Raw genomic sequence first — 57,671 nt, 5'->3', positions numbered from 1 at the left:
ATCTGCAGGAGTCCATTGTATCGAAGCCTGTCCGCCAAGGCCAAACGTTGTTACCTGATGATTTAGTTTTCCAAAGTCTCTGGTCATTAATGGTAGGGTGGGGTCGAGCTGCTCTATCGATATCATTGGCAATAAGCTGAGACTAGATGTTGCGATGGCAGAATTTTTAATGAAGGTACGGCGAGAAATGTTTTTAGGTGTCATAGGCATTGTTTTAATGAGCTTGCAGTAATAAATCATTAGGGTGGTGAGTTAACACTACTGATTATTAACAATATACTATGGCGCATGGTTGTGGTAATTGTGATTTTTTATTATGCAGGAAAGAATATTTTTAGTAAGGAATCTAATAGACACTTATTCAAGCTGAGCAGAAGACTGGTTTGGGTGAAGTGCACAATTTACGTTTAAGAGTGTTTGGCCATTATTTATTATTAGCAGAAAAGTGAGCGTATGAATATTATTTAAAAATGCTCTCATACTTATACTGCTGTTACTCACCAATTTCTTTTGAGAAATAGTAGTTTATGCGTGTTATAAATATCACTACTGAAATATAAATGTTTAAATATTAACAATAATAAGTGTATAATCACTAATTCGGTATTCTACATATTTCAATTACAAGTGATAAATTGCTTCTAATTTGAAAGTCAGTGTCTTTTGTAAAACTTATTTCGTAATTTATTCGACCTGATAAGGTGTTGATTCTTCAATTAAAGAAATATATCTTGAATTTTCATTTTTTTAACATTTATAAGGTCGACTTATCACTTGTAGTATATATTTTTGGCAGCGTAAAACACAATTAAAGAATTTTTGGTGTAATTGTAAAGTATCTGTATTTATGAAAGTATCTGAAAAGATTGAGCTACTTAAAAAGAAGCGTGAAGAAGTCCAGAAAATGGGTGGTGAAGCACGTGTGGCTAAACATAACGAAAAGGGCAAACTTTCAGCTCGTCAACGTTTAGATTATCTTTTTGACGAAGATAGTTTTAGGGAGGTAGACATGTTTGTTGAGCATCGCTCGGTAAACTTTGGTCTTGAAAAAATTAACATTCCTTCTGACGGTGTAGTTATTGGCCATGGTTTAATTAACGGTCGTCCTGTTTTTGCTTATTCACAAGATTTTACTTCACGTGGAGGTTCTCTTGGTGAGATGCATGCAGCAAAAATCTGTAAAATTATGGATTTAGCCGTAAAGGCTGGTGCGCCGGTTGTTGGATTAAACGATTCTGGTGGTGCTCGTGTTGAAGAGGGTGTTGATGCTTTAAAAGGTTATGGTGAGATTTTCATGCGTAACTCACGTGCTTCGGGTGTTATTCCTCAAATTTCAGCTATCATGGGTCCTTGTGCTGGTGGTGCTGTATATTCACCAGCAATGACTGACTTTATCTTTATGGTAAAGAAAAAGAGTCACATGTTTATTACAGGTCCTAATGTAATTAAAACAGTAACAGGTGAGGAAACTACTCTAGAAGATCTTGGTGGAGCCATGGTTCACAATAGCAAGAGTGGTAATGCACACTTTGCCTGCGATAGCGACGAAGATACTTTGGATGCAATCAAGGAATTGTTAGAGTTCTTACCAAACAACAACTTGGAAGAGGCTCCACAGATTCCTATGGGTGATGACCCAACTCGTGCATGCGAGGAGTTAGATACAATTATACCAGATGATCCAAAAACACCATATGATATGGTGAATATTATTGAGTCGGTACTTGATAATGGTGAATTTATGCAGGTACACGAGTATTATGCTGAAAACGCCATTGTTGGTTTCGGTCACTTGAACAATCGTTCTGTTGGTATCATCGCTAACCAGCCAATGATTCAGGCAGGATGTTTAGATATTGATGCTTCTGATAAGATTTCTCGTTTCGTGCGTACTTGTGATGCCTACAATATTCCAATGATCACCTTTGTTGATGTACCAGGATATTTACCAGGTGTTCAGCAGGAGTGGGACGGAATTATCCGCCACGGTGCCAAGTTACTTTGGTCGTATGCCGAGGCTACAGTGCCTAAGTTTACAGTAGTGACGCGTAAAGATTACGGTGGTGCCTACTTAGCTATGTGTTCTAAGCCTTTGGGTGCTGACATGGTATTTGCTTGGCCATCGGCTGAGATTGCAGTAATGGGTGCTAAAGGTGCTGTTGAGATTATCTCAACTTACCGTAAGCAGATTACTGAAGCAGAAGACAAGGACGCGATGAGAGAGGCTAAAATTAACGAGTATGAAGAGGCTTTTAACGTACCTTACTTAGCAGCTAAGCGCGGTTATATTGATGATGTTATCCTACCAAGTGAAACAAGGCAGCGCCTAATCGATGCCATGGAAGTGATGTCGACTAAAACAGAGGTGTTACCTCCTAAAAAGCACGGAAACATTCCATTGTAAAACGTTTATTCTATGACAGCAAGAGAAAAAAAGAGAAAAGCGGTATTAATAGCTGTGGCCTACTACCTTGAGCAAGAAGCAGCTAAAAACGGTGAAGTAACAAATGTTAACTCATGGAAAGCAGCTGGTAAAGAGGTAATCATGAGCAACCGTGCTATGGTTCAACGTCGTGGTCGTTTATTACGCTCTCGCGCTTAGGTAAGTAAAGTAGTTAATTGGCAGAGACAACGGTGAGTGCTAACAAGCACTAAGCACCAGGTACTTTGCACTTAAAAAAGAAAAAGATGAATTTCGATAAACACGGGGTATTAGAAATGGCCAAGCTAGAGTTTGGAGCCGATCGTCCAAAAGCAGCCAACCCAATTAAAATAAATGATGTTAGTTTACGTGATGGTCACCAGTCTTTATTTGCGACACGCGGTCGTACAGAAGATATGTTGCCTGTTGCCGAAATGATTGATAACGCTGGTTATAACGCTGTTGAAACATGGGGTGGTGCTACATTCGACACCATGCACCGTTTCTTAGCTGAAGATCCATGGGAGCGTTTACGCACTCTAAAGAAGCACATGCCTAAAACACCATTTTCGATGTTGCTTCGTGGTCAGAACGTAGTGGGTTACCGTAACTACGCCGATGATGTGGTACAGGCCTTTGTTCAGCGTTCAATTGATAACGGAATGGATATTTTCCGTTGTTTCGATGCCTTGAATGATTACCGTAACTTCGAAACGGCTGCTAAGGTTATTAAAGATAACGACAAGCATTTTCAGGGTGTGGTATGTTATACATTAAACCAGCCTCGCTTAGGTGGTGATGTGTACAACATGGAGTACTACATAAATAAAGTAAAAGAATTAGTAGCGTTTGGTGTTGACTCTATCTGTATCAAAGATATGGCTGGTTTAATTGCACCTTACGATATTTATAACTTGATCCGCGAAATCAAGACTTTCACAGATATTCCATTGAACCTGCATACTCACTTTACATCGGGTATGGCTGATTTGGCTATCTTCAAAGCTATTGAGGCGGGTGTTGATATTGTTGATACATGTATCGGGCCTTATGCTTACCGCACGTCACATGCTGCTGTTGAGCCATTAATCATGTCCTTGTTAGGTACTAACCGCGATTCAGGTATGGACATCAACAAGATTACAGCCATTGCTGATGAGATGGAGAAATACATACCTAAGTACAAGCACTTAGATAACAACCCTAAGTATGCAACTACTGATATTAATGTATTGCTTCACCAAACACCAGGTGGTATGCTTTCTAACTTGGTTAACCAGTTAAAAGCAATGGATGCTTTAGATAAATTACCTGAAGTATTCCGTTTATTACCTAAAGTTCGTAAAGATCTTGGTAACATTCCTTTGGTAACACCTACTTCTCAAATTGTTGGTGTACAAACCGTGAACAACGTATTGTTCGATTCACACGAAGGTGAGTATGCACAGATTACAAAAGAGGTAAAAGACCTTTGTTACGGATTGTATGGTAAAACAACTGATCCAATCAATCCTGAGGTTCAGAAGAAAGCCTTGAAAGATTACCCACGAGGAGAAGAGCCTATCACTGTTCGCCCAGGTTCAATCCTTGAGCCAGAGATGGATGCTGTTAAAGACGAGTTCAGAGACTTTACGCAGGACATTGATGATGAAGTATTGTGTGCTTTATACCCTGTAACAGGTAAGCGTTTCTTAAAATGGAAATATGGTAAGGAAGAGGTTCCTGCTGAGTTCCAGGCCAAGACAATGGAGCAGGTTGAGAAAGAAGAAGAGATGGTTCGTAAAGCCCTTTCAGGTGAGTTAACATCGAAAGGTAGTGGTGGTGCTACCCGTGAGTTAGAAGTGAAAGTAGATGGTGAGGTATTCACTGTTGAAATCAACGATCCTAATGCAGTTGGTGGTGCAGCTCCGCGCGCCCGTCGTGCTAAAGGTGGTGCTAAAGAAGTTGAGGCAACTGGTAGTTTAATGGCGCCAATACCAGGTATGATTGTTGAGTTTAAGGTGAAAGCCGGCGACGAAGTGAAAGCTGGTGATACAGTTGTTGTATTAGAAGCCATGAAAATGATGAACAACCTTGATGCAGCAGTTGATGGTGTTGTTACCGAAATCAAATACGATTCAGGTGATTCAGTGGCCAAAGGTGACGTACTAATGGTAATTGAGCCAAAAGCGTAATCAAACTCCATATTATATACTTTAAGAATTGAGGCAGGCCGCAAGGCCTGCCTTTTTTTTATCTCTAATAATCAGTAGGATATAGGATGTGATGAAAAAAATATAATCTATATATGTGGATATGTATAAAGATAGATATATTTGCATATGAAAGTTAATAACCTACTTATTTCTCATGTATAGTCTATCTCTTCATTTCCGAATAAAAATTCAATCATGCTTTCTGATGTTTCATGCAATTATTTTGAAGCTTCAGACTATTGTTTTGACAAGAGGAGTATTTAGTATTTAACTTTGAGTTGATTTTAATGCAAGGATCGAACTAGATCACTGTAACCGTGTTAACCTAAATAGATGATGAACCCAAACTTATATCGTATAATACTATTGACCATTTTCGTTGGTCTTTTCGCCTTATCTTGTGACGAGATAATTGAATACAGTCCCTATCAAAACATTGTTGACTCAAAGTGGAAGAAGCAAAATGTCACAAATTATAATAAGTTGCTTCCTGAGGCCGATGAGGGTTTTACTCCCTTTAGAATAGGCTTAATTGCCGACTCACACACTTATTACGATGAGTTTGAAAAACAAGTAAAATACATCAATAGCCGCAACGACCTGGATTTTATTGTTCATTTAGGAGATATAACCCTAAGTGCCAATGCGCGTGAGTTTGACTGGTATAGCGATATTATGAACGACATTAAAATACCCGTTATCACTCTTATTGGGAATCATGATTGTTTGGCCAATGGCTATGATATTTACACCGAGATGTTTGGTGAGTCTAACTTCTTTTTTCGCTATCGTGATGTTAAGTTGGTGATGTTTGATAATATCATTTGGGAAAAAAATGTAATTGATCCTGATTTTGTTTGGTTCGATACTGCTTTGGAGAATGATTCAGATTATAAATATGTAATCCCATTTGCCCATATACCACCTTGGGGCGATCAGTTTAATATGGGTAGTGAATACCTGTATAATCAACTTTTATTAAAGCATAATGTGGAATTGTCGGTGCATGGGCACGGACATAGTTATGGTTATTCTCAACCATATGGCGACGTCAATTATTTATCCATTCCAGCTCCAATACGCGATGAGCTTGTAATAATGGATGTGCAGTCTGATACTATTATTGTTGAACGTATTGAATACTGAAAAGATGGGCATGAAAAATACATATTGGCTATGTCTATTGCTGCTTTTCATATTTATGCAAGTAGTGGATGTTAACGCCCAAGCAGATGTTGATTCTATTGAAACTAGTTTGCCAAAGCCACTTCAAGGTGCTTACAAAACGAGAACGGTGGTTATTAAAAGTGATACGGTAGAGTATAAACACAGGTGGTTTATTCCCGGGCAATATAAAGTTCAGTATGCCGGTAGCATTGGTTTTATGGCATTGGGATTTGGCTATTCCATAACGCCCGTTTATCAGCCAACACTTTTTATTGGTTATTTGAGTGAGAATTTTGGTGGGAGTGAGAATTCAGTTGTTACTATATCATTTAAAAATAGGTTTCACTTCACAAAACAACCCATACTAAAGTATTTTAAACCATATGCCGGAATATCTATTAATTGGGGAAATACCAAAAACACCTTTGATAAGCTACCAGAATATTATCCCGAGAAATATTATTTTCAGAATAAGATACATATTGCCCCTTTCATAGGTGGTGAATTAAAACGGCATATGAATCTCGGGTATTTTGATGCTATTGGTATTTATAGCGAGGTTTCGGCCTTTGATGCATATCTGTTAGAGGCCATCAGAACTAAATATGTGAAACCACACATGGCCTTGTCACTGGCGGTAGGAATAAGCCTTTACCTCAAATAGCACAGGATACTGACTTTTAAAATATATTGGTGTAGCTTTAATTTTGGCATGAGAGTTGGAATGTGATGCTAGGGAATAAATGGATGTGGTTATCAGTTATTTATAAAACTACACCTACTTGGTATGGTTTGAAAAAGTATGCCTGGTAAGTCTAATTTTAAGTGCTTTGTTTATTTAGACTAAGAAATAGAGACTTAACTGATGCATTTTTCCTATTTTTAGTTGGTCATTCTTTTAACAATCAACTCATGCAAAAGAAACTTATCATTGGTATTGTAATTATTTCAATCGCAGGACTGTTTGTCGGTAACTGGGTTTATGGTAATATCCTTTCACGAAAGATTGAAAAGCGTTTAGAGGCAAAGGTTGAGTTAATAACGGATAATGTTCAAATAAAATTCGAAGAGATTGATGTTAATCCTCTATTTTCAGAGTTGCGATTAAGGGGCATGTATGTTGTTAATCAAAATGGTGTTGAGGTGGCATCGGCTCAGAAAGTAGAATTAGATATGCCTTATCATGAGGCTGTTCGTTTGCTTAAGAGTAGAAATATTAAGGAGCTGAAAGCCTTTAAAGTGTATTTAATAAATAGTAGGTTCTTGGTGTCAGAGGTTAACGATTATATCGAAATAGATGAACTATCGCTAAGCTTTAGAGGGCATTTAACCCAAGAAGATATTAAGCACTTAAATGAAAAGTTTCCACAGGAAAAGCAACGATTAAAAATAGAAGCTGAGGGACTTAGCTTGGCTCAAACACCCTGGATGGATGCATTGGGTTTTACGCCTGATCAAATAAAGCGTTTTAACCATGTGGATGAATTTAAAATGGTAGCTCGTTTTAAGCCAGAGGAAAAAAAGTTGCAAATAGAAGAGCTAAAAGTGTTGGCACCAATTTTAACTTATCAACTTGAGGCTGATATGGATTATACGGGTGATGGAATGGATGCTTTACAAATTGAACAGGCTAAATCATCAATGGAGTTGCAGTTAGGCGAAGGAGGTATCGAATGGGGCGATCCTGAAGAATCTGGTAGATTTGCGCTTCAGAACTTGTACCTTAAAATGGATGGTGAGGCTAACTACAAAAACAATAAAGGACAACTGACACGCCACACCACCAACTTCTTATTGGAAGGTTTGACGCTTAAATATGCGGGTAAGAAAAAGAAACAGTTGGAATCTCGTACTGCTCTTTTAGGCTTGAAAATGGATCAATTGAGTGTTGATCGAATGGTGCTTAATTCAAGTCTCGATAAAAAGCGCATGACCATCTCTGATTCCGAAATTACTTCATCGCTAATTGATGCTAGTTTTAGCGGAAAACTATTGCTTGATGAAGAAAACCTTACACCATCAACAATTGAAAAGGGTAATGTAACGATTCATTATTTGGTACCAGGTGTGCTCAATGCTTTATCAACCTTTGAGCTTATGACAGGCCAGTCTCTGCCGCGAGATGGTAAAAAGATTGTATTGGAGTTAAGTGGTGATGTAAACCGACCTACGATTAAAGGCTTTAAGTACTAATGATGCAAAGTAGTACTGCATTGGTGCTTGAAGGAGGAGGCTTTAGAGGCATGTATACCTCTGGAGTGCTGGATGCATTTCTAATCAAAAAATTACAATTTCCTTATGTTATTGGCGTATCAGCAGGTGCAGCTTATGGTATATCCTATGTTTCCCAACAGTTTGAACGCAATAAAATTGTTAACCTAAAGTACACCGCCGACCCCAGGTATATGAGTTGGCGAAACCTTTTTACCAAGGGCAACTTATTCGATTGGGATTTTGTATATGGAGAAATACCCAACAAGCTAGTACCTTTTGATTTTGAACAGTTATTCTCATTGGCGAGTGAATTTGTCATTGGCATTACCAATGTGCAAACAGGTAAGCCCGAATACTGCAGTAGTAAACATTTAAGCAGGGAACAGCTCTTGCAAGCAATAACTGCTTCTTCGAGCTTACCATTCGTGTCAAAAATGGCCATGTTCAATGGGAAGCAGTATATGGATGGTGGTTTATCTGATTCAATACCCGTTGACGAAGCTCTTAGGAGCAACGAACGAGCTGTTGTGGTGTTGACCCGTAACAAGACTTATCAAAAAGGAGATGCCAAATTTAAGTGGCTGATAAAGAACCGTTATAAAAAGTACCCCATGTTAGTAGAGACCATTCTTTCTCGGGCTAGTCGCTATAATAAAACCTTAGCTCGCATAGAGCGCTTGGAGCAGGAGGGACGTGTATTCGTTATTCGTCCACAAAGTATGATGAATGTGTCACGCATTGAGAATGATCCAATAAAACTGGATCAACTATATCAAACAGGATTAAATGAGGCACTGGAACAGTTTGATCAATTACAAGCTTGGTTGGCTCAATAGTGGCTAATGATTTAAATTCTCTATATCTTCCATATCAATCAAAAGTTAAGTAATTATTCAACTTTAAAAATTGTGATATGGGAAAAAAAGTAAAAGGCATAGGAGGCATTCTTTTTAAATGTAAAGATCCTGGAGAAATGCGCGCTTGGTATAAGCAGAAATTAGGTTTGTCAACCAATGAATATGGTTCCCTTTTTGAATTCAGAGAAGCTGATAATCCGGAGCAAAAGGCGTATTTGCAATGGAGCCCCATGGAGCAGCAAACAACTTACTTTGAGCCATCTGAAAAAGAGTTTATGATCAATTACCGGGTGGAAAATATTGAAGCCTTGGTAGATGAATTAAAACAGACGGGTGTTACCATTTGCGATGAGATAGAAACCTATGAATATGGTAAGTTTGTGCATATAATGGATCCCGAAAACAATAAGATTGAGCTTTGGGAGCCAGTTGATTCTGTTTTTACTCAAATGTATGATGGCGATACAACCAAGTGATGACACAAATGTAAATTTACATCATGTCGTTGCCCATTGGACCCTTTGTTAATTCTATAATGGTTATTTCAGGTGGCATGCCAACTCGTACGGGCATGCCCAGGTAGCCTAAGCCACGGTTAACGTACAGAAAGTTCTTGCCCTCGTTATACAAGCCTGCCCAACGACGAAATTTATACTTTGCTGGGCTCCACTGAAAGTTTTTAAAGGTAATGCCAAACTGCATGCCATGGGTATGACCTGATAAGGTAAGGTCATAATCGGTTTTCTCTTTAACCTCGGCATCCCAATGGTCAGGATCATGAGATAGAAGCAGTTTAAAAGGAATTTCCTCGATACCTCTCGATGCCTTTTTTAAATCACCATACTGAGGAAATGGATGATGCCCCCAGTTTTCAACTCCAGAGATCGCTATTTTATCACCATTAATCTCTAAGGTTTGAGATTTATTATTGAGTAGATTAAAGCCTAAGCGGTTGTGTGCCGATTTAATGTTATTGAGGTTGTGTTGTTTGGCATGCGCTGACGGCCATTTGGAGTAGTCGCCATAATCGTGATTTCCTAAGATAGAAAACTTCCCAATGCGAGCATTTAATTTCGTAAAAACCTTTTCCCAACCAATTGTTTCTTCATAAAAATTATTTACCAAATCGCCGGTAAAGCATATTAAATCCGGATGTTCGTCATTGATTAAACGTACCGCTTCCTCCATCTCTTCGTAATTGGAGTTTAAGCTACCTAGGTGAAGATCAGAAATCTGAACAATCTTAATGCCATCAAAGGCATCAGGTAAGTTTGGGAACGATAACTTGGTGTACTGTTTACTAAAAGAAAAACGCCCCTTTAATACCCCAAACAGCAAGGAAATAAATGGAACCGATGCCATAACTATTCCCACTTGGCTTAGGAACTTCTTTCTCGAAATACTGGGATAACGTCCCTCATTCATTTTCTTAAGCTTACCGTCGCTTGCGAACTTATTTTTAACACGGATGGCTCTATGGGTAATTTTATAGCCCAGATAATAAAAAAGCTTTGGTAAGTAAATGGCCAGGTAACTAACTAAAAACCATTGGAAATAAACATATACATTGCTGCTCGACGCAGTTTGTACCATGGCATAGAGACCAGAAAAAGAGAAAATAAAAAAGGTAGGTACACTGTAATACCAGAATGTACCATTGGGAAAGCTAAAATGCTTTATTCGTTTCGTTTCATCGGAATGAATTAAACGATGCAACAAGTAATCAATAAGAATTGTGAAAATTACAAATCCGATAAATGCACCCAAACTATACCTCATCTGCACCTCTTTCGTTAATACTACTCAATCTTCAAGCCCAGTTTTTACTACGTAAGAATAACACAAAGGTTTGGTTTCTTGTTAGTTTGTAAACATCTATTAAGGTTTTTTACAATTCAATTGCTTATTATCGCTTATAAAATGGTAAATCAGTACTGTTACTTATTACCAACAACAATGCTTGCTAAACCCATCGACAAAAGCATTTCGTGATAGTGCTGTTTGCCATTAGGTATATAAGCATATCGATAACCCACGCTTATAGGAAAGACAAAGCGAAATGGATGTAACTCACCCCTAAGTTCCGTGCCAAAGGAGCTAAAATCGTATTCTCTGCTTGTCCATGCCCCAGTATCGGCATATTGGAGATTTTGGCTAGCTAATGAAAAATCATAAAATAAATTAGCCGTTATCCTTTTTAAATACAAGATGCCGGGTATGTTCAAGTCAGGATTCATCAAAGGTAAAATGTAGTCGCCTTTAAAGGAGTATAGTTCGTCGTTGGTAATGCTCTGTACACCTCTGGGAAAACGCACATAATCGGAGAATATGTAAAAATGATTATAAGTATGTCCTTTTTGGTATAGTTCACCTTTCTCTTTAGTATGCCAGTCGTTGTCTATGCGAATACTATGGTGTCGTCCTATTCCTGGGAAATACAAACGCGTGTGCACACCTAATATGCTACCGTAATTATTTCCACCCATTGGTGTATGTCGATAACTGAGTTCCATAACATGTCCCCAGCGGCTCGCTATATCGCGTTGTGTTGATCGTAGCAGGTTATATGCAAAAAAGCTGTAATCCAATGAGCGAATATCTAGGCCTTCAGCTATTTCTGTTGTTTTGCTTTTTTCAATAATTCCATCATCAATCACTGTAATGTATGTTTGTTCGTAGCTGTAATCATCTGACTGTTGATAGCTCACGCCTATTTGTGGTTGAACGTTACGAAAGTATTTACCACGTGAAAAATTAAGAGGTAGCTTCATCTTTAATTCGGTCCATAGATGATTTGGCTTGGAACTTCTTAAAATATGAAACGTGTCTGTACTGTTTTTAAAATAATCATTTATAGGTTGTTCATTACCTACTTTAACTTCCAAATCAAATACTGGCCACCATGCCTGATAGGCAAATTTGAAATTGAATTTTTCACGAGAATATTGTTCATCGGCATTAAATCCAATGGAGGTAAATGTGGTGCCTAGTAGGTTTTGTGATAATACACTGGCTCCAGCTGTAATGTTGGCATCATCAATATTTACAAATGCAGGAGCCCAACTGTGAAAGTTAAATAAATTCCATTTCGAGTAGTTTTTGGTTTTGTAACTATTCGTCGCTAGGTTTTTGAGTTGTGGCATTCCTTTTTCATCGGCCTGCATTTTTTGCAACATTTCTTCGTTGGGTAATGCAGTTGGCTTAAGAGGAATTGGTTTTATTTCTGATAAGGGAATATATGCGATTTGATAGCCATCCGATGTGTAGTCCTGATAGTATAAAATTCCATTATTGCTGATGGATGGATAGGTGGCTCCAAAGGCAGACTCAGTAACTTTTTCTGTAATACCACCAGAAATTGGGATGCGGTAAATGTTTTCGATGCCGCTGTATGAACCACAGAAATAAACAAAATTATTATGGATACGTGGAAATCGAATTTCAGTAAAGCTCTTGTCAGTAATGTTGTTCCATTGTTCCGATGAGGTTGAGACTTCCACTATTTGCTTGCCTTCAGGAGTTAATAGGATCATTACCAATTGAACGCCGTTATCATGCCATTGAGGGTTCATGGGGTAGGCATTATGCGGTGTTTTAATAGCTTTAATCAAAGTACCATCATTGGCATTTAACAGGTGGATGCTAAACTGATTAGAATAATCTGTTTCAACAACAGCAATAGTTTGTCCGTCTGGTGATAGGCTCGGTGCTTTATAACGTGTATTATGGCTAATTTTATTTTGCTTGCGAGTTTGTAAATTAAACGTTCTGATGACTGAGAAATATTGATTGTCCCAACGAGGATGTTGCTCTAGTTCGGTCCATACTAAGTGATTGTTGTTGTATGAAAAAGGTTCTCGATTACGGCTTCCTGTGATAAGTATTTTCTCTTCATGGCCCGTTTTAATATCAAGAGTAGCAAAGTGATTTAACTCCCCAGGGCCGCTCACTTCTGTTATTATTTGATCATCACTAATTGCATTCGGATACATGTAGTTTTTGTAGCGAGTATCTCGTTTTGTAATAATTCTGTTTTGTGGCGGAGAGATGGAATCATTAAGCATGGTCCACTTCATCTTCCAATCATTAAATATTTCATGATAAAGAGGAACCTTGTTTTTACCTGTTACGTTTTTAACTCCGCGATTAAATGGAGTTATCGACCAACTCTTTCGACCAGCCTCATCCAGGGCTTTTTCCCAAACTTCAGGTCCGTACTTATAGCGAGCGCCTGCAGTAAATAGGTATCCCATGTGGTAATGGTTCGGTACGTAATCTTTATATGAACCAAAATAGGCTTTTTCGTAGCTGTAAATTTCTTTTTCTAATACTTGTGCTCTTGTTTCTTGCTCAAATGCAGGGCGTCTTCCCCTTCCAGAATGTGATAAGGTAGTTTCGCTAAGCGTGGCATCGCCTTCTAAAAACCACAATGGAGCATAGAGGCCTAGTACGGCACCAATTGCTTGTTGTCCAAAGGGAATTGTTAAAAACTTTGTGAACCCTTTATTGAGTTTATCTATTTGCACCACGTGCCTGAACTCATGTATGGCTAACTGTTCAAGCCAATCCTGTGCCAACATATCCTGATGAGGTGTTGGGTAAATTTCCATGCGCTTGGGAGCCCAAGAAACAAAGCCATTAGAATAGGCAGAGCGGGAGTGGATGAGTACTTTAATGGGCTTTGGCGTATGATCCAATGTATAACCACCATATTGATACAAGGAATCAAGTATCGCAATAAACCGTTTTGCTTCGCCATCAAATTCTTCGGGATAAACAACTTTGAATACATCGGAATTTACCTGTTTCCATTTGATATTGGCAGGATCGGCGCCTGAGCTGTAATACTGTGCCTGAGATAAAAACGATATGAAGAAATATATGAATAAGAAAAAACGAATGCGCATGATATAGAGTTTATGCATAAAAGTATAAAGATATTAGAAATTACCATGCGATTGATCATCTATGTATTACAGAAATAATTGTTTATTTAGAATAAAGATAAATTGATGATAACATGATAATTAGGCTTTACTTCGTTGCTCCGATATTGTAATTTGTAGTGAACCTAAACAAAAGGAGGCTAACTATGTCAAAAGTCAATTTCACGTTTACAGTAAAATTAGATGATAATGAATTCATCAGAGTAGATGAACATCTATACACTACTCGTAGCTCCTTGCAAGGAGAAGAACTTAAAATCCATGTTCTTAGCAAGTGTTGTTTGAAAGTATTAAAAAATTTTGAGGGTCAATTAACGCAACCAGTAATTGAAGAATGGTTGTTATTATCTAAAGCCTTGGATCAGTCTTGCAGTTACGAAAGCCAATGGGATGACAAGAAGATATTGAAGGAATTGATTGCCGGGTCGGAGCATCCGGTATCATGGTATGCTAATCACTGCCGGGTTAGCTAAGTTTAACTTTTCATGGACGGTAACAGCTGCAATAATTCACTTATTGCAGCTGTTCTATTTTAGCACCATGTTCAATTATCTTCTTGATTGGTATTGGTGTAATTGACAGTGACTTTTTGAAATTATTCACTTGAAAAACACTATTTTCGTGACGCTATTATAACAGAAAAGTACTTTAGAAATGATTGATTTTACACAAACTACTATACAAAACATTGTTGTTCATCAAATTGGCTGTAGAGCAGAGGCTGAAGAAATACGTTTCTCAAAAGCCGAATTACAATTGCACGATGATGAAATGGTGATTGATGTGTTAAAACAGTACTTTTTTAAGCCTTTCAAAGTGGAGGCTTATTTTAATTTTCATCACGAAGAAGGTATTGAGAATAATCAAGTATACAATTGGGTTGATGCCATTTTTAATGCACCCAATTCGTTTTACGATAACTCAATTACTATTGCCAATCATCTTTATGAACAATCGAACCACCCGAAAATAAAAGGCGGCGAGTTTTACATGGTATTATTTAATAACTGTGTTGTTGATGGAGAAATAGTTGATGCACTTGGTATTTTTAAGTCAGAGAATAAGGATACATTTTTAAAAGTAATGTTGCGCGATAACAACTTTGAATTGGGAGCGCAGGAGGGTATTAACATCAAAAAGCTTGATAAAGGATGTTTGATATTTAATACGGAAAAAGATTTAGGTTATAAAATTTGTTCGGTAGATAATATAAATAAAGGAAACGAAGCCCATTTTTGGAAAGACGATTTCCTTGGGCTTAAACCTCGTGAGGATAACTATTACTTTACTAATAATTATCTGCAGATGTGTAAAGGGTTTGTGGGAGAGGTGTTTAATGAAGAGAATGAGGTGGAACGACCTGATCAGGTTGATATGTTGAACCGCTCAATAGAGTACTTTGATAAGCATGCTGCTTTTGACGAAAAAGAGTTTGCAAAAGAAGTGATTCGTCAGCCAGAGGTGGTTGATGCTTTTAACGATTATAAAAGCTTTTTCGAATCAGAAAAAAATATGCCTTTACAAGATAGTTTCGATATTTCGAAAGATGCGGTTAAGGGCGAGAAGAAGCATTTTAAATCAGTATTAAAACTCGATAAGAACTTTCATGTTTATGTACATGGTAAACGTCAATACCTTGAAAAGGGATTTGATAGTGGCCGCGGCCTTAAATTTTACAAGTTGTTTTTTGAATATGAAGAGTAAGGGAGCTGTATTGGTCTTACTCTTATTTTATCTTAGTTTTTTCATTTCCAACTAATACCCGTAAAAGTCATCTAAGGGCGTGTTCGACAGCTCAATAAAGAACTGACTGATTACTTGCGTCAGATCGTTAAAGAAACGTTCCCCTTTTTCGGCACTTGACTTTGAAGGATTGCCAACGCCTGTGTCATTACTTATTTTTGTCCATTCGCGTTCGCCCCAAGCCCAGTTTTGATTCAAGGCTTTTACTTTAAACAATTTGTGTTGTCCATTCCCAGCTTCCGATAAGGGGCGCACCAGTTCAGGGTACAGATACATCATTAAGCTCGTTTCAGTTTCATCGGCATGATCGCCAGAGTGTGTAAAGTATTTATCATTATCCAATGCTTGAAACCAATTACAGCTTAGCAGTTTCTTATTAGGGAATTTCTGACCTACTTCACGAATAATAGTTTTAAAATCATTGCCTCCGTGCCCATTAAAAATCAGTAGTTTGTTACACTGTTGAAATACCGATGTTGCCACATCGTTGATGATGGCTAACTGCGTACTTGGTAGCATATTAATAACATACGGAATATCTGTTTGGCCTGTATTGACACCAAATGGAATTTCAGGTAGAATTAGAATTTTTGCTCCTTTGTCAATAGCCAGTTGAGCGGCCTGTTTGACGATAACTCCATTTTGATAGTTATCAGTGCCGTAGGGTAGGTGAAAGTTATGTGCTTCAGTTGCGCCCCATGGCAGAATGGCTAAATCAAACTGATGCTTCTGTATGTCTTGATAGGTAAGTTGGGATAGCTGCATGGTAGAAAAATTATCATTATCTAAGTAGTAAGGTAATAACTTTTAGCAAATTGATAAAATATGCAACTTTTATTGCTCAGTAAATGAATGTTTGCTGGTACAAACCGTCTTATAAAGTTAAAAGAAAAAAGCCATTTAGAATTATCTCTAAATGGCTTTCTTATATCAGTTTAATACTCTATGTATTAGTTTCTTCTTCTTCTTTCTTTACGGCCAGATGGCTTTGGAGAAGCTACCTCAAGGTTTACTTTTTTACCTTTTAATTTGCTTCTGTTCAACTTGTCAATAACCTCTTGTTCGTACTCCTTATCTACTTCAACAAATGAGAAGTTACGTAGTAATTCAATTTTACCAACTTTAACTGTAACGCCTCTCATGTTGCTATTGATCAAACCAATTACATCACCAGAAGTTAGTTTGTCTGTTTTACCAAGGTTTAGGAATAAACGGCTAAATGAAGCATCTCCACGTCCGCCACGCTCTCCACGACCGCCGCGTTCTCCTCGTTCACCTCTTTTGCCGCGCTCTTCTTTATAGATGTTAAGATCTGGTGCATCCTTATAGTATTCCATAAAGCGGTTGAATTCGGCAGCAACAAATTGCTTAATCAAATCTTCTTTTTCCATGGCTGCTAACTTTTCGTAAACAGATGGTAAAAGAGCATTTACCGGTGAGGCTTCCTCAAGTTCAGTTTTTCCAACGCGATCTAAGAAGTGGAATAGTTGCTTTTCGCAAATTTCTTCCGACTTAGGAACCATTTTACGCTCAAATTTTTTCTTAGCTAACTTCTCAATGGCTTTAATGCGGTGCATTTCGCGAGAGTGAATAATAGCTACAGAAACACCATTCTTACCTGCGCGACCAGTACGTCCACTACGGTGAATATATGCTTCAATATCATCAGGTAAATTGTAATTGATAACGTGTGTTAAGTCATTTACATCAATACCACGAGCGGCAACATCAGTTGCTACTAATAATTGTAAGTGCTTTTTTCTGAATCGGTGCATTACCATATCACGCTGAGCCTGAGAAAGGTCACCGTGTAAAGCATCTGCATTGTATCCATCAGCCATTAGTTTGTCGGCAATGTCTTTTGTTTCCTGACGCGTTCTACAGAAAATGATACCGTACACATCAGGTATAACATCAACTACACGTTTTAATGCTTTGTAACGATCATGTGCTTGCACCATATAAAAATGGTGTTCCACATTTTCAGAACCTGAGTTTTTTGTTCCGACACTTATTTCGATCGGATCTTGCATGTATTTTTTTGAAATACGAGAAATTTCAGCAGGCATGGTTGCCGAGAAAAGCAGGGTCTGACGCCATTCAGGTGTCTGTGCCATAATAGCTTCAATATCGTCCTTAAAACCCATGTTAAGCATTTCATCTGCTTCATCAAGTATTAACCATCTTACATTACCTAACTCAATAGCTTTACGGTTAATAAGGTCGTTCATACGACCTGGGGTTCCCACAACAATATGCGAGCCTCTTTTTAAAGCTTTTATTTGAGTGCGAATCTCTGTACCACCATAAACCGGAGTAACATAAAGATCGCGATAGTTTTTAGCGTATTTTTGTAAGTCCTTAGTTATCTGAAGACATAATTCGCGAGTAGGGCATAGAATTAACGCTTGTACGTTTTTCTCTTCAGTTTTAACCTGCGGAATAACCGGAAGACCAAAGGCACCTGTTTTACCTGTTCCTGTTTGTGCTAATGCAATTAAGTCATTACCATAATTTAAAATTTCAGGAATAGTTTTACTTTGAATCGGTGTTGGCGTTTCATATCCAAGCTCACCAATAGCACTTAGGATTTCCTCAGGAAGTCCTGTTTCTTTAAATGTTTGCATAATTTGCTATTTATCCACCCGCTTACACGTTCTTGCAGCTGTTACCCAGAGTTAGCAAATATGCCACGATGTGCTACTGAAAGTGACCGGAGTGGTCCTTATTTTTAATGAGCCGCAAAGATAGAGCGATTTTTTAGATTATTGACTTTTATGGTTTAAACAAAGCCTTATTTTGTGATTAATTAACGTTATTGTCTATAATTTCGGTAAAAAGCATCCTGTTTTATCCATTTACTCGCCAATATAGATAACATAACTGTTGCTAGTGTATGAATTGGTATTGTTGTAAAATGAATACTCGATTATATAGAAAGTCGAATTGAAGCAATAACATTGCGACCTGGTGCTGCAATACCCGATGAATAGGTTTTATAGCGCTCGTTAGTGATGTTATCGATACCTATAGTTAATGTAGTGTATTGTCCCACCATGTATTGACCCTTAATGTTTAAGGTCGACCAAGCAGGTGAATATGGGTTTCCGTTGGCATCTTTTGCATATAAATAGGCTTTCCCAATTTCAGATTCGGGCATATTGCCAAAGCTCATTTCGCCATTGTATTGCGCATTCAAATCAACCTTTAGTTTATTTTTCTCATAAGTAAGATGAGTTGTGCCAAACCATGGTGCTGCATGGCGAAGTGGCGAGTAGGAGCCATTGTCTTGTTCTTCTTCGCCTTTTTGATAATTGAATCGAGAGGATGCGCTAAAGCCATTTTTCCATTTATATTCAACGCCTGCCTGTATGCCGTATACATAGGCGTGTGCTGCGTTTTGTACCGCTTGTACACGGCTCAATTCTCCATCGTAATCTATAAATTCATTGTCGTTAAAGGAGTAGGGGCGTCGAACCATAGCATTCGTTAGGTAGGTATAATATGCCGTCATGTCAAGTTTCCATTTTTTGACGACAACAACCGCAGCTCCAACTTCTGCATTTATCGCATATTCTGGTTTTAAATCAGGATTGGGTACAACTACGGCTCCAGGTTCTGAGTCAAATACCTTGCCTACATCGTCAATGTTTGGTGCTCTAAAACCTGTTGATAAACTACTACTTAGCTGCCAATTATCAGTTGGGCTATGAATTAATCCCAAGCTGCCTGTTAAAGCTCCAGTGTTAATGTTTGTATTCTCAAAAGGGAAATTGTAAAAGGTATTATCAAAAGTGGCATCCAAATAAATGTAATTGTAGCGCAAGGCAGCTTGAAGGTTCGTTTTTTGCGATAAATGCTTTAAATAACTTCCATACAATGCTGCTGAAATCCAAATAGAACCATCGGGATAACGAGATGCTGCATCAGTAATATTCCCATTGATTAGGTTCTCTTTTATTCCATTGGAACCAACTTTGTTGCTGATTAATTCAGCACCATAAAACAACTTGCCGCTGCCATCCCAATGTTTTTCAAAATCCATGTTAAAACTGAATGCACTAACCTTTTCCGTTCTTCTGGTTATATCGTCCTGGTTCAGCTTGCGATTATGCCTACTTTCTTCGAAATACTGGTGAGAAGCGACTATTTGAAGATGATCAAAATATTTATGAGAAGATAAATATTGAGCATTTAAGGTATTCATTATCCACTTTTGTGGACCATAATACCAATCGCCGTATTTGAGTTGATCATCATTATTAGTCATTATTAAACGGTCATACCTTGGAACATCGGATGATTCGGAATAATGGAAGCCATAATTGAGAGACCAATTGTCGTTAGGCATATACTTTACCTTTTGCATCAGGTTAAGTTGGCTATAAGCTGTTGGTATTTGATTCAGTGGATCCTCGTTCGGTACTATTTTATCAACATTATTTTCGCGTATTACATATTCATGACGCAAGTAATCATCGGGCCCGTGCTTACCCATTTTTAAATTATCGTAATCGGAATAGCTAATGGATGTAAGTAGGGCAAACTTGTTATAGCCCAGATTAAAGTCAACATGACCTGTTTTTTCATTATTGACAGATGAGTACCTTGTTAGTGCATTGACTTTAATAAGGCTTTTATCTTCTTCGTGAGAAAGAATGGGTTCAAATGTATAGAAGCCCATAACTCCACCAATCGCATCGCTACCGTAAATGACCGAGCCAGGGCCAAAAATGACTTCGGCGCGATTACTTGCAAACGGATCAAGGGCAATTATATTCTGGATATTGCCACTTCTGAAAATGGCATTATTCATTCGAACACCATCAACTGTAATTAAAACGCGATTGGTTGCAAAACCTCTAATCATTGGGCTACCTCCACCCATTTGGCTCTTTTGTATAAATACGTCGCCTGTCATTTCCATTAAATCCGCCGCCGTTTGTGGATTCAGAAAATTGATTTCTTTGGGTTTTAAAATGGAAATTTTGGCTGGGCTTTCTCTTCGACCCTGTTTCCACTTTGTAGCAGATATTACTACTTCATCTAAAGATAATTCACTGGGCTCCATCAATACCTTGAAATTGATGTTTTGTAATTCAGTATAACTTATCTCGATGGTTTCGTAGCCCATTAATCGAAAAATAATGCTCTCAACACCTTCAAAGTCTGACATTTCACTTTGTCCTTTCATGTTGGTAATCGTATTTACCTCTTGCGATTGTGAAAAAATGGTAACCAGTTCAAGAGCCTGAAAGGTGTTTTTATCTCTTACCTGAACGGTTTGAGAATAGATATTAATTAGCGCAAGCTGAAATATGACGAGTATATAAAATCGAATCATTAGATAAAATACGTTGTGTGATTGTAAGCGTATCAAACAAGCAAATATCGTGCAAATATAGGTTTTTTACGATACTTTTTAAGCGATTTTTAATGTTGGCTAGTTGGTTAATGAATAAGGAATTCTTAACGTTCAGGTAGTGATGTTGTTAATTTGCTTTGTTGAACTTTTACTCGTGTTTGTCATTCAAAATGCACTATTTGTCAAAATAATATAAACGTTTATCCGTTTCTGCGTAATCGCTTAATAAATAATTGAATAGTGAATGTTAATTGAGGATAATGAAACAATTTGTAATTTATATAGTGCTATGCCTAATGAGTGTCGGTGCGAGTGCGCAAGATTTTTCCTATTTGTCAGATCTTGATGTTAAAGATGAATCTCAAGCAGAAGAAACGAAAGAGGCAGCTTTGGAATGTTGTTGTTACTTAACAGGTGTACGCTACGATAAAAAAGATGAATCAAGATCGATTGCAACTAAATTTGTTCAGTTGTGGCTAAATGAACACACAAACACACAAACCAATGTAGATGTGCTTTTAGGAAATGATGAATGTTTAATGGATATGTATAGCATTTATTTTGCCATGCACTTTATAGATGATGAAAACTCGCAAAGCGTTAGATCCTTACAGGCAAGTGCTTTAGAGGGAGTTGTGTCCTATTGTTCAAATTCATCCAATAAATTGAAGTTCACAAAGGCTTTAAAAGAAATAAAAGCCTTAAGCCAAAAAGGAGAACTTGAACAAGTAATTAGCAACATGGACTTAGTAAGCTCAGTACAGTAAGGTTATCTAAAACTTACATTGATTTCGAGTATTTCTGGTCTGTTACCCGTTCGAACAGGAGGACCCCAAGTGCCAAAACCAGTACTTACAATAAAGTGGCTATTGCCTTTTAACTTGTAACCTCTGCTTACTTCAAACATCCGTTTGGTAATATAGCCAAAAGGCCATAATTGCCCATGGTGGGTATGACCAGAAATTTGTAAATCAACCGCTTCTTTTTCAACTAAATCAAGGTTAAACGGTTGGTGGTCAAGCATGATTAAAGGTTTTGATTTATTCAGATGATTTACCAAATCAGTAATGCTTTTCCGTATGGCTCCTGAGCGCGACTTGTCTTTATCTTCTCGACCGATAAGGTAAAACTGATCTTCGATAAGAATAGAGGAATCCCTGAGTATGGTTAAGCCGTGCTCTTCGAGGTATTGAACAGAACGGTCGGCTCCTCCAATGTACTCGTGATTGCCAGTGCAGGCATATACTCCTAACGGGGCCTTAAGTTGGCGAAGACTTTCTCCGAGGTTCTGACGTATTACTGGTCCAACATCTTCGTCTACAACATCTCCTGCAAATAATATTATATCTGGCTCTAACGAATTAATTGTTTGTACAAGTTTATTGGTTTTGCGTGGGCCAATAATGGTTCCCAAATGAATATCTGATGCGGCAACAATTTTCAATTGCTTTCGTCCCTCAATGTGTTTTTCAATTTTAATGTTGTATTGGTTTATTTTAGGATGCCAGGCATTCATGAAACCAATGAAAATGATGAGAATACATGTGGCTGTAAGGATGATACCTGTGTAATACTTTAGGTTGGTGTAGTTTATTGTTCCTTGTTTGGGTAGGAAGTGGATAAGTGTATTTAAAAGTCGAATGATGTCAACTGCAAAAATAAACAAGGTAAAATATAGCATGCCTGCAAACCAAAAAGCCCCAATCCAATGTAATGAATTGGAAATGGGAGAGTACCATATTCTTTCGAGAAAGCGACCAGCAGGATAAGCAATAAGCAATAATAGCATTATCCATCTGAATGTGTTTTTTAGGGCAGGAATAGTTTCTAACCATTGTATGCCGCGGTGGTATATGTAGTAATTAACAGCAAAATGAATGCTTAAAATAATGCTTAAGAAAATTACGAATCCGTAGCTTTTCATTGTATAAATGTTAATTTCGTGTGTTTCAAAAGTGTAAATATACATATCTCATGTGAAGAAAGTGCCTTTTGGAGATAAAGAGCGATAATGGCTGTGAACCATTTATTTTTATCGATGTTACTCTGATGAATTTAAAACTGAGAAAATGCAAAAGATAAAATATTTAATAATGATTGGGGGAACCTTAATTTTGATAGGAATTCTCTTGAAGGTTTTGAGTGTAACAGGCCCTTGGGCAGCCTTGTGCTTTAGTGTTGGAGGAACAATGAAAATTCTTTATTTGATACTTGGAGTACGAAGTGGTTTGGTTAAAGTTGGTTCGGAAATCGTATTATTAATACTTGGCTTAGCTTTGATTTTTGCTGCAGTGTATTTTCGAAAAACAGATCAGTATATGAGTTTGTATGTTTGGTTTTTGTCTTTAGGAATTATAATTAAAACACTATTTGTAGTGCTGTTTATTCGCAAGCAAAAACGATTTAGAAAAGAATTGGCGCTTGAGTGATTTTTCTAAATCAATGGAAAAGCCTATGTTTATATGTGAATAATCAATCTCTCAAGATTGATTTTAAAGTTTTGTAATTTTTAATAGTTCTTTCCATGAAAAAGGCTTTGCTCATAATGTGTTTAATGCTTGTTGTAAGCTTGGCGTTGTTACCAGCCGTAAAAGGGCAAACACCAATTATATATAAGGAATTAGATTTAGACAAATCATTCTGTTTGCAAATCAACAATTTTGAGGTGGCTCATTCTTTAGATGATTTGAAGAAAATACCATATAAATATAATGCAGAATGTGAATCGATAGATTTTGGTAAGATTAACTTTGATAAGAAATCGATTGTGGTATGCAGTCAATTTGTGAGAAATGGGGAAGAGGCAATTAAAACCACTAAAGTAGAGGTGTTGCGTAATGATCGTAGTAAGGTTATTGACGTATACTTCGCTACTTTTGGAACTACTCAAATACAGCGCTCTGGTCGTTTATATGAAAATAGAAAGTGGCTGCTATTACCAAAATTCCCAAAGAATTACCGAGTTAAAGTGCATTATTCTCTTAAAGTCGTTCAGCCATAGCTTCTTCCTATTGTTATCTAGCGGTAAAGTTTCTTTTCACAATTCAAGTATCAATTTCGTTTGTCTGTTTATCGCTTAATCCTTGTTTGTTGGACAGTTTGAAACTGAAATATTCCGTTGAACACAAAATGGAGCTTAATTAAGGTGTCGTTTTCTTTATCCTTTTAATGACTTTGCCGATATTGCATATTAGATCTCACATGATTAAATCTAATAACCAATGGAAATAACTCTGAATGAAATTATAAATAGCAAAGCATTAATTAGCCTCTTGCTGCGATTTGCTTTTAACCTGGTGGTGGCACTTATTTTAGTGCGAGTTATCTATTATCAAAAAGCCAGACGAAAAGACTACCTGTTTACATTTATTTTAATTAGTACAATTGTATTTTTACTGTGTTTGCTTCTCGAAAGTGTGAACTTGCAATTAGGTTTTGCCTTAGGTTTGTTTGCAATTTTTGGTATTATCCGATACCGAACCACGCAAATACCCATTAAGGAGATGACCTACCTGTTTATAACAATAGGAGTTTCTGTAATAAATGCATTGAGTGGCTCCTATATTTCTATTGGAGAATTGGTAGTAACTAACCTGCTAATTATTGGCGTTACATTTGGTCTTGAGCGAGTTTGGTTACTTAAGCATGAATCGAGCAAGCTTATAATTTATGAGAAAATAGAGTTAATAACACCTGCACGTTACGAAGAGCTGTTGAATGATTTAAAAGAAAGAACAGGTTTATTAATTCATCGTGCTGAAATAGGAAAAGTTAATTTCTTACGGGATACAGCAGATGTTATCATCTATTACTATAATGATGAAGTATCAAATGTTAGTAATTTTGATAGTGCCGATGGAGATGATTAAAGAGCATTAAAAAACCCGTCGAGTAGACGGGTTTCTTTTTTATCTTGTAATTAAGTTGATGTCATCCATTAGCTTGTCTTTGTAAGACTTTCCTATTGGAATTATTTTCGATCCACCTTCGTAGTTGATTATAACCGAATTGTCTTCAATAACCTTTATCTTATTAATATTGACAATGAACGAGCGATGAACACGGACGTATCGTTCTGGAGGCATTTTTTCTGAAATGGCCTTCATTGTAAAGTGAATGGTAAATTTATCCTTAAAAGTATTTAGAACAACATAGTTCTCTAGAGCTTCAATCCACAATATGTCATCGTATTTTACCCTTACTAATGAACTATTGTTCTTAACAAAGATCTCGTTAGTTTCACGAACAACAGTGTCTTTCTCCTCAAATCTCTCACGTGCTCTTTTCACGGCTTTTATAAAACGGCCATATTGAACAGGTTTTAGCAGATAATCAGTAACATTATATTCGTAAGAGTCGATTGCATATTTTTCTTGTGACGAATAAACAATAACTTGAGGTAATTCATCTAATGATTTAAGAAAATCAATGCCACTCATTTCAGGCATTTCAATATCTAAAAATATAAGGTCAATTGTTTCGACGTCTTGTTTAGAAAGGTAGTTAATGGCACCCACTGCACTATCAAATGTCCCTGCTAATATCAAGTCGTCTGTTTTTTCAACAAATTCCTGAATGATCTTTGTTGAAAGTTTATCATCATCGATAATAATGCAATTCATAGAATATGATTTTCTTCAAAAATAAAAAAATATCGTCATTATTTGTTGTATCCCACTTAAAAAATAACATTTAAAAATGGGTATTGTTCCTTTTATTGAATTCATCAATGAGGAGCTCACTCTTTTTGACTGTTTTTCTTAGCCATTCCAGGTATAATTCATCCAATTCGGTTTGGGAGAGTTTCCAATCTATCGTACTCTTTTCTAGTTTGTTTGTTAAGTGTTGGATTGATACGGCAGCACTAACTGAAATGTTTAGACTTTCAGAGAAACCAACCATCGGAATTTTCATAAATTCATCTGCTTCCTCTTTTACAATGTCTGAAATTCCTTTTCCCTCATTACCAAAAACAAGGGCAAATTTTCCTTTATTAAGATCGAAATCATCGAGGTTTACATCGTTTTGATGAGGCGATGTTGCAACAATTCGGTAGCCGTCGGATTTGAGCTTGCACAATGTGGCTCTCGTGTTGTTGTCTTCTTGGTTGTGTTGGTGGAGGTGCAACCATTTAGTAGAGCCAATAACTACGTCAGGGTTTATGTTGAAAGTGTTTTGGTTTTCAATAATATGAATGTCTTGAATACCAAAACAATCGCATGATCGCAAAACTGCACTTGCATTTTGAGTTTGATAAATATCTTCTAATACAACTGTTAAGTATCTGGTGCGATGACTGGCAACTTGAAAGATTTGGTTTCTTCTTTCTTCTTTTGAAAATTGCTCCAAAAACTGTATTAGGTCTTTTATCATAGTTTTAATTAGCTGTTAAATAAGGTGGTATAATAAAAAAAAGAGAGCGCGTTAGCACTCTCTTAATATTTTTAGGTTGTAATAAATTAGTTGATAGAGTCGCTTAACTCACTACCAGCTTTGAATTTAACAACTTTTTTAGCAGGGATTTCAATTTCTTTACCTGTTTGTGGGTTTCTTCCTGTACGTGCACTTCTTTCAGAAACACCAAAAGAACCAAATCCTACTAATGCAACACGACCACCGTCTTTTAATGCAGTACCAGTTACTTTAATGAATGCGTCTAAAGCTTTTTTAGCATCAGCTTTTGTCAATTCTGCTTCTCCAGCAATTGCATCAATTAATTGAGCCTTGTTCATAATACTCTTAGATTTTAGGGTTATACCAAATTTTAATTCTTAAACTTTCCTCTACAAATATATAGTATTTGCAGTGTTTACCAAATGTTCGGGCCGAAAAGTGATTTGAAAATGCATAAAAGTAGAATTCTTATTGATAGTATTAATTTTTTGTAATTTCATTGATGTTTTTTGACTTTCAGATGTTGTTTAATTACAAATAATATCTATATTTGCAGCCGCATTGAAAGAAATGCACATTGTTTTATTGGAGAGATGGCAGAGTGGTCGAATGCGGTGGTCTTGAAAACCATTGTACCGCGAGGTACCGGGGGTTCGAATCCCTCTCTCTCCGCTGATAGCGAAAGCAATTTTAAGAAAAACCCTGTAAGTCAATACTTACAGGGTTTTTTAATGCGCAATATTTTGCAAAAAGATGCAAAAAAACGCAGTTTTTGAGCGGACTTATCGAGGACTTAATTTTCTCGAAAAAAGTCCTCGATTGACGGTTATAAAACACTCTGCATTGCGCTCTATTACTCGGTTTTGAATTGTTCTGAAATGAACTCATAGAAATAATTTTAACACTAAAATTTATCATTATGAGTGGACTTGAAAATGTCAAAACCTTGTTCTTCATCAAAAGAACAAAACTTACCAAAAGTGGAGATGCAACAATCTTCGTAAGAATTACCATTAACAAGGAAAGAACAGAGTTCTCACTTAAAAAGCATGTTAATCCTAATAATTGGGATGACAAAAAAGAAAGAGCTAAAGGTCGAAGCTTGGAAATTGTAGAACTCAATAAGTTCATCGACCAATATCACCGAAAGATATTATCCTATATTGATTTTATGATCTTGGATAATCAAACAGTCACAGTTCGGATTATTCAGGAAAAACTAGTTGGCACAAAAGAATGCAGAAGAACTATACTAAAAGTTTTCCAGGAACATAATGACAACGCAAGAAAATTAATCGGAATTGACTTTGCACCAGATACAGTTCAACGCTACGAAACGAGCTATATGCACACAAAGGATTTCATTCGTTGGCAGTACCAACGTGAAGACATGGCTTTGGAGGATCTAAATCATCAGTTTGTACGTAGCTATGAATTATACCTAAAAACGGAACGTAAATGCGTCCACAACACTGCTGTCAAATACCTAAAGAATTTCAAAAAAATAGTACTCATTGCACTGGCCAATGGTTGGATGAAGAAAGACCCTTTCGCTACCATTAAATTCAAACTAAAACCTGTCGATGCTGTATATCTTACCAAAGAGGAATTGAGTACAGTAATTAATAAAGAAATAAGCATAGAACGCTTACGACAGGTTCGTGATGTTTTCGTATTCTGTTGCTTTACTGGATTAGCCTTCTCTGATGCCAAGTCTCTAAAGCATGAGCATATCACAACCGATGGTAACGGAATTACCTGGATCCATAAAAAACGCAAGAAAACTGATCAGATGAGTACCATCTTTGTGATTGAGGCCGCCAAAAAGTTAATGGAAAAGTACGAATACAAACCGGAACTCATTGAAAAAGGTATGGTGCTTCCTGTTTTAAGCAATCAAAAAATGAATGCTTTTTTGAAAGAAATAGGAATTATATGTGGTATTGATAAACCCATATCAACACATACCGCTAGGCATACTTTTGCAACAACGGTTGCCCTAGAGAATGATATGCCCTTGGAAGTTGTATCAAAGACGCTTGGTCATTCCAGTACGAAAATGACTCAACGTTATGCCAGAACAACCGAAGCTTTGATTAAGAAGAATATGGAGAAGATAAAAGACTTGTATTAGATAATGGTTGCAATGTACTTCGCCATAGCGATATATTATTTTTTGTATTTGACTATGCTGCTCAGCGGCATAGTTGAATTATTAGTTTATTAATTTATAGTTGTAGTACATGGTAATATAACAGTAAAAAGAATCTATAAAAATTTAGTAGGAGGCCTGAGACTCTAACCTAAAATTTGCTGTCATTTGATTGTTAGAATTGAATTTCATCTGTTATTTCAACTGAGGTGCTCAGCACTCCAGTTGAAAAAGGTCAAATATAATTTAGTTGAGGTGCTGAGCACTTCAACTGAAAAATTATTTTTAAACGATAAACAAAAGTATCCAATTCAAAACGAAGGAGTACTTTTTTAAATCCTAATCGAAAAAAAATGCAACCGTGAGTGTTAATGTTGCAAATGTTCTTGTCGAATAAAAAAATGCGAAGTTTTACATTCAACAATTACATCAGTTTTGATAGAATCTTTACAAATCCTCGAACTCTTCCTGGCTAATTCCAAAGTGTTTCAGGATAATCCCCAGTTCTATGTGGGTAAAATAATGAGCCCGTTTATTACGTGTTAGCTTATCAAGCTTAGTGCTTAATTCCTGTGATAGTTTAATTTCCTTGCGCATTAATTGCATGGCGGAAGTTTTATTTGAACTTTGAGGGTATAGTTTTTTAGCTAAATCTTGTTTTAATATTGTTCGGGGTAATATCATCGTATTGCGTTTAATATTATTCTACTTCATTTCGATGGTTGTAAAATTATATTATAAATCACAAAACTAGCGACTTACAGTTGTGCTAATTTCGGACACAACTTAGCCAATTAACGACAATTTGAACTTTTTTTGGTTTCATGCACGACAGACCATACAATTCCCTATAAAGTGCTCAAAATGCACTCTAAAATACGAAGCATTTTCCTAATTCAACAATGGTGTTGTTTTCATATTGGTGGAGATTTATACAAAGCACTATTGATAATGAGCAAAGCACCCCAAAAGTACTCTCAGGATTTTTGAAAGCATTCAAATAGCATGCTTAATATATACTACGAAATGGGCAGAGCGCTCAAAAGCATGTGAAATATACTCTGAATATGGTCTGCATATGCTCTGAAAGTACGCTCAAGCATGAAAAAGCTATCTGCTTATTGGTGCATATAGTGCTTTTGCGCTTGTTTTCGCTAGGTTTTCTGTAAGTTTTATCATGGTTTCCCAAAAGAAGTTTTTACAATAACTTAAATTCCTCCTGGCTTATACAATAATGTTCCAGAATTGCTTCCAATTCTTTATGAGTGTAATAATGCGCTCGTTTATTTCTTGTCAATAAATCGAGTTTGTTATTCAATTCAGGTGATAGTTTTATTTCTTTCCGGAGCAACTGCATCGCTGCATTTATATTTGAGCTTTGTGGATATAATTTAATGGCCAAATCTTGTTTCAAAATCGTTCTTCTAAATATCATTTTTGTGAGTCGTTTTTTTTTACGTTTTTCTGATTCAATTATAGAGAAATAGTATGCAATTACAAAAGAAATGAAGAACATGGTAATAAATAGTAATAAAAGTAAAAGCGTTTGATTTTTAGATAGTAACAAATAGCATTAAATAGAAAAAATGTCAAGGATTAGAAGTATGAAGTAATTTAGTCTGTACTCAGTACTATTTACTTGCGCTCAATTAAGAACCGTTAAAACGATAAAATACGATACAAAACAATTTTTTACTTGCTTTTACTCTCCTTTACTTTCCGTTACTATCTTTTACGAGAAAGTCAGTGTACCGTATTGCTTAGGTTTGACGAAACAAAAATGAATAACACATTTAAATCGTATAAAAATGAGCAAGACAGTTGTAATTGTAGATGAGCACCTCTTTAATAAGTTAATGGGTAAGATTGACCATATTAACGATAAGATTGATAGTATCAATGTGGCCAAGAATGATGGTTTTAAAGATCGTTGGTATGTCACCGAAGAAGTATGCAAACTATTAAATGTTAGTAGGCGTACTTTGCAAACCATGCGTGACAATAAGGTTATCGCTTATAAGAAGACCGGACGCAAAATCTACTATAAGGCTTCAGAAATAGAGGCTTATCTGGAAAGTATTAATGGATAATCCCCTATATCGTATGGAATCAATTGAAAAAGAGAAAACGGAACTGGGGAAAGCACACCTGAAATTTGGAAAGATGTCCATCCATGAAGCTAACCATAGACTTAAAATGGCAGAGGAATCGGAATTTCCATTGACCATCTTTCCAAAGTTTATCCAGGATACTATTATTGAATTACATGAGCACGGGAATTATAACATCGACTATACATCGGTAAGTATTTTTACAGCGTTGGCCGGGATTATTGGCAACTCGTACCATCTGCGTAAACATATTGAATGGATTGAAAACCCATCCATGTGGGTGGTGTTAGTCGGTAAGTCAGGACAGAATAAAAGTGCTCCCTTAAAAACAGCTTTTAAAGCCATCAAAAACTTGCAGAAGCAATACGACCAGGAATATGAAGCAGCCATCGCCAATTATGATCCTGATTTAGGTGAAAAGAAACCGACTAAGAAAAAACTGTATTCTACCGATCCGACTTTTGAGGCTCTCATCAATATCCATAAGCAAAATCCCAATGGTATGATATTGATGCCCGATGAGTTTAAGAGCTTTATTTTGAATTTGATTGGATATAGCGGAACCTCAAAGCAAAGTCAGTTTCTATCCATATGGGATGGAGCACCAATTTCACTGGATCGTAAAGAAGTTGAAAGTTCTTCGTTGAGTATGCCTTGTGTATCAATCATAGGCAGTATACAGGACGATGTGATTGCATCATTTAAGGCCAAGGATATAAAAGATGGTTTCTTTGAGCGAATTCTTTTTGCTATTCCGTTAAAAATGGAAAAGAAATTAATTGGAAAAAAGAACCCTGATGATTACATGATAGAGAAATTTCATTCCAGGATGAAAGCTTTGATGGATAAAGTTTATGAGAGTATTAATACGATAGAGTTACCATTATCTGAGAAGGCAGAGGACTTGTTTATTGATGAAGTAAACAAACATGTAAAGCCATCCAATAAGGATGCTACTATATCAGGAATCCTGTCAAAACTGGATAGATATATATTACGATTTGCACTGGTCCTTGAAGTTTCAAATAGCTTTTTTGAAGGGCAAGCGATTAAGTACATAACCATGGACTCAATGAAAAAAGCCATTATGCTTAAGGATTATTTCTTTTCCAATGCATTAAAGCTAAACCATATGGTTTTAAATGTGTATGAAGACAACTCAAAGGAAGGTAAGGTGTTTCAGGTTTTAAAGAAGATTGGCAAACGAGAATTCACCAACAAAGAGTTTATTGAGATGGCCATTAAACTCAATATAGCCAAAGAATCATACGCTTACCAATTGCTGAGCAATACAAAACTGGCACATAAAAAGCAGAAAGGTGTGTACGAAACTGATGTACTCAATTAATCTTACTACAACGATATTGATCCAGGAAAAAATATAGAATACTGTAGAGTTTGCGGAGTTGTGGAGTTTGATTGATTCACAATGCTTTATGTGTGGAGTTTGAGTGGAGTAACTGTGGAGTATGGAACAGTACAAATAGTTCAATAATCATTTCAGAATTGATGAAGTTGTGGAGTGAGTGTAGTTGTATGGAGTAGTAAGTGCTTGAAAAACAACAATCCTCCACAACTCCACAAACTCCACTAAGACAAGAAAAGTTTCTTTTATGTCAGATATCCGCTATTCATTGGAAAAATACAAAGGACGATCAACCAGGTATCATTGTCCGAAATGTCAGCAAAGGACTTTTACCAGGTATGTAGACCACCACACCAACAAGCATTTGTCAGATTATACAGGTAGATGTAACCGTGTGGAAAAATGTGCATACCATTTTACACCTAAAATGTACTTTGAGAAAAATGGATACGAATCAAATGATTTTACTAAGCCTGTTTTTAAACCAAGACCGATCACCCAACCTCCTTCATGTATTGACAAAAAGCTAATGCTAGCTTCGCTTACCAACTATCACCAAAACAACTTTGCTATCGGCTTGACTAAATACTTTCCTGAACACTTGGTTTTAGAAGTATTACAGAGATATTACGTTGGTACAGCCAAAGGGAATAAAACGATTTTCTGGCAAGTCAACAGATTGGGACGAGTACGAACAGGTAAAGTGATGCAATATAATTCAGCTACTCTAAAGCGGGTTGGTTATATTAATTGGGTGCATCATATCACTAAGCAAAAGGACTTCAATTTAAAACAAGTATTCTTTGGCGCTCACCTGCTTATTGATAAAACAAAACCTGTGGCCATTGCCGAAGGTGAAAAGAATGCCATATTCGGAGCATTGTATTATCCACAATATAATTGGATTGCCGTTGGTTCTATTGAGATGCTTAATGTTCACAAAGTAAATACTCTCAGCGGGTATCAGGTAACTTTATTTCCTGATAAGGGAAAAGCTTTTGAAAAGTGGTGCAAAATTGCCAAGGCCGCTTGTTTTATAGTTTGTGTAAATACCGTTCTGGAGAATACTAATTTAAATGAAGGCGATGATGTTGCAGATTTAGTAATTGCCGTCAAAAAGGAAAGATATCAAGATAGTAGTGCGAGTGTAATAGATTCGTTCAAAAACAAGAATGAATACTTATGTTCACTTATTGATAGATTTAAATTGAAGGTATTAAATCATTCAGATCTTGCATGAATTTTGAGAATAGTTTGTTCTACGGTATTGAAGAATGTTGTATTTATTGCCCGTTCAAGCCAAGAATTGTCCGATAACTGATTGAGAAATAACGAAGAGCCATTAAAGACACTTGTAAGTCCAGAATTTATTTGGTTCTTGCTTTAAACTCTCCTTACGTTCTTAATTATTTTATAAATTCACGAAATATTTAAGAATGTAAGGAGATGAGCGATTTTCGTTGTATTAGAGTATTATTATTGTCAGCTTTTGTTATAGTGCGAAGCTATATCGCATTTGGTCAGGAGTACCAAATATCTTATCTATCGGTAGAAGATGGCTTGTCGCACAATGAAGTTACTTCAATCGTTCAGGATAATGACGGTTTTATGTGGTTTGGAACCAGAGGTGGTCTTAATCGATACGATGGATATCAGTTCAAACACTACAAGCCTGATTGGCAACAAACATCCAGTATACAGGGTGCTTCAGTGGAGTGTCTGTTTCGCGATTCTAATGGTCACCTATGGATTGGAACCCAAACCGGAGGATACAGTTATTTCGATTTAGTGAAAGAGAGATTCGTGGTGCCACCAGGTTCGGGTAAATTAAATAAGACTCCTGTTATTTCTTTTGATGAGGATTCAAAAGGTAATATTTGTATTAGCAGTTTTGGTAATGGAATCGTTAAGTATAGAGCTGAAGGTGATGTGATTGAGTCAATTAGTAGCGGATTATGCAGGTCGGTGACCTGTGTTAATGATACCCTCGTATTTTGGGGGACACAGAGTGGATTAGGCTTCGTGAGCGCAGATAAAGTAGAAAAAACGATAAGGTTTAGTAAGGGCTATCACGATCCAATGAAAATAATTGCCGATCGACAACAACCATGTATTTGGATGGTGGGTTGGAATTTAAATTTGACGCGCTATAATTATTCTAATGGTTCCACTACCAACTTTGTGATTCCTGATTTGCCAGATAATGAAGCTGGTATCTCCTTGATGCAGGATAATGCAGGTGATTTATGGATTGGGACAAAAGGTCAAGGCTTGTTTAAATTTAGCGTGGCTGATTTAACGTTTCATAAAGTAGAAATAAAACCAGATGTTGATAATATCTCCCATTCAGACTATGATTTTATATTGGATATCTATCAGGATGTAGCTGGTGATATTTGGGTTGGAACGAATGGAGGAGGGATCGTTCGATTATCAGCCAACAAACAGTTTTATACCTATGACGCAAATAATGACATTGGAGGGCAACACATAACTTCAGTTCTTGAAGATCGTGATGGAGTATTGTGGGTTGGGACCAAGGGGAAGGGCTTATTTGTAAGTAACGGCGAAGGAAAATTCTCTAAGGTTTCAGTTATACAAAATAAAATGAGGAGTGAATTTGAATCTGAACATGTTATTTCAATTTATCAGTCTGAAAATGGATTGATTTGGGTTTGTCTTGAATCTACTCTATATGTGATAAAAAATAACATTGACGGATCAAAAGAATTGCTTCCTGCTTCTACCTTCTTTAATTCACCTTCCTTACGTGTGCGCAAACCTGTTGATCTGATAGTGTTAGGTAATCAATTGTGGGTTGCCTCAGAAGTGAATGGATTATACTTGTTTGAGAAAGAAAAGAGTGAATTTGTATTAAAGAAAAAAATTTATGCAAGAGATCACGAAAGACAATTGGTATCCCATAGGGGCTTGGTTTTGAATTATGACCACCGAAATCGATTATGGATAGGGACAAATCTGGGGTTACACCTCTATCAGGCCGAAAAGAACTCTTTTATTGCTGTTGAAAACTTGATTGATAATTATACAACTCTTGACAAAACGATACTATGCCTTCATACCGATAATAGTGGTCATGTGTGGTTTGGTACGCCAAGCAGTTTAAATCAGCTTGTTGAAGAGCCAAATGGAAGCTTCAAACTAATGGAGTATACTAAGAAAGATGGTTTGGCTGATGATTACATCAATTGTATTTTAAGCGATAAAAAAGGAAATATCTGGTTGAGTACAAACGCCGGCTTATCTATGTATAATAAGCAGAGCAGAACCTTTAGGAATTACGATGAGTCAGATGGAATTGGTGGGTTGAACTTTTCAAAAACATCGGGCTGTATTGGGCACGATGGTCAAATGTATTTTGGTGGATTTAACGGTGTAACTTATTTTAATCCGGAAGAGGTAAAGGATAATAATTATAATCCCCCAGTTGCAATAACAGAGTTCAAAATATTAAACAAGCCTTCTGTGGTCAATCCTAAAGGCGCTTTTAAAAAGAGTATCAATTCGCAACAACGAATCCATTTGAATCATCTGCAAAATGAGTTTTCCATAGAATTTTCTGCCCTGGACTATAAAGCCCCTCATCTTAATCATTATGCTTATTGGTTGGAAGGCCTAGACAGCACTCGCGTGCTTTTGGGTAATAGACGTTACGTTTCATTTTCGAATTTAAAGCCTGGTGATTATACATTACGTTTGTATGGTACCAATAGTAATGGGAGTTGGAGTGATCGGGAAAGAACTCTCAATATAAGTGTTTCTCCCGCACCCTGGAAGACTTGGTATGCTAATGGTGCTTATGTCCTGTTGATCGTTTTAACTGTTTTTGTGATAGTAAAGGTGGCAAGACGGCAGGAACAGTTAAAACAGGAGGTTGAGATACAAAAAACACAGCGAGTGAACCAAAAAAAAATGAATGATGATAAGCTGAGGTTTTTTACAAATATTTCACATGAAATACGTACCCCCTTAACCCTTATACTGGCACCTGTTAGTGAGTTATTACAAAAAGACTTTTCAAAACTTGGACAAGATTATGTTAAAAGTAAAATTGAGGTAGTATATCAAAGTGCGTCCAAATTACAGGAGCTTGTTAATCAACTCCTGGAGTTTAGAAAGCTGGAAGCTGGTAAGGCACAGTTGCAGGCTTCAGAAAACAATATGATTGAATTCGTAAAACATCTAACTGAGCCATTTGCAATATATGCTGAAAGCAAAAAAATTGGTTTTAAGACAAATTATAAATTAAAAAATCCAACACTCTATTTTGATAATGAGAAAATGGCAGTGGTGGTGAATAATTTGTTATCCAATGCTTTTAAGTATGTTGGCCAGACGGGCGAAGTTTCTGTATTATTGGAGCAGGATGAACAGCATATTTTTATCCATATTTCAAATAATGGCAGTGGCATTCCTCCCTCCAGCATGACGTCTATTTTTGAGCGTTTTTATCAGCCACCCGGACATTCACCTATTGGCAGTACAGGTATCGGACTGTCTCTGGTGAAGAGTTATATAGAATTGCATAAAGGAGAAATAAATGTAACAAGTACGCGAGGTGAATTAACCACCTTTACCATAAGCTTACTAAAAGGTACAAGTCATTTGTTAGCAGATGAAATTACAAAATCACCGACAAAAGAAAAACATTTTGAAGGTATTACGGAAAAGTTTTCGAAAATGCAAGTACGTCAGCTCCCAAAAGCTATTCGTGGCGACAAAATATTAATTGTGGATGATAATGAGGAAATTATGAAGTATTTGCATGGGCTTTTGGAACAAAATTTTGAGGTAATTGATGCAAAAGATGGTTTAGAGGCCTATGAAGGTGTTTTAGAGCATAAGCCTGAGTTGGTTATCTCAGATGTAATGATGCCTCGAATGGATGGCTTTGAGTTATGTCAGAAAATTAAATCAAATGAACTTGTTTCCCATATACCAGTTATTCTCTTAACGGCTAAAGGTGAGGGAAAAGACGAATTATTAGGCACTCGTCATGGAGCAGATGCTTATATGATCAAACCTTTTAATCCAATACTACTTCTTGAAAAGGTTAATCTGTTAATAGAATCCCGACGCAAGTTATCGTATAAATTTGCCGAAAAAGTGGTACTGGAGCCCAAAGGTGAGGTGATTGAGAAAGATGATGTAAAACTATTAAAACAAATCATTTCTATTGTTGAGGAGAATATAGATAATGTTACATTTACAAAGGAAGAGTTGGCAACAAAGATGGCAATGAGCTATATGACTTTATATCGAAAATGTAAAAAAATGATAGATATAACACCTGGAGCATATATTCGCTCAATGCGTTTAAAGCGAGCTGCTCAGTATCTTAGAGAAACAGACATGACAGTACTGGAAATTATAGATAAAGTAGCCTACGCTGATGCGAAGAGCTTTAGGCGAGGCTTTTCGAAAGAGTTTGGTATGATTCCATCGGAATATAGAAAAAAGTATAAAGCAGAATAATTAAATTGTTTTAGAATTATATAACATTTGCAATGTTTATGTAGTTTGATTTTTGTTTCCCAAATAATAGCCTATAATTTACCTTAGCTCTTTCTAGTTTAATTATAGGATTTTTAATTTTAACTTATTGAGGTCAGTAGTTAAGGACATACTAATTTAGCTTGATAAATCTTGTCTGCATCTACCATTCTACTGACGAAATTGTTAAATATATTCTGTTTTGATTGGGACCTATTTATTCGATAACAAAATTCACTAAGGTATCGATCTATATTAGATTCGCTTACCCATGAATAGGTTGTTCTAAGCCATGATTTAACTTGATGTATCATTGTGTGTAAAGCCTTAAAATTCATACCATGGTCACTTTCTACTTGCTCTATATTGTACTGCTTCATTAAAGGCCTGTAACCTTTTCACTTATCAGTTACAACATTAGCTTCGTTTGAGATATGCTTATCGAACAGCCTTTTTAATTCCTTAGATGAATAATTATCAATCTTCATAGAATACATTCGCTTAACTTTACCGTCTTCCGTAAGCTCAACAGCACAAACAATCTTCTTTTTCTTGGTATGATAACTTCTGCCAACAGCTCCTGTTTCTTTACCTCCTACAACAAATTCATCAATGTGTCCATTTCCATCTATGGGATAACTTTCACTTGACTTCATAGCTTCACGAACCTTGTGCATGAATAGCCGTGCGGTCTTTTCTGTAATGCCAAAACGAACGCTTATGTGACTTGCTGAAAGACTTTTGGTTGTCGTAGACATTTCAAAGCAAATAAAGAAGGCTTTACGAATACCAAATTTGACTTTGTGAAACAAGGTATTAGCTGTTGATGATTCAGTATGACTGCATTTATTACAAGTTCTTGAATGATTACCTCTAATCTGACATCCAGTATGATTGCATTTGGTGCATTTAAATCCCTCTGACCACTTAAAATGAGCTAAGTATTCTTTACAATCTTCATCACTTTTAAAACGTTCAGCAAACTCTAGAAGGTTTTGACCCCGAAATATATCCATGTATCTCTTGATTTTAAAGACTACTAATATATGTATTTATCTACTGACCTCAATTAACTTAATTGGAGCTTATTGATTCGTAACGAGTTGAAACGTCTCACCTTTCATTGTAGGATTTTTGAAGTCTCTTATGCTTTGGTGGGTGTACAAATTCTACATAGGTTAGCCAGAGCTTTTATAGCAGTTTTAGCTTAATGCTGTATTAGTATTATTACTTTATACGTTGATTGTCTTCTTTTTGAAATCAAATGATTTCTTGGTTTTCCCTGATGATTTTGTCCTTTTTATGCTGAATTCGACAATAATTTTAATGATTTTTTAATCTAATGTGGTTTTATTCCTTGACCCTTGGGTCGAAAATAAAATTGTTTGCGTAGCAAACGCCACTTGATACCTCGGAGCTTGCTCCGGGGTCATTCATTAACTTTTGTGTTCCTATTTTAGTCAATGACGCAAAAGTCAAAAAAATAAACTACTGAAAGTACATAGCAACTATAAGGATATGAATTTGCCTTAACGATTTTATCCATATTATGCCATAAAATAAACGCGGTTTTTAGAAAATATATTCTTGATATGAGAACCTGAGTATAACCATTGGCTTTCTTGAGGTTCATATAGTATCAGAGGTGATATATAATATTAATGGGTTTACAATGGGTGTAAATGGCAGATAAAGAGAGTGTAGTGGTTTTTATGTGTTATTTTATGCCTCTTTTATGATATTTAAACTTCGGTTCCATTGTAAATTATTTACCCTTTATTGGTGTAGAGTAAGACTCATAAAAGTTATCCATTGAGCATTTTTGTGTTCTAAATATTATTTAACGTTTCAATGAGCTTATTAATGGGTTTTAATAATTGGAAATTTCGAAAAGTAAATAGTTCTGAAAAAGAAAAGCACATGACGTATGTGTTATACATTCTCTTTGTGGTATTAACTGTTTTTTTGATTGTGCTAATTCAAATTGTAAGTAGTTGAACTCGTATAACTAAAGATTAATTTTTATGAAAAAAGAAAGAAAAGCCAGAGGTAGTTGTGTATTACGATTAATGGCTTTTGTAGTTGTACTATTCATGGGCGCGAATGCATTTGCTCAGGAAGTTACCATTAATGGTAATGTAACAGATACAGAAGGATTGACAATACCTGGCGTTAACGTTTCTATTAAAGGAACTACTATTGGAGGTATCACCGATTTAGATGGTAATTATGTGATTACCATTAGCAATGTAAAAGAATCAGTTATTGTCTTTTCATTTATAGGAATGAAAACTCAGGAGATTGCTTTTGCTGAACAGACCCGGTTGGATGTGGTAATGGAGTCGGATATTAACAATGTTGATGAGGTGGTTGTGGTTGGATACGGTACGCAAAAGCGTATTAGTGTTACAGGTGCTGTAAATACCATTAAAACGGAAGACCTTGCTACAGCATCATCATCATCGGTAGCAACCGCTTTGACAGGGCGAATGCCAGGTACGGTTGTCGTACAGTCCAGTGGCCAGGCAGGAGACGGGGCAAGTACAATAAGTATTCGTGGATCTGAGGGTAATCCTTTGATTTTAGTCGATGGGGTAGAGCGCGGTTTTCAGGATCTGGATCCTGATGAAATTGAAAGCATCACTACCTTAAAGGATGCATCAGCAACAGCTGTTTATGGTATTCGCGGTGGTAACGGTGTTATTATTGTCACCACCAAACGAGGTAAAGATGGGCCAGCAAAAATATCGGTTAAAACCGAATTCGGATTGATGCAGCGTGGCGATATTTTGAGCACTTTAGATGCTTATAACTATGCTGTTTTGCATAATGAAGGTCGTATTAATGACGGTGATATTCCGATTTATTCAGATGAAGATATTGAAAAATTTCGCACAGGTTCCAGCCCTGTTACTCATCCCAATAATCATTGGTATGATGATTTAACCAATAAGTTTGGTCATCGTCAGCGTTATACTGTCAATATTTCAGGTGGTCACCAAAAAGTACGTTATTTTACCTCCATTGGTTATATGCAAGAGCGTGATGCCTACAAGGATTTTAATGTTGGTTACGATGATGAATCCAAATATAAACGTTATAACCTTAGAGCGAATTTAGATATTGATTTGACCAATACCACTGTTTTAAGTGCAAGTGCAGCAGGTCAGTTCGGAAACCGTCATGAACCAGCCTTAGGTTGGGAAGGTTTTACTCGGGAAATGTTTAAAGCACCAGCTGATGCTGTATCTTTTGTAGATGGTAAAATAATACGTGTAAACAATAATGTGGTAAATGCCACGCCATTACAGCAAATTTACGATTCTGGTTATCGAGAAAAGTATACTAATAAGATGCAGTTTTCAGCGACTATTCATCAGAACCTTGAATTTATCACTAAGGGTCTAAAGTTTGATGGAACCTTCTCATACGATCATGGATATAGCAATACCTTTACAGCCAATAATAGTGTACCGGTGTACGAAATTGTTGGTGACTATGACCCGGAGGGTGATTTAAACCTAAAACGTTTCGGTTCAGAAACAACCTTAGGTAGTAATAGGAATACAGAAACTCAAACCAAAACGGTTAATGTTCGTCTAAAGCTTAACTACAAGCGTTCATTTGGTCGCCATAACGTTGGGGCAGTAGGTGTTTTTACTACTAATGAAGTTGGCTTTTTATCTGGAGGTGACAACAATAAAAATGCCCCAACATATGTTCCTAGGAAATATGTTGAGATGGCAGGTCGATTTTCTTACAATTTTGCCGATAAATACTTTCTTGAATTTAACGCTGGTTACAACGGATCAGAAACGTTTGCTCAAGAAAATAGATATGGCTTCTTCCCTGCTATCTCTGGTGGTTGGGTGTTAAGTAATGAGAATTTCTTCCCTAAAAATGACATTTTATCCTTCGTGAAATTCAGAGCGTCTTATGGTACAACTGGTAATGACGGTGGAATTGGACGCTTCGGCTATTATGATACTTATTCTATATCCTACTCTGGTGGTAACCTATTTGGTTTGAATCCTGTTGGTCAAGGTCAGGCCTTGCAAACTGGTGTTGGTAATCCCTTAATTGCTTGGGCAACCAGTTCTCAACAAAACCTAGCCTTGGAAACACGTTGGTTTGATGGTAAATTAAAATTACAAGCTGATGTGTTTAATACGGATAAGAAAGATATATTATATCGATCTGAGAATGTTGCATCTATCATAGGATTGCCAGAGAATGTACCCGGCAACATTAGAGAGGAACGTGTTTGGGGTTACGAATTACAAGGAGACTATTCTGTTAATCTTGGCAAGCTAAAAGTGAACATTTTTGCTAACCTAAACCAAGTAGATAAAGAATTGGTGTATACTGATGAAATTGCACAGGATTACGAATGGCAGGAAGTGACCGGAAGGCACCCGAAATCCATTTATGGTTTTGTTTCAAAAGGATTTTATTCACAGGATGATATCGATTATCTAGAAGCTAACGCATGGGTCGGTGACGCTCAGGTAGCATCATCGTCATATGTGGGGCAGGGATTGCAGGCCGGTGATTTAAAGTTTGAAGATTTAAACGGCGATGGTATTATTGATGATTTGGATAAAAAAGTTTTTAGCAACTTAACCGTGCCTCAATTTTCATATGGTTTTGGTTCGAATTTCAGTTATAAAAACTGGTCATTAAATGTGTTTTTTCAAGGGGTAGGTGATGTTACTTACAATATTTCCAATTTTATACGTGAGCCTTTTATTTCTGGTATTGGTAACGGAGCTCAAGAAATTTTATTAACGCGCTGGACCCCTGAACGTGCTGCAGCAGGTGAAACAATTGAATACCCACGTATCTCCGCAACGGGTAAACACGCGCACAATTATCAAAATTCAGATTTTTGGTTTAGAAATGCCTCCTATATTCGATTAAAAAACCTTGAATTGGCTTATCGCTTAAAAGGTAAAACTTTAAAGAATATGGGTATTTCGTCCGTTCGTATTTATGCCAGTGGAACGAATTTGCTGACTTGGACTAATCTTGATTTTGTTGACCCAGAAACAAAATCAGGTGCTCAAGCACCAATTGGACCCAATAGAGTGTATACCATGGGTCTTAATGTTTCATTCTAAAATTGTTTGAAATGAGAAAGATAAAATTTTATATAAGTAGTGTAATTGTAGTGTTAGGTCTCTTGAACTTAAACACTGGTTGCAATGATTTTTTCCAGGAGCCCATTGAGGCTAACATTAATCAGGATACCATTTTTAACAGCATGATCAACGCTGAGAAATTGTTAAATTCGGCTTATGATCAGGTGCCTTATTTATGGCCAACGAATGCCTTTTCCAATAGCACGCGCAATCTAAGTCGTATCAAAGGTAATATTACGGCAACCATTTGTGATGAGGGTGTAACCGGTTCGGTATGGAATGGAGCGAGAGTTTTTTACTATGGAGATGCCCAATTATCGGCTGATAATGTAGGTAAGGATGCTCCTAATATTGGTAAAGACCCGGCCGTACGTTATCAGGAACATATTTTTGAAGAGCCTTACAAATTATTTAATCGAGCCTTTACGTATATTGAGGGGGTTTCTAACACGCGTGGAGCTTCAAGTGAATTTGTAAAAACAACCAGGGCTCAGGCACAAATGCTTAACGCCATTGGTTATTTTGAGATGATTAAACGATATGGCAGTGTGCCCTGGGTGGGAAAAGCTCTGACCCCAAATGATAACCCATCTGAAGAGCGTCCGCCTTTAGCAGATATCATACAGCGAGTAGATGACATGATTATGGAGGCTCTGCCTAACTTACCAGAGAGTTATAACGATGCTAATCAGGGACGAGTAACACGTGCCAGTGCCTACTTTTTGCGTTCGCGCTTGTGGTTGTGGGCTGCTAGCCCCTTGTTTAATGCTGATGCGCCTTATATGCAAATGGACAATCCTGCAAATAATAATTTGATCTGGATGGGAGGATACGATGCTTCGCTTTGGCAAAAAGCTGCCGATGTAACACGTGAGGCCATACAGTATTGTGAAGGAGCAGGGTACACACTAGTCAATACAGGTCAACCTATAGAGGACTATACCTTGGCCACGCGTGAGGTTTTTGGAAATACGGAAGCCATTCTTTTTTCGAGAAGAGTTGCTAATTTTAACAATAGTAAAAGTGCGAGTGGATGGTATGGTCGCTTTTTACCTCCTCGAGATGGGGCCAACAATAACGGTGCAGGTTGGAACAATCCCACTCAAAACATCATCTCGATGTATGAGACCATTGATGGAGCTCCTATTAATTACAGAGCCGAAAACCCTTGGGCAACTATGGAGCCTCGATTTCAGGCATCAATTGTACACGATAAAGCGGATTTTGGTGGCTTAACCATTAATGCTAATATTTACAATAGTATGGATGCCCCAGCTGTTTCTCCAAAATCTAATAATTTGCTAGTTAACGGATGGATTACGGGTTTCTATATGCGTAAGTTTATGCACGAGGATCTACAAACAGCTAACACAAACTTAAGATACGATGCACCGTATATTTACATGCGCTTGCCAGAGCTATATCTTAATTATGCTGAAGCCTTAAACGAAGCAGATCCTGGTAATGGTGATATTGTTACGAATCTTAATAAAATTCGAATCAGAGCCGGTGTAACACCACTTGCTGCAGCATCACAAGATGTTATGCGAGAAATGATTCGTAAAGAACGTGCCATTGAGATGATTTTCGAAGATCAGCGTTTCTTTGATGTTAAACGCTGGAAAATAGCAGCTGAAACCATTGGTGCTACTAAGTTTGGTGTGCATCGTATAAATGAAGATGATGTAGCGAATGGTGTAGTAGATGAAAGTGGAGTGCCCTATGAGTTTGGAGACTATATGATTAAGGAGTGTCCAACTACCGTACAACGTATCTGGAAAGATAAATTATATCTGATGCCTTTTCCTCGTTATGAAATCAATAAAGGCAAAGGTCTTGTTCAAAATCCTGGTTATTAAAAGAGCAATCGATTATGAAAATATATAAATATACAAGGATTTATATCCTGCTACTGTTATTCATCGCATCTGGTGTTAATGCCTTTGCTCAAGAGGTATCCGGATCAATAAAGAGTAGTAAAAATAAGGTGCTGACCGGTTACCTGATTAAGAACCCTAAAAACGGTGACGAAGCAATTTCTGGTAAGCTAGGTGAGTTTATTATTAATGCTTCTACCGATGATTTACTGGAGGTATACTTTGAAGGGCAAAAAGTAAACGAACTACTTGTTAAAGGCGAAGGTGCTGTTTATAGCTTGCACGATAACCCTTTTGTCAAAACGGTTGATGGAGCCTACGGTAAGGTTAACCGTTTGGCCAGTTCATCAGCTATGGATGTTTTAACTGCTGATAAAATAGAAGCGACTAGCTTTACGAATACTGAGCATGCCACTATTGGTCAATTGGCCGGATTAACCACTTTAATGAGTGGGGGAGAACCTGGTAGTAATGGTTTGTCAATGTATGTTCGTGGTTTGAGCTCTTTCAGAGATGCAGCTCCATTAATCTTGGTAGATGGTTTTCCGAGTAATTTCTCTCATTTAAATAATTATGAAATTGAGAGTATTACTGTATTGAAAGATGCTGTGGCGACGGCTATGTATGGTTTACGTGCTGCCAATGGTGTTATTTTGGTGACAACTAAGCGTGGTTACGATGGCAAAACGTCTATTAAGGTAAATGCCGACTTTGGTACTTTAATGCCAACAACGCTGCCTGAATACGTTGATGCTTATAATTACTCAAACATGGTAAATGAGGCTCATGATAATGATGGTTTAGCCCCTCGTTATTCAAACGACGAGCTTGAAGGCTACCGCCTAGATAACGATCCTTATAATTATCCGAATGTGGATTGGCAGGAAGAGATGTTGAAGAGTGCTACAGATTATATGAATACCAGTCTTGAATTTAGAGGGGGATCAGATCGCGTTAAGTATTACTCTCTCATTGGTTACATGCATGCAGATGGGTTGTTTAAGCATACCGAAGAGAATCAGCAGTATAGCACAGCCAATAACTTTAATCGTATAAATTTCCGAACCAATGCGGACATTTATTTAACATCGAAATTTGATTTAAACTTAGGTATCGGAGGTCGACTTGAAAATAGGAACGATCCAGAAGTTGGTACTGCCAGTTTGTTCAGCAATATTATGAGCTCACCAGCTAATCGTTATGTATTGTACAACGAAAATGGTAGCTATGGTGGCTCTAACCAGTATCGCGCTAACCCGATGGCACAGATTGCTGGAAAAGGCTACACTGATTCACATACCCGTTTTGTAAACTTTAACCTTCGTTTAAATTATGATTTAGATGTTATTGCTGATGGTTTAACGGCTAGTGTAGAAGGATCTTACATTAATGCTTTTACGGGAAATGAGCGTTTTACAGCATCTTATGAAGTGTATGATCGTCAATTGACCCAGCAAGAGGATGGATCATTGGGAGTAAGTTATATACCTTTTGGGCAAGAGAAGACTATAACTTCTTTAGCGCGCACGGTATCACAATACAGAACAGAAACTTACCGTGCTTATTTGAACTATGATCGTGCATTTGGAGATCATGCAATTAATGCTATGTTATTATATGACTATAGTTCATATGTTCAACAAAATAATGCTGAGCCATTTAACTTCCAAGGTCTATCATTACGTGCTAATTATGGTTATAAAAGCACCTATTTTATTGATATTGTAGGGGCTTACAATGGTAATAATTCTTATAATCCGGATAATCAATATGGCTTTTTCCCAGCGATAGGGGCTTCATGGGTTATGAGTAATGAAGCTTTCTTAAGCGATATGGAATGGTTGAGTTATCTTAAGATGCGCAGTAGTTATGGTATTACAGGAAGTAGCTTATTAGATGGTTATGGGCGTTTTTCTCATGTTTCGGACTATTCTAGTGATGGTTCATACCGTTTTGCTAGAACAGGTGGCAATGTGACAGGTTTAAGTGAATCTACTGGTGTGAATGATAAGTTGGAGTGGTCAAAAAATCATCAGTTCAATATTGGATTTGATGCTGTTTTATTCCAAAAAGTGAATCTTTCATTTGACTATTTTAATCAAACAAATACCGATATATTGCAATCTATCAACCCTGTGGTGACAGATATGGTTGGTTTTGCTGTGCCCCAAGTTAATTACGGTGAGGTTAAGAACGCTGGCTTTGAATCAAGTCTCTCTTACGCAGAAACTTTAGCTACGGGTTGGTCGTGGTATGTGGAAGGAAATATTGGTTTTGCTCAAAATGAAATCACTAAATTTTACCAGCTAGAAAATGACCCTACACCAATGGTGGGGCAATCTATCACTGCTATTTATGGTTATATTGCCGATGGGTTTTACCAGGATGCTTCTGACATTGCATCTTCGCCGGTGAATACTTTGGATCGGGTGCAAGCGGGCGATGTTAAATATTTAAACATTACACCCGGGGATAATATGATTGATGAGTATGATCGTACTGTCATTGGAAATAGTTTTCCTCAGATGCACTATGGTATGAACCTTGGTCTTGAGTATAAAGGAATATACATATCCGCATCTCTTGATGGTAGTCAGCGTGATCTAATGATGAACGGACATGATATCTATCGTCCATTAGGTTCAGGATATGGGAATGTATCAGAATATGCGGCAGCTAACTATTGGACACCCGAAAGAAGCAACAGTGCATCATTACCTCGTTTAACTGTACAGGATAATTACAACAATTATGTGGCCAGTACAATGTATATGCAAAATGGTAATTATTTGCGATTACGTACTGCTGAATTGGGATATAAATTTAATAGCTCTGTTTTAAGTCGTATTAAAATGTCCAGTGCCAAGTTGTATATACGTGGACACAATCTAGCCGTGCTACATAATATTGATGGGGATATTGATCCTGAAGTACGCTCAGGTCATCCTTTATTAAAATCATTTAATATAGGTCTAAACGTACAATTTTAAAGGGTAAGAAAATGAGGAATTTTAATAATTTTATAATAATATGTATCTGTTGTGTGGTCGCTTTAAGTAGCTACTCTTGTTCTGATAATATGGAATATGATGTAGATAAGGCTTACACAGATGAACTGGTATGGACAGAGTATTCTCTTGTTAAACGCTACTTAGCATCAATTTATAGCAAGACACCAGGTACTTTTGCTTCTGTTGAAGGGGCGTTCTTAGCGGCATCAACAGATGATGCCGAACATGCGAACTTGAGTAGTGATATAGAACGATTTAATTCTGGCGCATTAAGTGCTTTTAATCATCCGAACAGTTCTTGGTCGGTTAATTATAAGGGAATTCGTTTAGCTAATTCGTTTATTGCCAATTCGGATACACTTACTTTTTACAAAGATAGGTGGAATGACTCTTATGATGCTAATATGGAGGATTTAACTTGGTGGAGAGGCGAAGCACGTTTCTTAAAAGCCTATTTCTACTTTGAGTTAATTAAACGCTATGGTGGTGTGCCAATTGTTGACGAGTGGGTTGATGAATATACACCTGCAGATCCTACAAAAAAGTCATTTCATGAAGTGGTTGAATATATTGCAGCCACTTGTGACGAAGCATTAGTGTATTTACGTGATAATGCTGGTGTGGCTAATTCAGACATGGGTCATGCAACTAAAGGCGCAGCCTTAGCATTAAAAGTACGCACCTTTTTATATGCGGCGAGTGCTTTAAACAACCCAGATGGTAGTTATAACCGTTTCTTAGACAGTTGTGCTGTGAATGCATCGCGCCTGTTTAACATGGGGTATAGTGTTGATGGAGTAGATTATACCAGTTTATTTACGCCAGGTTCTGGTTTGCACTTAGAAAATACCGATGTTATTTTTGATAGGAAGCTAGCTTCTGCTAATAGTCTGGAGAAAAATAATTATCCTATTGGTTTCGAGGCTGGCAAAGGCTTAACGAATCCAACGCAAGAACTAGTGGATGCTTTTGAAATGGCTGATGGTAGTGTTTTTGACTGGAACAATGTAGAGCACGCTGCTAATCCTTATGCAAATCGCGATCCACGTTTCTATGAAACAATTATTTACAACGGTACACAAATGGATGTGGGTAATGCCAATTTTGCCCGCAAAGTTGAAGTTTTTAAAGATGGTTTAGATGCCCCAGTTCAGGAGTTTAGCATGGGGACACGCACTGGTTATTATCTAAAAAAATACATTCATACCGATTTAGATTTTATTGCAGGTAATATAAAGCAACATAACTGGTTCTTGTTCCGTTATGCCGAGGTGTTACTGAATTATGCTGAGGCTATGAATGAGCTTTACAACGATCCGGATGTGGATCCTGAGGGTTATGGTATGACTGCTCGTGATGCTGTAAATCAAGTTCGTGCGCGTGCTGGTATGCCCGATGTGGTTGCTGCTGATGCCAATGAGTTCAGAACAAAGTTACGCAACGAGCGTCGTGTAGAATTAGCATTTGAGAACCACCGTCACTGGGATGTGCGCCGTTGGAATATAGGCGAGCAGGTGTTTAATCAACCAATTCATGGCGTGGATATTGAGCGTAGTTTGATTCCTCGTGACGAAGATAATGATGGAGCGCAAGATGAAGATGCTGACGGTAATCTACTGTGGGACGAATCTTTTAGCTATTCACTAAAGCAAGTGGAAGAACGAGTGTTCGATAACTATATGAACAGGTATCCAATTCCACGGGGCGAAGTATTTGGAAGTTTTGAACTGGAGCAAAATCCAGGATGGTAAACAAGTAAGTTCCGATTTATTGCGGATTGAATGAAGATCCGCGATGAAAGAAACGCTATTTAAAATTAAAAGTATGAGAAAAATAAGTTTAAACATAGGCCTCTTGATAATGGGTTTAGTTGTTCTGTTTTCATGTACAGAATACCAAATTCCTGAAGAGGTTTTGATAGATGGCGATAGAGCCAATGTAGTGGACAATGCTGTGACTGTTAAAGGACCCAATAGCATCGAAATTCAATATGCTTTATCAACAACAGAAGAAGTTGATTATATCGAATGTACCAGCGATTTAGGTACACATAATATTTCAGTTAACTCAACTACTAAACGTTATGAGTTTTTGGATCCTGCCTTAGAATATACTTTTTATTTGTCAACTGTGTACACCAACGGTGTTAAATCGGAGGCCATTATGCTTAGTTCTACCGCTGGAGAGTTTGTGCCGAACGTAGTTACTAACTTAGAGGCTGTGGTAATCGATAATAAACACATTGAAATTAAATATACATTATCTGATAGAGAAGGAGTTGATTACATTGAGTGTAAAAGTGATTTAGGCACAACTAACATCTCAAACGATCAGACAGGTATTCTTTATCAGGATATTGAGCTATCAGGCCTTTACAACTTTAAATTAACAACTGTGTATCTAAATGGTGATCGTTCAGATTACCGTAGTATTAATGCTCGTGTCGAGGTGCCAATTGTGAAGCAAATATTGCCTGTATTGCATTATAATTTTGAGAATAGCTTAATCAATGATGGGACTGTTGGTATTGCAGGTAATTTGAGTGTTGCTTCCGGAGGTACAGCAACTTATATAAGTCATGGTTCGGGCTCTGCTTATGAAGGAACTATTAATCCGGCAAACCATTTGACAAGTACTTGGGGTGGTATTACTGGTAATTCAGAACGTACGATTACAGCTTGGGTTAAAATTTCTAATAACACGTCTATCGTAAGACCAATAGTAGGTTTTGGTTCCAGACCAAAGGGTACAGAAGCAAATGGTAAAAGATATAATCTGGTAATTTCTAAAACAAATCAATTAACGATTTCTATACAAGGAGTTGGAAGTACGTTTACCGACCCTCTAATACCTGGTGTATGGACATTTGTAGCCGTTACACATGATGGAACAGATTATTTGTCAGGTTCTGTTTTATATGTTGGTAATAGCAATAGTCTTGTAGGTGAAAGAGGCACAGATGAAACCATTGTCATTAACACTGTTAATAATTCAAATCCTGAAAATACACTAATCGGGGGACAATGGAAAGGTGGTGATTTATTCCATGGCACATTTATCAATGATGGAGGCATAGATGACGTGCGTGTTTATGATTTTGCATTGACCGAGCAGCAATTATTAGAAGTAATGCAAAGTACTGCGGGGCAATAGACATATTTTTATTGAACTTAGCTAGTAACGATGATACAGCCAGAAGTGAATATTATTTTAGAAATAAAAGTAATCATTCTTCATAACAATTGCGGTTATGGTATGGTTGGTTGAAACCAGCAATGTGTGTTCATATGGAAGTTAATGCCATATGAACACAGTTGGTTTTGGCTTTTTAAATCTCACCGAAGATTAATGAAAACTATTACGTATTAGGTGACACTTGTTGCTTATATATTTATAAGATTGAAAGACTTTTAAAAAAATGAAAAGAATATATTCCTTTGTTAATCAAAGACTAAAATTGAACAGTAAGCCCATACATTTACTATCTGTTTTTGGTTTGGTATTAATTGTTATTTTGAATTCATGTTCGGAAGATGCGAATTTAGATATTGAAAATGAACCTCCTCCTCCAGTGAAGGAAGATGATGTTTGGTCAATTAGCCCGCAAGACCAACAAGCTTTAAATGTTGTTTATTTCAAACCACAAGATTACCCTGTTAATGATGAAATACTAGGTGATATATCTGACATGTTTTCATTTATACAAGTCTGGTACGCCAAACAAATGGAAATGCAGGGTTTTGGTTCAAAAACATTTGGTTTATTAACTAATCAATATGGAACAGTTAAAGTACATGTGTTTGATGCACCTGAAACAAGTGAGTTTTACAAGGCCCTTAAAATGTCTGATATTAACAAAATAGTAAAGGGTTATTTTGATGCGAACCAAGGTATGGAGCTTAGTGAGCATACTATAATATTAGGTCTTGGAGGTAGTGGCGTAGGTTTTGCTGGTTTGGGTAAATGGTGTCAGGCTACAACACCCGACAATTTTGAGGTAGTTCCGAGTGGGGAGGTGTTAGATGGCTTAGATCTGTTGTATAATGAAAAATTAGGTGGGATAATGCATGAATTAGGGCATGGATTAAATTTGCCACACGTAAAGAATAAAGCTTCCGATAAGCCGATGTCTAACTTAATGGGCAATGGAAATCAAACCTTTAAAAATAATCCACAAAATGTATACTTAACAAAAAGTAGTTGTGCCATCTTAAATGTCAATTCAGTTTTTAACAAAACTGATAATGGTATCATTTACTATGGAGATCAACCTGCGGTGCAGAAAAATGAAATAAATATTGATAAAGATTTAGCCAATAATAGCATTCTGTTTGATGCCTCCTTTATAGCGGATACCAAAGTTACTAATGTATATATTGGATTCGACTTTGTTAATGAAAGTGCTTCACCTCCAAACGATAATTACGACGAAATTACTTATACGGTAATACCTACACTTTCTGAGCATGGAGTGTATAATGTTGAATTTGTAGTTCCATACGAAGATTTGTTTAATGGATATCAGACTATAAATAAAGATGAATGTGAAATAAGTTTAAACGTAATATTTGAAAATGGTATTAAAAAAGTGATTGCCAAGCATTCTTATACCACTGATATTGCTTCGATGATTCCAAATGATGATATCATTTATAATTATAATGCGAATTATTATAATTTATCAGACCGTTCTGCCTGGACAGCTCAATGTAATTCACACTCCAATGACGAAGAAAAAGCCCATTTATTACTAGATGGATTTTTCGGAAGCTACTGGCATTCTAATTGGCCTTATAATATTGCGGAACATGGCCCTCATGAAATTACAGTGAATATGGGCACGGTTATGGAGATGAACGGTGTTTATTTATTTAGCAATAAAGATGGTAAGCAATTTAGACCCAAGCATATTATCATTCAAACAAGCAATGATAATGTTACCTGGACTGAGCAGGGTAATTATCAGACCGAGTCCTTAGCCGCTGCTAAAGAGCTAAGTCTTTCATTTGCCAATAGTGTGTCGGCTCAATACTTTAAAATTATAGTTGACCAGATATGGACTGATGCACTCACTGGTGCCGAAAACCTTACTGTGTGTGAAGTTGATGTCTTTTAGTAGATATTTGATGAAGTATATACAATGAACCAACTTATTTAAACAAATATGTTGATTGAATATAAGATAATCTGTTTGTTCAAGCAAGACCCAATGTGTTGAACGTGCTATTAATAGAAACTTAAAAATTAAATATTATGAAAAAAAATTACATGTTTAAAAGTAATGTTGTTGGTAGTGGTTACCGTATCACTACTTGATGTTAATGCACAAGATCCTGTTTTACATTATATCTTTGATAATAATTTGGATGCATAGATTTTTGGGCAGATCTATGCATTCAGATATTAGGTAGAATACAAGGTATTTACAGTTGCTTCTTTGAAATTAACCATTTGCTAAGCTAAATACGCACTATTGAGATGCGATAGGCCTGATAAGTCGATAAAAGTGTTAGAAAAGAATTTTTTAAGATTAATTCCAAAAAAAACAAGTATGAAAATAAAGATTTCGATCTTATTGGTGTGCTTTAACATCGGTATGGTGCTACAGGCTCAATGGTTTAAAAAGGCACATCTAAATACTAATAATGAACCAAATATCATTTACATCTATCTCGATGACCTAGGTTACGGAGATCTTGGAAACTTTTGGCAGAATCAGCAAACAGGTGCTAAAAAAATGCTAAGCCCACAAATGGATTTGTTAGCCAATGAAGGGGCTATGTTAACACATCACTACACTGCTGCACCAGTATGTGCACCGGCCCGTTCATCGCTTTTAGAAGGGCTGCATCAAGGGCATGCCAGTATACGCGACAACCAATTTGATATGCCATTAAGCAATGGTTTAAATGTGGCTCAGGTGCTTTCAAAAGCCGGATATAAAACCATGCATATTGGTAAATCAGGACTGGCAGGGAAGCGTAATTTAAGTATAGATCCTTATCCCGATCCAGCGAGCTTAGAAGCTCACCCTATGAAAAGAGGCTTTGATCAATTCTTTGGCTTTTTATACCATAACCAAGGGCACCTTCATTACCCTGAACCTACGAATACTAAAAAGTATTGCTATTTTACCGATGGTTATAACATGTTGATGGACAATACTGAACTTTGTTATACCACCGACGCTTTTGCTGCAAAATCTAAACAATGGATAAGCGAGCATCGCTCAAACAATCCTGAGCAACCTTTCTTTTTATACTTGGCATACGATGTGCCACACTCAGCTTTACAAGTGCCTACGCAGGCTTATCCAGCTGGTGGCGGATTAAACGGAGGGCTTCAATGGACCAATGCCAACTCGCCTACTCCCTATGTAAATACCGCCTCTGGAACCAAGGATTCATTCATTCATCCTGATTATGCTTCAAAAAATTGGACGGTAAATGAAAAGAAACATGCCACTATGATTCGACGGGTTGATAATGCCGTGGCTGATTTATTACAACTATTAAAAGACTTAAACATCGATGAGCAAACAATGATTGTCTTCTCATCAGATAATGGACCACATAGCTCCGGTGGACAAAAAGCTCAATCTTTTCAGTCCTATGGTAATTTTAACGGTATTAAGCGCGATATGTGGGAAGGTGGTATAAGGGTGCCAACCATTTGTTACTACCCTGGTGTTATCCCTGCAGGAATTGAAGTTGATTTTCCATCGGGACAGTGGGACTGGTTAGCTACTTTTTGTGAACTGGCAAATACAACTGTTCCAGCCTATACCGATGGCGTTTCTTTGATGCCATCCTTAAAACAGGAAAATGACAAGCAAGTTGATAAAGGGTATACCTATCACGAATACACGGCAGCCGGTGCAACACCTAAATATTCAGATTTTGAACTATCGAAACGAGGAAGGAAACGAGGACAGATGCAGGTGATAAGAATGGGAGACTACAAAGGTGTGCGTTACAACGTACAAAATCATAGCACCCCTTTTGAAATATATAATGTAGTTGAAGATGAACGTGAGGAAAATGACCTTGCCTCTAGTATGCCTGTGCTGCAGCAACAAATGCTAGATAAAGTGTTGCAGGTACGAAAAGCAGAAGTTGTTAATCGACCATACGATAAAGAATTAATTCCAGCAGTAGAGCTAGAAAATGTTAAAAGGGGCCTTCTCAAATCTACTTACAGTGGAAAGTACGCTTGGGTGCCTAACTTTGAGTATTTATCTCCTATCGAAAGTGTTATTTGCGAAAGTCTGGAAGATATAAATAGTGATGAACAGGATTCAGAAGTAGGTTATTATTGCAATGCTTATGTAAATGTGCCTCGGGATGGTACCTATACCTTTTATCTCAATTCAGCTTCCAATTGTCATATTATGCTGCATGATATACACTTGTTAGATAATGATTTTCATTTCTCAGAGAATGAAATATCAAGCGTTGTTAACTTAAAAGCAGGATATCACCCTGTTCGAATTTTTTATCAGCAAAATGAGCTCAAAACTCCGTTAATTGAACTGTTTATGAGCGGGCCAGAGATGACTAAAAATCCAATTTCTTTTTTTTTTGAAAAACTGACCTCTAGTAATCCGATGTCAGAAGCTTCGAAAATGATAAATCTTTATCCATTGCCTGCTGGTGATATGCTAAATATTAGCCTAAATAATAGTTTTTCAGGGAGGTATGAAGTAATTGTTTATGATATTACAGGGCATATAGTCTATAGTGATGATAGAGCCGAATTAGCAGGAAGTAAGGAGCTTAGCATCTCGGTTAAGCCCCTTAAATCTGGAGTTTATGTATGCAAAATAATAGCACATACTAAAGGAGAGATATTTGAGAAACAGTTTATTAAGGCTTAAATTGTTAATGATGGTTACTTGCTATCCTTTCCTTTAAATGGATTATTATGAAAGGTTATACCATTTGTATTTCATAATGCGCCAATATAATGCCATAACATCATCAACGTGCCTTTAAAAATGGAATGCACTAAAGGCGTATTTTGATGAGTAAACGGTATTAAAAGTCTGTCTGGCAGAAAGAGTAATATAATATTCAATATTTTTAAAAAAAAATAAAGATGATACAAGCAAAGAGTTGTATTCAAAGTTTATCACTTACGTTTATTTGTCTTATGCTGTTTTCGTGCAGTAATAAAGCCAAAATATATAGTGCTGAAATAAAAAATGCTGAAAATAATACAGAAGAGATTCGACCAAATATACTCCTTATTAATATTGATGATATGGGATGGCGTGATGTCGGTTTTATGGGCTCTGAGTATTACGAAACCCCCAACCTGGATGCCTTAGCTGCAGAAGGTATGATCTTCACCAATGCCTATGCCTCAGCTTCGAATTGTGCGCCAAGCCGTGCCAATATGATGAGCGGACAATGGCCGCAGCGTCATGGAATTTATACGGTATCTCCTTCAGCCAGAGGGAAGAGCTCCACTCGTAAATTAGTTCCTACAAAAAACAATGATTATATTCCTGTAGACAATATTCTCATACCCGAAGTTTTAAAGGAAGCAGGATATGTTACCTGTCATGCAGGGAAATGGCACTTGAACGATGATCCGACCACAAAAGGTTTTGATGTAAATATTGGAGGCAACCATTCCGGTAATCCCGGCAGCTACTATCCTCCATATAAACGGGTACCTTCATTAACGGCGCCAAGCGATGATTATTACCTTACTAACCTTATAATGGATAAAACACTGGATTTTCTTAACTCCGTTAAAGACCAAGCGTTTTTCCTTTACTATTCACCCTATGCGGTACATGCCCCTATTCAACCTTATAAAGAGCTACTGGCTAAATACGAAAACAAGCCTGAATGGAATGGGCAGAATAATGCCAAATATGCTACCATGGTTGAGAATCTGGATACACAAATTGGAAGAATGATTGCCAGGCTGAAGGAATCCGGACAACTTGAAAATACCTTTATCCTGTTTATTTCCGACAATGGAGGACACTACAAATTCACCAAACAATGGCCTTTGCGTTCAGGTAAAGGGGCGTATTACGAAGGTGGAATACGAGAACCTATGTTTGCGTATTGGAAGGGTAATATTCCGGCAGGTACTAAGTCTGAAACACCAATAAGCAATCTGGATTTTTACCCAACCATACTTGAAGTTGCAGGTGTATCAAAACCAGTTGGTAAAGTGTTGGATGGCCAATCAATTCTACCGTTACTGACTAATCAATCAGAAATGGATAGCCGGCCGCTTTATTGGCATTTTCCAATTTACCTCGCGGCATATGTGAAAAACGATACCACTACTTTCGACCCTTTATTCCGCACCCGTCCTGGCTCTGCCATTCGTTATGGAGATTGGAAGCTCATTCAGTATTTTGAGAATAACGACATTGAATTGTATAATCTGAAAGAAGATTTGAGTGAGCAAAACAACCTGGCTCAATCCAATCCGGAAAAAGCAGATGAATTATTAGGCATGCTCGAAAAGTGGCGTGAAGAAACAAATGCGCCCGTGCCAACAGAATTGAATCCGAAATATCAATCTAATTAATTTACTATAATGAAGACTATATCATTTATAAAGCCGATGTCTTTGATGCTACTATTACTCTCTTTGTTGAGTGCATGCAATGTTAAGAAAGTGCGAGAGAATAGTAAACCAAATGTCATCTATATCCTGGCAGATGATCTGGGTTATGCCGACCTGAGTTGCTACGGGCAAACCAAATTTACAACACCTAATATAGATAAATTGGCTGCCAAAGGAATCAAATTTACACAGCACTATTCTGGTAGTACCGTATGTGCCCCTTCACGCTCTGCCCTAATGACTGGGCAGCACACCGGGCATACTTATATCAGGGGTAATAAGGGACATAGTAACGAAGGCCAGCATCCTTTGAGAACTGAAGATTTTACCATTGCTGAATTGTTCAAACAAAACGGTTATGCTACTGGTGCTTTTGGGAAATGGGGGCTTGGTTATCCTAATTCATCGGGAGACCCTATTGCAAAGGGATTTGATGAGTTTTATGGCTATAACTGTCAGCGTAATGCACATAGTTATTATCCATGGCATTTGTACAACAATAATGAAAAAGAAATCCTTGACAATAATGCCGGTGATAAAAAAGGGACTTATGCTCCAATCCCTATTCACGAGAAAGCGATGGCCTTTATAGAAAAACA

Annotated in this window: 40 protein-coding genes, 1 tRNA gene and 1 pseudogene (1 of these 42 running past the window's edge); 29 read left to right on the top strand and 13 right to left on the bottom strand. The window is 37.0% G+C overall.

What is annotated here, in order from left to right; genetic code table 11:
• Positions 1-204, bottom strand: partial view of an aldo/keto reductase gene (locus FNN09_RS13990; protein WP_185969012.1) — the 5' portion only. It extends 1,287 nt beyond the left edge of the window; only the first 204 of its 1,491 coding nucleotides appear in the window; its start codon is at positions 202-204; its stop codon lies off the left edge, out of view.
• A gap of 643 nt (positions 205-847) precedes the next feature.
• Here FNN09_RS13990 and FNN09_RS13985 point away from each other — a divergent pair.
• The 8 genes from FNN09_RS13985 to FNN09_RS13950 all read left to right on the top strand — a co-directional run bounded on the left by FNN09_RS13985 (position 848) and on the right by FNN09_RS13950 (position 9,331).
• Positions 848-2,404, top strand: a complete 1,557-nt coding sequence (locus FNN09_RS13985; RefSeq protein WP_143302993.1) for an acyl-CoA carboxylase subunit beta — start codon at positions 848-850, stop codon at positions 2,402-2,404.
• Between the two features lie 12 nt (positions 2,405-2,416).
• Positions 2,417-2,602 (top strand): hypothetical protein, encoded by a 186-nt coding sequence (locus FNN09_RS13980; RefSeq protein WP_143302992.1) that lies wholly within the window; start codon positions 2,417-2,419, stop codon positions 2,600-2,602.
• Positions 2,603-2,688: 86 nt separating this feature from the next.
• On the top strand, positions 2,689-4,596 hold the full coding sequence (locus FNN09_RS13975) for a pyruvate carboxylase subunit B (RefSeq protein ID WP_143302991.1): 1,908 nt from the start codon (positions 2,689-2,691) through the stop codon (positions 4,594-4,596).
• Between the two features lie 354 nt (positions 4,597-4,950).
• Positions 4,951-5,763 carry a metallophosphoesterase gene (locus FNN09_RS13970; RefSeq protein ID WP_143302990.1) on the top strand — a complete coding sequence of 271 codons (813 nt, stop codon included), beginning with the start codon at positions 4,951-4,953 and terminating at the stop codon, positions 5,761-5,763.
• A gap of 10 nt (positions 5,764-5,773) precedes the next feature.
• Complete coding sequence (locus tag FNN09_RS13965) at positions 5,774-6,448, top strand: hypothetical protein (protein WP_255434123.1); 675 nt, start codon at positions 5,774-5,776, stop codon at positions 6,446-6,448.
• A 248-nt stretch (positions 6,449-6,696) separates the two neighbouring features.
• Entirely contained in the window at positions 6,697-7,977 is a 1,281-nt protein-coding gene (locus FNN09_RS13960) for a hypothetical protein (RefSeq protein ID WP_143302989.1), read from the top strand.
• A 2-nt stretch (positions 7,978-7,979) separates the two neighbouring features.
• Positions 7,980-8,834, top strand: coding sequence for a patatin family protein (locus tag FNN09_RS13955; protein WP_143302988.1), 855 nt, complete (start codon positions 7,980-7,982; stop codon positions 8,832-8,834).
• 77 nt (positions 8,835-8,911) lie between these two features.
• On the top strand, positions 8,912-9,331 hold the full coding sequence (locus FNN09_RS13950; protein WP_143302987.1) for a VOC family protein: 420 nt from the start codon (positions 8,912-8,914) through the stop codon (positions 9,329-9,331).
• Between the two features lie 16 nt (positions 9,332-9,347).
• Here FNN09_RS13950 and FNN09_RS13945 read toward each other — a convergent pair whose 3' ends face one another.
• Together FNN09_RS13945 and FNN09_RS13940 are read right to left on the bottom strand one after the other, a co-directional pair.
• Positions 9,348-10,634: a metallophosphoesterase gene (locus tag FNN09_RS13945; RefSeq protein WP_143302986.1), complete on the bottom strand. Its 1,287-nt coding sequence runs from the start codon at positions 10,632-10,634 to the stop codon at positions 9,348-9,350.
• A gap of 158 nt (positions 10,635-10,792) precedes the next feature.
• The gene (locus FNN09_RS13940; RefSeq protein WP_143302985.1) at positions 10,793-13,762 is read right to left on the bottom strand and encodes a hypothetical protein; all 2,970 of its coding nucleotides are present in this window, start codon (positions 13,760-13,762) and stop codon (positions 10,793-10,795) included.
• Between the two features lie 185 nt (positions 13,763-13,947).
• Here FNN09_RS13940 and FNN09_RS13935 point away from each other — a divergent pair, with 185 nt between their 5' ends.
• Both FNN09_RS13935 and FNN09_RS13930 read left to right on the top strand, forming a co-directional pair.
• Complete coding sequence (locus FNN09_RS13935; protein ID WP_143302984.1) at positions 13,948-14,274, top strand: hypothetical protein; 327 nt, start codon at positions 13,948-13,950, stop codon at positions 14,272-14,274.
• A gap of 181 nt (positions 14,275-14,455) precedes the next feature.
• A complete protein-coding gene (locus FNN09_RS13930; RefSeq protein ID WP_143302983.1) occupies positions 14,456-15,505 on the top strand; it encodes a nucleoid-associated protein in 1,050 nt (349 codons plus the stop codon).
• Between the two features lie 51 nt (positions 15,506-15,556).
• On the opposite strand, the gene FNN09_RS13925 is transcribed toward FNN09_RS13930, so the two are convergent.
• From FNN09_RS13925 to FNN09_RS13915, 3 genes are all read right to left on the bottom strand, one after another.
• Entirely contained in the window at positions 15,557-16,309 is a 753-nt protein-coding gene (locus tag FNN09_RS13925) for a creatininase family protein (protein ID WP_143302982.1), read from the bottom strand.
• Between the two features lie 185 nt (positions 16,310-16,494).
• Positions 16,495-18,171 (bottom strand): DEAD/DEAH box helicase, encoded by a 1,677-nt coding sequence (locus FNN09_RS13920; RefSeq protein ID WP_143302981.1) that lies wholly within the window; start codon positions 18,169-18,171, stop codon positions 16,495-16,497.
• Positions 18,172-18,473: 302 nt separating this feature from the next.
• Complete coding sequence (locus FNN09_RS13915; RefSeq protein WP_143302980.1) at positions 18,474-20,888, bottom strand: TonB-dependent receptor domain-containing protein; 2,415 nt, start codon at positions 20,886-20,888, stop codon at positions 18,474-18,476.
• A 281-nt stretch (positions 20,889-21,169) separates the two neighbouring features.
• On the opposite strand from FNN09_RS13915, the gene FNN09_RS13910 reads away from it, so the two are divergent.
• Positions 21,170-21,676 (top strand): hypothetical protein, encoded by a 507-nt coding sequence (locus FNN09_RS13910; protein WP_143302979.1) that lies wholly within the window; start codon positions 21,170-21,172, stop codon positions 21,674-21,676.
• A gap of 2 nt (positions 21,677-21,678) precedes the next feature.
• Here FNN09_RS13910 and FNN09_RS13905 read toward each other — a convergent pair whose 3' ends face one another.
• The gene (locus tag FNN09_RS13905; RefSeq protein WP_143302978.1) at positions 21,679-22,833 is read right to left on the bottom strand and encodes a metallophosphoesterase; all 1,155 of its coding nucleotides are present in this window, start codon (positions 22,831-22,833) and stop codon (positions 21,679-21,681) included.
• 145 nt (positions 22,834-22,978) lie between these two features.
• Here FNN09_RS13905 and FNN09_RS13900 point away from each other — a divergent pair, with 145 nt between their 5' ends.
• The 3 genes from FNN09_RS13900 to FNN09_RS13890 all read left to right on the top strand — a co-directional run bounded on the left by FNN09_RS13900 (position 22,979) and on the right by FNN09_RS13890 (position 24,778).
• Positions 22,979-23,338: a hypothetical protein gene (locus FNN09_RS13900; RefSeq protein ID WP_143302977.1), complete on the top strand. Its 360-nt coding sequence runs from the start codon at positions 22,979-22,981 to the stop codon at positions 23,336-23,338.
• A gap of 95 nt (positions 23,339-23,433) precedes the next feature.
• Positions 23,434-23,910 (top strand): hypothetical protein, encoded by a 477-nt coding sequence (locus FNN09_RS13895; protein WP_143302976.1) that lies wholly within the window; start codon positions 23,434-23,436, stop codon positions 23,908-23,910.
• A gap of 220 nt (positions 23,911-24,130) precedes the next feature.
• On the top strand, positions 24,131-24,778 hold the full coding sequence (locus FNN09_RS13890; RefSeq protein WP_143302975.1) for a DUF4956 domain-containing protein: 648 nt from the start codon (positions 24,131-24,133) through the stop codon (positions 24,776-24,778).
• A gap of 39 nt (positions 24,779-24,817) precedes the next feature.
• Here FNN09_RS13890 and FNN09_RS13885 read toward each other — a convergent pair whose 3' ends face one another.
• The 3 genes from FNN09_RS13885 to FNN09_RS13875 form a co-directional block, all read right to left on the bottom strand.
• The gene (locus tag FNN09_RS13885; protein ID WP_143302974.1) at positions 24,818-25,531 is read right to left on the bottom strand and encodes a LytTR family DNA-binding domain-containing protein; all 714 of its coding nucleotides are present in this window, start codon (positions 25,529-25,531) and stop codon (positions 24,818-24,820) included.
• Positions 25,532-25,601: 70 nt separating this feature from the next.
• Positions 25,602-26,282, bottom strand: coding sequence for an RNA methyltransferase (locus tag FNN09_RS13880; RefSeq protein WP_143302973.1), 681 nt, complete (start codon positions 26,280-26,282; stop codon positions 25,602-25,604).
• Between the two features lie 86 nt (positions 26,283-26,368).
• Positions 26,369-26,644, bottom strand: coding sequence for an HU family DNA-binding protein (locus FNN09_RS13875; RefSeq protein ID WP_255434131.1), 276 nt, complete (start codon positions 26,642-26,644; stop codon positions 26,369-26,371).
• 246 nt (positions 26,645-26,890) lie between these two features.
• Between FNN09_RS13875 and FNN09_RS13870 the strand changes: the two genes are divergently transcribed.
• Both FNN09_RS13870 and FNN09_RS13865 read left to right on the top strand, forming a co-directional pair.
• Positions 26,891-26,975: transfer RNA gene (locus FNN09_RS13870), tRNA-Ser, on the top strand.
• Positions 26,976-27,222: 247 nt separating this feature from the next.
• Positions 27,223-28,437 (top strand): site-specific integrase, encoded by a 1,215-nt coding sequence (locus FNN09_RS13865; protein ID WP_143302971.1) that lies wholly within the window; start codon positions 27,223-27,225, stop codon positions 28,435-28,437.
• Between the two features lie 465 nt (positions 28,438-28,902).
• Here the strand turns inward: FNN09_RS13865 and FNN09_RS13860 are convergent, their stop codons facing one another.
• Positions 28,903-29,139 (bottom strand): DUF4248 domain-containing protein, encoded by a 237-nt coding sequence (locus FNN09_RS13860; protein WP_143302970.1) that lies wholly within the window; start codon positions 29,137-29,139, stop codon positions 28,903-28,905.
• A 514-nt stretch (positions 29,140-29,653) separates the two neighbouring features.
• Positions 29,654-29,890 carry a DUF4248 domain-containing protein gene (locus FNN09_RS21595; protein ID WP_143302540.1) on the bottom strand — a complete coding sequence of 79 codons (237 nt, stop codon included), beginning with the start codon at positions 29,888-29,890 and terminating at the stop codon, positions 29,654-29,656.
• A gap of 373 nt (positions 29,891-30,263) precedes the next feature.
• Here FNN09_RS21595 and FNN09_RS13850 point away from each other — a divergent pair, with 373 nt between their 5' ends.
• From FNN09_RS13850 to FNN09_RS13835, 4 genes are all read left to right on the top strand, one after another.
• The gene (locus FNN09_RS13850) at positions 30,264-30,545 is read left to right on the top strand and encodes a helix-turn-helix domain-containing protein (protein ID WP_138529957.1); all 282 of its coding nucleotides are present in this window, start codon (positions 30,264-30,266) and stop codon (positions 30,543-30,545) included.
• Positions 30,546-30,558: 13 nt separating this feature from the next.
• Positions 30,559-31,914, top strand: a complete 1,356-nt coding sequence (locus FNN09_RS13845; RefSeq protein ID WP_185969011.1) for a DUF3987 domain-containing protein — start codon at positions 30,559-30,561, stop codon at positions 31,912-31,914.
• A gap of 265 nt (positions 31,915-32,179) precedes the next feature.
• Positions 32,180-33,172, top strand: coding sequence for a DUF6371 domain-containing protein (locus FNN09_RS13840; protein WP_255434122.1), 993 nt, complete (start codon positions 32,180-32,182; stop codon positions 33,170-33,172).
• A 206-nt stretch (positions 33,173-33,378) separates the two neighbouring features.
• The gene (locus FNN09_RS13835) at positions 33,379-37,428 is read left to right on the top strand and encodes a two-component regulator propeller domain-containing protein (protein WP_143302966.1); all 4,050 of its coding nucleotides are present in this window, start codon (positions 33,379-33,381) and stop codon (positions 37,426-37,428) included.
• A 140-nt stretch (positions 37,429-37,568) separates the two neighbouring features.
• On the opposite strand, the pseudogene FNN09_RS13830 reads toward FNN09_RS13835, so the two are convergent.
• Positions 37,569-38,462: pseudogene (locus FNN09_RS13830) on the bottom strand (IS1595 family transposase).
• A 1,008-nt stretch (positions 38,463-39,470) separates the two neighbouring features.
• On the opposite strand from FNN09_RS13830, the gene FNN09_RS13825 reads away from it, so the two are divergent.
• From FNN09_RS13825 to FNN09_RS13785, 9 genes are all read left to right on the top strand, one after another.
• Complete coding sequence (locus tag FNN09_RS13825) at positions 39,471-42,566, top strand: TonB-dependent receptor (protein ID WP_143302965.1); 3,096 nt, start codon at positions 39,471-39,473, stop codon at positions 42,564-42,566.
• An 11-nt stretch (positions 42,567-42,577) separates the two neighbouring features.
• On the top strand, positions 42,578-44,446 hold the full coding sequence (locus FNN09_RS13820) for a RagB/SusD family nutrient uptake outer membrane protein (protein ID WP_143302964.1): 1,869 nt from the start codon (positions 42,578-42,580) through the stop codon (positions 44,444-44,446).
• Between the two features lie 14 nt (positions 44,447-44,460).
• Positions 44,461-47,454 carry a SusC/RagA family TonB-linked outer membrane protein gene (locus FNN09_RS13815; RefSeq protein ID WP_143302963.1) on the top strand — a complete coding sequence of 998 codons (2,994 nt, stop codon included), beginning with the start codon at positions 44,461-44,463 and terminating at the stop codon, positions 47,452-47,454.
• Between the two features lie 11 nt (positions 47,455-47,465).
• Complete coding sequence (locus tag FNN09_RS13810) at positions 47,466-49,226, top strand: RagB/SusD family nutrient uptake outer membrane protein (RefSeq protein WP_143302962.1); 1,761 nt, start codon at positions 47,466-47,468, stop codon at positions 49,224-49,226.
• A 73-nt stretch (positions 49,227-49,299) separates the two neighbouring features.
• Positions 49,300-50,628 (top strand): LamG domain-containing protein, encoded by a 1,329-nt coding sequence (locus tag FNN09_RS13805; RefSeq protein ID WP_185969009.1) that lies wholly within the window; start codon positions 49,300-49,302, stop codon positions 50,626-50,628.
• Positions 50,629-50,893: 265 nt separating this feature from the next.
• A complete protein-coding gene (locus FNN09_RS13800; RefSeq protein ID WP_143302960.1) occupies positions 50,894-52,591 on the top strand; it encodes a discoidin domain-containing protein in 1,698 nt (565 codons plus the stop codon).
• A gap of 435 nt (positions 52,592-53,026) precedes the next feature.
• On the top strand, positions 53,027-55,351 hold the full coding sequence (locus FNN09_RS13795; RefSeq protein WP_143302959.1) for a sulfatase-like hydrolase/transferase: 2,325 nt from the start codon (positions 53,027-53,029) through the stop codon (positions 55,349-55,351).
• Between the two features lie 221 nt (positions 55,352-55,572).
• Positions 55,573-57,033, top strand: a complete 1,461-nt coding sequence (locus FNN09_RS13790; RefSeq protein ID WP_221932504.1) for a sulfatase — start codon at positions 55,573-55,575, stop codon at positions 57,031-57,033.
• Between the two features lie 9 nt (positions 57,034-57,042).
• Positions 57,043-57,671 (top strand): sulfatase-like hydrolase/transferase (locus tag FNN09_RS13785; RefSeq protein ID WP_143302958.1); only part of this gene is annotated, 629 nt, incomplete at its 3' end.

The organism is Carboxylicivirga sp. M1479 (genome assembly GCF_007097485.1).
Lineage (GTDB): Bacteria > Bacteroidota > Bacteroidia > Bacteroidales > Marinilabiliaceae > Carboxylicivirga.
This window is presented reverse-complemented; position numbering and strand designations above follow the sequence as displayed.

Coding starts and splice junctions, on each gene's coding strand:
- FNN09_RS13945 (WP_143302986.1), bottom strand. CDS start 10,634: ATGAGGTATAGTTTGGGTGCATTTATCGGATTTGTAATTTTCACAATT.
- FNN09_RS13815 (WP_143302963.1), top strand. CDS start 44,461: ATGAAAATATATAAATATACAAGGATTTATATCCTGCTACTGTTATTC.
- FNN09_RS13880 (WP_143302973.1), bottom strand. CDS start 26,282: ATGATAAAAGACCTAATACAGTTTTTGGAGCAATTTTCAAAAGAAGAA.
- FNN09_RS13925 (WP_143302982.1), bottom strand. CDS start 16,309: ATGCAGCTATCCCAACTTACCTATCAAGACATACAGAAGCATCAGTTT.
- FNN09_RS13885 (WP_143302974.1), bottom strand. CDS start 25,531: ATGAATTGCATTATTATCGATGATGATAAACTTTCAACAAAGATCATT.
- FNN09_RS13820 (WP_143302964.1), top strand. CDS start 42,578: ATGAGAAAGATAAAATTTTATATAAGTAGTGTAATTGTAGTGTTAGGT.
- FNN09_RS13970 (WP_143302990.1), top strand. CDS start 4,951: ATGATGAACCCAAACTTATATCGTATAATACTATTGACCATTTTCGTT.
- FNN09_RS13825 (WP_143302965.1), top strand. CDS start 39,471: ATGAAAAAAGAAAGAAAAGCCAGAGGTAGTTGTGTATTACGATTAATG.
- FNN09_RS13845 (WP_185969011.1), top strand. CDS start 30,559: ATGGAATCAATTGAAAAAGAGAAAACGGAACTGGGGAAAGCACACCTG.
- FNN09_RS13915 (WP_143302980.1), bottom strand. CDS start 20,888: ATGATTCGATTTTATATACTCGTCATATTTCAGCTTGCGCTAATTAAT.
- FNN09_RS13790 (WP_221932504.1), top strand. CDS start 55,573: ATGATACAAGCAAAGAGTTGTATTCAAAGTTTATCACTTACGTTTATT.
- FNN09_RS13810 (WP_143302962.1), top strand. CDS start 47,466: ATGAGGAATTTTAATAATTTTATAATAATATGTATCTGTTGTGTGGTC.
- FNN09_RS13865 (WP_143302971.1), top strand. CDS start 27,223: ATGAGTGGACTTGAAAATGTCAAAACCTTGTTCTTCATCAAAAGAACA.
- FNN09_RS13920 (WP_143302981.1), bottom strand. CDS start 18,171: ATGCAAACATTTAAAGAAACAGGACTTCCTGAGGAAATCCTAAGTGCT.
- FNN09_RS13955 (WP_143302988.1), top strand. CDS start 7,980: ATGCAAAGTAGTACTGCATTGGTGCTTGAAGGAGGAGGCTTTAGAGGC.
- FNN09_RS13975 (WP_143302991.1), top strand. CDS start 2,689: ATGAATTTCGATAAACACGGGGTATTAGAAATGGCCAAGCTAGAGTTT.
- FNN09_RS13980 (WP_143302992.1), top strand. CDS start 2,417: ATGACAGCAAGAGAAAAAAAGAGAAAAGCGGTATTAATAGCTGTGGCC.
- FNN09_RS13905 (WP_143302978.1), bottom strand. CDS start 22,833: ATGAAAAGCTACGGATTCGTAATTTTCTTAAGCATTATTTTAAGCATT.
- FNN09_RS13910 (WP_143302979.1), top strand. CDS start 21,170: ATGAAACAATTTGTAATTTATATAGTGCTATGCCTAATGAGTGTCGGT.
- FNN09_RS13805 (WP_185969009.1), top strand. CDS start 49,300: ATGAGAAAAATAAGTTTAAACATAGGCCTCTTGATAATGGGTTTAGTT.
- FNN09_RS13860 (WP_143302970.1), bottom strand. CDS start 29,139: ATGATATTACCCCGAACAATATTAAAACAAGATTTAGCTAAAAAACTA.
- FNN09_RS13900 (WP_143302977.1), top strand. CDS start 22,979: ATGCAAAAGATAAAATATTTAATAATGATTGGGGGAACCTTAATTTTG.
- FNN09_RS13895 (WP_143302976.1), top strand. CDS start 23,434: ATGAAAAAGGCTTTGCTCATAATGTGTTTAATGCTTGTTGTAAGCTTG.
- FNN09_RS13795 (WP_143302959.1), top strand. CDS start 53,027: ATGAAAATAAAGATTTCGATCTTATTGGTGTGCTTTAACATCGGTATG.
- FNN09_RS13965 (WP_255434123.1), top strand. CDS start 5,774: ATGAAAAATACATATTGGCTATGTCTATTGCTGCTTTTCATATTTATG.
- FNN09_RS13890 (WP_143302975.1), top strand. CDS start 24,131: ATGGAAATAACTCTGAATGAAATTATAAATAGCAAAGCATTAATTAGC.
- FNN09_RS13850 (WP_138529957.1), top strand. CDS start 30,264: ATGAGCAAGACAGTTGTAATTGTAGATGAGCACCTCTTTAATAAGTTA.
- FNN09_RS13840 (WP_255434122.1), top strand. CDS start 32,180: ATGTCAGATATCCGCTATTCATTGGAAAAATACAAAGGACGATCAACC.
- FNN09_RS13835 (WP_143302966.1), top strand. CDS start 33,379: ATGAGCGATTTTCGTTGTATTAGAGTATTATTATTGTCAGCTTTTGTT.
- FNN09_RS13935 (WP_143302984.1), top strand. CDS start 13,948: ATGTCAAAAGTCAATTTCACGTTTACAGTAAAATTAGATGATAATGAA.
- FNN09_RS13960 (WP_143302989.1), top strand. CDS start 6,697: ATGCAAAAGAAACTTATCATTGGTATTGTAATTATTTCAATCGCAGGA.
- FNN09_RS13930 (WP_143302983.1), top strand. CDS start 14,456: ATGATTGATTTTACACAAACTACTATACAAAACATTGTTGTTCATCAA.
- FNN09_RS13940 (WP_143302985.1), bottom strand. CDS start 13,762: ATGCGCATTCGTTTTTTCTTATTCATATATTTCTTCATATCGTTTTTA.
- FNN09_RS13950 (WP_143302987.1), top strand. CDS start 8,912: ATGGGAAAAAAAGTAAAAGGCATAGGAGGCATTCTTTTTAAATGTAAA.
- FNN09_RS13985 (WP_143302993.1), top strand. CDS start 848: ATGAAAGTATCTGAAAAGATTGAGCTACTTAAAAAGAAGCGTGAAGAA.
- FNN09_RS21595 (WP_143302540.1), bottom strand. CDS start 29,890: ATGATATTTAGAAGAACGATTTTGAAACAAGATTTGGCCATTAAATTA.
- FNN09_RS13800 (WP_143302960.1), top strand. CDS start 50,894: ATGAAAAGAATATATTCCTTTGTTAATCAAAGACTAAAATTGAACAGT.